Annotated in this window: 51 protein-coding genes and 1 riboswitch; of the genes, 16 read left to right on the top strand and 35 right to left on the bottom strand. The window is 65.6% G+C overall.

The window, feature by feature from the left end; translation table 11 throughout:
* Positions 1–234: 234 nt before the first annotated feature.
* Positions 235–480, top strand: coding sequence for a hypothetical protein (locus U5A67_RS21090; protein ID WP_205986495.1), 246 nt, complete (start codon positions 235–237; stop codon positions 478–480).
* Between the two features lie 197 nt (positions 481–677).
* A complete protein-coding gene (locus U5A67_RS21085; RefSeq protein WP_027818234.1) occupies positions 678–938 on the top strand; it encodes a hypothetical protein in 261 nt (86 codons plus the stop codon).
* A gap of 138 nt (positions 939–1,076) precedes the next feature.
* On the opposite strand, the gene arfB is transcribed toward U5A67_RS21085, so the two are convergent.
* Positions 1,077–1,481 (bottom strand): alternative ribosome rescue aminoacyl-tRNA hydrolase ArfB, encoded by a 405-nt coding sequence (gene arfB / locus U5A67_RS21080; protein ID WP_321815755.1) that lies wholly within the window; start codon positions 1,479–1,481, stop codon positions 1,077–1,079.
* A 222-nt stretch (positions 1,482–1,703) separates the two neighbouring features.
* On the opposite strand from arfB, the gene U5A67_RS21075 reads away from it, so the two are divergent.
* Positions 1,704–2,357, top strand: coding sequence for a VC0807 family protein (locus U5A67_RS21075; protein ID WP_321815754.1), 654 nt, complete (start codon positions 1,704–1,706; stop codon positions 2,355–2,357).
* 135 nt (positions 2,358–2,492) lie between these two features.
* On the top strand, positions 2,493–4,994 hold the full coding sequence (locus tag U5A67_RS21070) for an FUSC family protein (RefSeq protein ID WP_321815753.1): 2,502 nt from the start codon (positions 2,493–2,495) through the stop codon (positions 4,992–4,994).
* Between the two features lie 22 nt (positions 4,995–5,016).
* Here U5A67_RS21070 and U5A67_RS21065 read toward each other — a convergent pair whose 3' ends face one another.
* Positions 5,017–5,205, bottom strand: coding sequence for a hypothetical protein (locus U5A67_RS21065; protein WP_321815752.1), 189 nt, complete (start codon positions 5,203–5,205; stop codon positions 5,017–5,019).
* A 107-nt stretch (positions 5,206–5,312) separates the two neighbouring features.
* Entirely contained in the window at positions 5,313–5,771 is a 459-nt protein-coding gene (locus U5A67_RS21060; protein WP_205986490.1) for an Lrp/AsnC family transcriptional regulator, read from the bottom strand.
* A gap of 125 nt (positions 5,772–5,896) precedes the next feature.
* On the opposite strand from U5A67_RS21060, the gene U5A67_RS21055 reads away from it, so the two are divergent.
* The gene (locus U5A67_RS21055; protein ID WP_321815751.1) at positions 5,897–6,523 is read left to right on the top strand and encodes a cysteine dioxygenase family protein; all 627 of its coding nucleotides are present in this window, start codon (positions 5,897–5,899) and stop codon (positions 6,521–6,523) included.
* 9 nt (positions 6,524–6,532) lie between these two features.
* On the opposite strand, the gene U5A67_RS21050 is transcribed toward U5A67_RS21055, so the two are convergent.
* From U5A67_RS21050 to U5A67_RS21030, 5 genes are all read right to left on the bottom strand, one after another.
* Positions 6,533–8,968, bottom strand: coding sequence for a mechanosensitive ion channel family protein (locus U5A67_RS21050; protein ID WP_321815855.1), 2,436 nt, complete (start codon positions 8,966–8,968; stop codon positions 6,533–6,535).
* A gap of 235 nt (positions 8,969–9,203) precedes the next feature.
* Positions 9,204–9,848 (bottom strand): NAD(P)-dependent oxidoreductase, encoded by a 645-nt coding sequence (locus U5A67_RS21045; protein WP_321815750.1) that lies wholly within the window; start codon positions 9,846–9,848, stop codon positions 9,204–9,206.
* Positions 9,849–9,940: 92 nt separating this feature from the next.
* The gene (locus tag U5A67_RS21040; RefSeq protein ID WP_321815749.1) at positions 9,941–10,414 is read right to left on the bottom strand and encodes an Rrf2 family transcriptional regulator; all 474 of its coding nucleotides are present in this window, start codon (positions 10,412–10,414) and stop codon (positions 9,941–9,943) included.
* A 113-nt stretch (positions 10,415–10,527) separates the two neighbouring features.
* Positions 10,528–11,046 (bottom strand): hypothetical protein, encoded by a 519-nt coding sequence (locus U5A67_RS21035; protein WP_205986485.1) that lies wholly within the window; start codon positions 11,044–11,046, stop codon positions 10,528–10,530.
* A 2-nt stretch (positions 11,047–11,048) separates the two neighbouring features.
* A complete protein-coding gene (locus U5A67_RS21030; RefSeq protein ID WP_321815748.1) occupies positions 11,049–11,627 on the bottom strand; it encodes a GNAT family N-acetyltransferase in 579 nt (192 codons plus the stop codon).
* 59 nt (positions 11,628–11,686) lie between these two features.
* Between U5A67_RS21030 and U5A67_RS21025 the strand changes: the two genes are divergently transcribed.
* Together U5A67_RS21025 and U5A67_RS21020 are read left to right on the top strand one after the other, a co-directional pair.
* A complete protein-coding gene (locus tag U5A67_RS21025) occupies positions 11,687–12,268 on the top strand; it encodes a DJ-1/PfpI family protein (protein WP_205986484.1) in 582 nt (193 codons plus the stop codon).
* Positions 12,269–12,430: 162 nt separating this feature from the next.
* Positions 12,431–12,757, top strand: coding sequence for a hypothetical protein (locus tag U5A67_RS21020; RefSeq protein WP_205986483.1), 327 nt, complete (start codon positions 12,431–12,433; stop codon positions 12,755–12,757).
* Between the two features lie 26 nt (positions 12,758–12,783).
* Here the strand turns inward: U5A67_RS21020 and U5A67_RS21015 are convergent, their stop codons facing one another.
* Positions 12,784–14,517, bottom strand: a complete 1,734-nt coding sequence (locus tag U5A67_RS21015) for a sensor histidine kinase (RefSeq protein ID WP_321815747.1) — start codon at positions 14,515–14,517, stop codon at positions 12,784–12,786.
* A 511-nt stretch (positions 14,518–15,028) separates the two neighbouring features.
* Between U5A67_RS21015 and U5A67_RS21010 the strand changes: the two genes are divergently transcribed.
* A complete protein-coding gene (locus U5A67_RS21010) occupies positions 15,029–16,231 on the top strand; it encodes an ammonium transporter (protein WP_205986481.1) in 1,203 nt (400 codons plus the stop codon).
* Between the two features lie 81 nt (positions 16,232–16,312).
* On the opposite strand, the gene U5A67_RS21005 is transcribed toward U5A67_RS21010, so the two are convergent.
* A complete protein-coding gene (locus U5A67_RS21005; protein WP_321815746.1) occupies positions 16,313–17,050 on the bottom strand; it encodes an SDR family oxidoreductase in 738 nt (245 codons plus the stop codon).
* 162 nt (positions 17,051–17,212) lie between these two features.
* Positions 17,213–18,130: a LysR family transcriptional regulator gene (locus U5A67_RS21000; RefSeq protein WP_205986479.1), complete on the bottom strand. Its 918-nt coding sequence runs from the start codon at positions 18,128–18,130 to the stop codon at positions 17,213–17,215.
* Positions 18,131–18,884: 754 nt separating this feature from the next.
* Here U5A67_RS21000 and U5A67_RS20995 point away from each other — a divergent pair.
* The 4 genes from U5A67_RS20995 (at position 18,885) to U5A67_RS20980 (ending at position 28,094) form a co-directional block, all read left to right on the top strand.
* Positions 18,885–19,751: an IclR family transcriptional regulator gene (locus U5A67_RS20995; RefSeq protein ID WP_205986478.1), complete on the top strand. Its 867-nt coding sequence runs from the start codon at positions 18,885–18,887 to the stop codon at positions 19,749–19,751.
* A gap of 534 nt (positions 19,752–20,285) precedes the next feature.
* A complete protein-coding gene (locus U5A67_RS20990; RefSeq protein ID WP_321815745.1) occupies positions 20,286–21,641 on the top strand; it encodes an MdtA/MuxA family multidrug efflux RND transporter periplasmic adaptor subunit in 1,356 nt (451 codons plus the stop codon).
* A gap of 5 nt (positions 21,642–21,646) precedes the next feature.
* On the top strand, positions 21,647–24,787 hold the full coding sequence (locus U5A67_RS20985) for an MdtB/MuxB family multidrug efflux RND transporter permease subunit (RefSeq protein WP_321815744.1): 3,141 nt from the start codon (positions 21,647–21,649) through the stop codon (positions 24,785–24,787).
* A gap of 4 nt (positions 24,788–24,791) precedes the next feature.
* The gene (locus tag U5A67_RS20980) at positions 24,792–28,094 is read left to right on the top strand and encodes an efflux RND transporter permease subunit (protein ID WP_321815743.1); all 3,303 of its coding nucleotides are present in this window, start codon (positions 24,792–24,794) and stop codon (positions 28,092–28,094) included.
* Positions 28,095–28,179: 85 nt separating this feature from the next.
* On the opposite strand, the gene U5A67_RS20975 is transcribed toward U5A67_RS20980, so the two are convergent.
* The gene (locus tag U5A67_RS20975) at positions 28,180–28,632 is read right to left on the bottom strand and encodes an Lrp/AsnC family transcriptional regulator (protein ID WP_205986474.1); all 453 of its coding nucleotides are present in this window, start codon (positions 28,630–28,632) and stop codon (positions 28,180–28,182) included.
* Positions 28,633–28,771: 139 nt separating this feature from the next.
* Between U5A67_RS20975 and U5A67_RS20970 the strand changes: the two genes are divergently transcribed.
* Positions 28,772–29,407 carry a LysE family translocator gene (locus U5A67_RS20970; RefSeq protein ID WP_321815742.1) on the top strand — a complete coding sequence of 212 codons (636 nt, stop codon included), beginning with the start codon at positions 28,772–28,774 and terminating at the stop codon, positions 29,405–29,407.
* Between the two features lie 51 nt (positions 29,408–29,458).
* Here the strand turns inward: U5A67_RS20970 and U5A67_RS20965 are convergent, their stop codons facing one another.
* The 5 genes from U5A67_RS20965 to U5A67_RS20945 form a co-directional block, all read right to left on the bottom strand.
* Entirely contained in the window at positions 29,459–29,719 is a 261-nt protein-coding gene (locus U5A67_RS20965; protein WP_205986471.1) for a hypothetical protein, read from the bottom strand.
* Positions 29,720–29,757: 38 nt separating this feature from the next.
* Positions 29,758–30,297 (bottom strand): outer membrane protein assembly factor BamE domain-containing protein, encoded by a 540-nt coding sequence (bamE, locus tag U5A67_RS20960; protein WP_205986470.1) that lies wholly within the window; start codon positions 30,295–30,297, stop codon positions 29,758–29,760.
* Between the two features lie 67 nt (positions 30,298–30,364).
* Entirely contained in the window at positions 30,365–30,832 is a 468-nt protein-coding gene (locus U5A67_RS20955; protein ID WP_321815741.1) for a hypothetical protein, read from the bottom strand.
* 194 nt (positions 30,833–31,026) lie between these two features.
* Positions 31,027–31,590, bottom strand: a complete 564-nt coding sequence (locus U5A67_RS20950; protein WP_205986468.1) for a peroxiredoxin — start codon at positions 31,588–31,590, stop codon at positions 31,027–31,029.
* Between the two features lie 179 nt (positions 31,591–31,769).
* The gene (locus U5A67_RS20945; protein WP_321815740.1) at positions 31,770–33,140 is read right to left on the bottom strand and encodes an EAL and HDOD domain-containing protein; all 1,371 of its coding nucleotides are present in this window, start codon (positions 33,138–33,140) and stop codon (positions 31,770–31,772) included.
* A gap of 447 nt (positions 33,141–33,587) precedes the next feature.
* On the opposite strand from U5A67_RS20945, the gene U5A67_RS20940 reads away from it, so the two are divergent.
* Both U5A67_RS20940 and U5A67_RS20935 read left to right on the top strand, forming a co-directional pair.
* Positions 33,588–35,621 (top strand): GGDEF domain-containing protein, encoded by a 2,034-nt coding sequence (locus U5A67_RS20940; RefSeq protein WP_321815739.1) that lies wholly within the window; start codon positions 33,588–33,590, stop codon positions 35,619–35,621.
* 48 nt (positions 35,622–35,669) lie between these two features.
* On the top strand, positions 35,670–37,112 hold the full coding sequence (locus U5A67_RS20935; protein WP_205986508.1) for an HDOD domain-containing protein: 1,443 nt from the start codon (positions 35,670–35,672) through the stop codon (positions 37,110–37,112).
* A 96-nt stretch (positions 37,113–37,208) separates the two neighbouring features.
* On the opposite strand, the gene U5A67_RS20930 is transcribed toward U5A67_RS20935, so the two are convergent.
* From U5A67_RS20930 to U5A67_RS20865, 14 genes are all read right to left on the bottom strand, one after another.
* Positions 37,209–38,546 carry an EAL and HDOD domain-containing protein gene (locus tag U5A67_RS20930; RefSeq protein ID WP_415767889.1) on the bottom strand — a complete coding sequence of 446 codons (1,338 nt, stop codon included), beginning with the start codon at positions 38,544–38,546 and terminating at the stop codon, positions 37,209–37,211.
* Between the two features lie 362 nt (positions 38,547–38,908).
* Positions 38,909–39,709, bottom strand: coding sequence for an ABC transporter substrate-binding protein (locus U5A67_RS20925; RefSeq protein ID WP_205986464.1), 801 nt, complete (start codon positions 39,707–39,709; stop codon positions 38,909–38,911).
* Between the two features lie 229 nt (positions 39,710–39,938).
* Positions 39,939–40,982 carry a succinylglutamate desuccinylase gene (gene astE / locus U5A67_RS20920; RefSeq protein ID WP_321815738.1) on the bottom strand — a complete coding sequence of 348 codons (1,044 nt, stop codon included), beginning with the start codon at positions 40,980–40,982 and terminating at the stop codon, positions 39,939–39,941.
* The gene (gene astB, locus U5A67_RS20915; protein ID WP_321815737.1) at positions 40,966–42,330 is read right to left on the bottom strand and encodes an N-succinylarginine dihydrolase; all 1,365 of its coding nucleotides are present in this window, start codon (positions 42,328–42,330) and stop codon (positions 40,966–40,968) included. The genes astE and astB overlap by 17 nt, the downstream gene beginning before the upstream one ends.
* Positions 42,331–42,339: 9 nt before the next feature.
* Positions 42,340–43,803 (bottom strand): succinylglutamate-semialdehyde dehydrogenase, encoded by a 1,464-nt coding sequence (astD, locus tag U5A67_RS20910; protein WP_321815736.1) that lies wholly within the window; start codon positions 43,801–43,803, stop codon positions 42,340–42,342.
* Between the two features lie 72 nt (positions 43,804–43,875).
* Positions 43,876–44,913, bottom strand: coding sequence for an arginine N-succinyltransferase (gene astA / locus U5A67_RS20905; protein WP_321815735.1), 1,038 nt, complete (start codon positions 44,911–44,913; stop codon positions 43,876–43,878).
* Positions 44,910–46,010, bottom strand: coding sequence for an arginine/ornithine succinyltransferase subunit alpha (aruF, locus tag U5A67_RS20900; RefSeq protein ID WP_321815734.1), 1,101 nt, complete (start codon positions 46,008–46,010; stop codon positions 44,910–44,912). The genes astA and aruF overlap by 4 nt, the downstream gene beginning before the upstream one ends.
* A 34-nt stretch (positions 46,011–46,044) precedes the next feature.
* Entirely contained in the window at positions 46,045–47,262 is a 1,218-nt protein-coding gene (locus U5A67_RS20895) for an aspartate aminotransferase family protein (protein ID WP_321815733.1), read from the bottom strand.
* A 233-nt stretch (positions 47,263–47,495) separates the two neighbouring features.
* Positions 47,496–48,587, bottom strand: coding sequence for a GlxA family transcriptional regulator (locus tag U5A67_RS20890; RefSeq protein ID WP_205986457.1), 1,092 nt, complete (start codon positions 48,585–48,587; stop codon positions 47,496–47,498).
* Between the two features lie 34 nt (positions 48,588–48,621).
* Positions 48,622–49,437, bottom strand: coding sequence for an ABC transporter ATP-binding protein (locus U5A67_RS20885; RefSeq protein WP_415767897.1), 816 nt, complete (start codon positions 49,435–49,437; stop codon positions 48,622–48,624).
* Between the two features lie 36 nt (positions 49,438–49,473).
* Positions 49,474–50,187: an ABC transporter permease gene (locus U5A67_RS20880; protein WP_321815731.1), complete on the bottom strand. Its 714-nt coding sequence runs from the start codon at positions 50,185–50,187 to the stop codon at positions 49,474–49,476.
* 10 nt (positions 50,188–50,197) lie between these two features.
* Positions 50,198–50,887 (bottom strand): ABC transporter permease, encoded by a 690-nt coding sequence (locus U5A67_RS20875; protein ID WP_205986506.1) that lies wholly within the window; start codon positions 50,885–50,887, stop codon positions 50,198–50,200.
* Between the two features lie 350 nt (positions 50,888–51,237).
* Positions 51,238–51,981: a CbtA family protein gene (locus tag U5A67_RS20870; RefSeq protein WP_321815730.1), complete on the bottom strand. Its 744-nt coding sequence runs from the start codon at positions 51,979–51,981 to the stop codon at positions 51,238–51,240.
* Between the two features lie 12 nt (positions 51,982–51,993).
* Positions 51,994–52,215: a CbtB domain-containing protein gene (locus U5A67_RS20865; protein ID WP_205986454.1), complete on the bottom strand. Its 222-nt coding sequence runs from the start codon at positions 52,213–52,215 to the stop codon at positions 51,994–51,996.
* An 86-nt stretch (positions 52,216–52,301) separates the two neighbouring features.
* Positions 52,302–52,402: riboswitch (cobalamin riboswitch) on the bottom strand.
* Positions 52,403–52,491: 89 nt separating this feature from the next.
* Here U5A67_RS20865 and U5A67_RS20860 point away from each other — a divergent pair.
* Positions 52,492–53,136 (top strand): histidine phosphatase family protein, encoded by a 645-nt coding sequence (locus tag U5A67_RS20860; RefSeq protein ID WP_321815729.1) that lies wholly within the window; start codon positions 52,492–52,494, stop codon positions 53,134–53,136.
* 30 nt (positions 53,137–53,166) lie between these two features.
* On the opposite strand, the gene U5A67_RS20855 is transcribed toward U5A67_RS20860, so the two are convergent.
* The 4 genes from U5A67_RS20855 to hpnK form a co-directional block, all read right to left on the bottom strand.
* Positions 53,167–54,207: a patatin-like phospholipase family protein gene (locus tag U5A67_RS20855; RefSeq protein WP_205986505.1), complete on the bottom strand. Its 1,041-nt coding sequence runs from the start codon at positions 54,205–54,207 to the stop codon at positions 53,167–53,169.
* Positions 54,208–54,264: 57 nt separating this feature from the next.
* Positions 54,265–54,846: a hypothetical protein gene (locus tag U5A67_RS20850; RefSeq protein ID WP_241024428.1), complete on the bottom strand. Its 582-nt coding sequence runs from the start codon at positions 54,844–54,846 to the stop codon at positions 54,265–54,267.
* A 112-nt stretch (positions 54,847–54,958) separates the two neighbouring features.
* The gene (locus tag U5A67_RS20845; protein WP_415767888.1) at positions 54,959–56,050 is read right to left on the bottom strand and encodes a lysylphosphatidylglycerol synthase domain-containing protein; all 1,092 of its coding nucleotides are present in this window, start codon (positions 56,048–56,050) and stop codon (positions 54,959–54,961) included.
* Positions 56,047–56,961 (bottom strand): hopanoid biosynthesis-associated protein HpnK, encoded by a 915-nt coding sequence (gene hpnK, locus U5A67_RS20840; RefSeq protein WP_321815852.1) that lies wholly within the window; start codon positions 56,959–56,961, stop codon positions 56,047–56,049. The genes U5A67_RS20845 and hpnK overlap by 4 nt, the downstream gene beginning before the upstream one ends.
* Between the last annotated feature and the right edge of the window lie 15 nt (positions 56,962–56,976).

Genomic DNA, 56,976 nt, shown 5'->3' with positions numbered 1-56,976 from the left:
CGCGCGGGCCGGGGTAACCGTCCAAGGCTGCACGAGAGCCCGCATGAGCAGGTCGTCGCCGTGATCGGGTCAGATGTGTCAGGATGGGACCCGGGCAGATGTAAGGAGTTGTAAATCGCGCGCGCAAGCCTGATGCGATGTCATCTGCCAACCCAGGTTGATCGTTAGAATGACATGCCTTTTCCTGCTCGGCAGGCACCAGCTGGGTCCATAAACCGCTCTTCGGAGGTAGTGATGAAAAAAGTGTCCCTCGCAGTCCTGATTTCGCTGTCCGCACTGACGGGCGCCGCCTACGCACAATCGGATAACGGCGTCATGATGAGCACCGATCCGGCCAAAGCCGCCGATGTCGAGCAACGCGCGCAGGATCTCCAGTCGCGCCAGCAGGCCGCTGCGCAGGCGCCGGCGGAAATGCCCATGAAGCATCACAAGAAAGGCGGCCATCCGCATCACAAGGCCCCGCCGAAGTCGGATCAGTAACTCGTCCGATAACGCTTGAGCCACGCCTGAAAAGCCGACGCCGGTCCCCGGCCTCGGCTTTTTTGTTTTGCGCAGCAAGAAGGACGGGAACATTTGACGCCAACGCGCCCACAGGTCGGCGCGCGCGCGGGTTATGCTAAAGTCGCGCACCTCGAAATTCCCCCTACTTTGTGCGCGACTCGCGCGGAGAAACATCCATGAGCAACATCCAGCTCGACATCGAATGGACCGAAGCGGCATCCCGCAAGATCGAAAAGCTGATGCCGCGCGGCAAGGGCACCGAGGCTTTCCTCGCCCTGCCCCCGGTCGAATGCCTGCCGATGGAAGGCGACGTCCTGTTCCTCGGGCCGGAAGGCAAGCAGCAGCCGTTCATCGTCGCGGAGCGCCAGTACCACCATGAAGGCGACGCCGACTGGACCATCATCCTGATCCTCGACGTGCCCGATACGACGCACTGATCCGTCCGAACACGCTGCACGCCGCGCGGCCGCTCCGGTCGCGCGCGCCCCCTCCTGATTCAACGCCCTGCGCCGCAATGGCGCGCTCTGCGGCGCCCATCCCAGCCGATTAGAACGAAGCCCGCCTGACGCGCTGCGTTATTCGGTCACACGCTGACGCCCGGATTTGATCTCGCTGCGGCGCGACTTGCCGTCCAGACGCCGCATCTTCGATGCGCGCGTGGGCCGCGTCGCCACCCGCGCCTTGCGCGTCACGCTGACACTTTCGATCAGCGCATCGAGACGCGCGAGCGCCGCCTCGCGGTTCAGCTCCTGCGTGCGGTACTCCTGCGATTTGAGCACGACCACGCCTTCGTGCGTGATGCGCCGGTCGGCGAGCGCAAGCAGGCGCATCTTGATGACTTCGGGCAAGGACGACGCGCGGATATCGAAGCGCAGATGAATCGCACTCGACACCTTGTTGACGTTCTGGCCGCCCGCGCCCTGCGCGCGAACGGCGACGAGTTCGACTTCGTGCAGCGGGATGGACAGGCGATCGGACATGGCAATAACGGCGTGGAATCGGGCGAAGAACGTTGCAGTGTCGCATGAAGCCGTCCACGGCGATATGGCGCACAGCAGGCGCACTGCAGTCCCGCTTCGAGCGCCACGCCACATCGGGCACGCAAGATGCGAACGCTGCAACCTCGCGCCGCGATCCACGGATTGCCGATGGTCCGCGCGTGAACCATACTTTGTTCATCCTTTTTCTGGAGTACGCATCCCATGAAAGTGCGTCCAGCATTCGTCGCCGAAATGGCGGTCAATCTGCTGCTGCCCTGGGTCGCGTACCGGCTCGCCCAACCTTATTGGGGCGAAGTCGGCGGCCTGATTGCCTCGGCGGTTCCGCCGCTGGTGTGGACGATCGTCGAGCTGGTGCGCTTCAGGCGCATCGATGCGCTCTCGGCGGTGATCCTGCTCGGCATCGTGCTCTCGCTGATCGCGATGGCATTCGGCGGCGGCACGCGCGCGTTGTTGATGCGCGAGAGCTTCTCCACCGGCGCGATCGGCGTCACGTTTCTGCTTTCGCTGCTGGCGCGCCGGCCGCTCGTGTTCTATCTCACACGCGCCACGGTGGCGCGCCAGACCCGCGAAGGCGTCGGCCGGCTCGAACTGCTGTGGAGCGAGAACCGCAGCTTTGCGACGGCCATGCGCCTGCTGACGTTTGTCTGGGGTGTGGGCCTGATCGGCGATGCGTCGCTGCGCACCTGGCTGGCCGCCACCTGGCCGATCGAGCGCTTCCTCGTGGTCTCGCCGATTCTCGGCTACTGCATGTTCGGCGCCCTGCTCGCGTGGACCTTCTGGTATCGCACGCGCATGCGCCGCATCCGCGGCACGCACGGCCTGCTCGGCGATGCGCCGACGCTCAGCGCGGACTAGCGCGAACGGCGCGCGCACCGGGCGAGCGCGCGCGCATCCCGGAATACAGAGACGGACGGATCGCACCCGAAATCATTTAAACTCAGCGCCACAGTCCGCGGCGCTTTCGTCCGCATCCGAAATCCATGGCAGTCGATGCGCTATTCCGTAGAAATCAGGAAGTTCCTTTATAGCCAGTACTTCTACGGCGGTCTGCGCATCGCGGTCGGCATCTCGCTTCCGGCCATTCTGTGTCTGTTCGTGTTCGACAAGAGCGAGCTGGGCTTCACCCTCTCCACCGGCGCGCTCGGCGCCTGCGTGGTCGACATGCCCGGCCCGCTCAAGTACAAGCGCAACGAGATGCTGGCGTGCAGCGTGATCGGTTTTCTATCCGCCTACGCCACCGGCCTCGCCACCTTCAGCCCGATCGCGCTCTGGGCCACGGTCGTCCCGCTGACCTTCGTGCTGTCGCTGATCGTCGTCTACGGCAACCGCTGGCCGCAGATCAGCTTCGCCACGCTGTTCATGATGGTGATGACGCTGGAGGAGCATTTCACGCCGCACCAGGCGCTCATCAACGCCGCGTGGATTCTGCTGGGCGGGCTCTGGTACACGGCCTGGTCGACGCTCGTGAGCCGCCTGATGCTCGACCGGATCGAGCAACAGGCGCTGGCCGAAAGCGTGTTTGCCTGCGCCGACTACCTGCTCGCACGCGCGCAGTTTTTCGATCTCGACAACGATCTCGACGAGTGTTTCCGTAATCTGGTCGCCAAACAGATCGCGGCGGTCGAGCGCCAGGACGCGGCGCGCGACATCGTGCTGCGCAATCTGCCGAAGCTCAGGAGCGGACGCGTCGATGCGCGGCGCGCGATGCACTTCAACCTGTTCATCAACACGGTCGATCTGCACGAGCTGTTCGTGGGCGCGCACACCGACTACCCGCTCGTGCGCAACACCTTCGGCGGCTCCGATCTGCTGGTGTTCTATCGCGATCTGATCCGCAAGGCCGCGGCCGATCTCGAAGACATCGGCCTCGCCGTGCTGCAGAACGAAGCGCCGCGCGCGAACATCAACGTGAAGGCGGAACTGCGCGCGATCGAATTCGAACTCGATCTGCTCAAGCGGCGCGATCTGCCGACCAAAGACCCCGAGGCCTATGCCGCGATCTCGGCATCGTTTCGCCGCATCTGGAGCGCGACGCGCCTGATCGACCGCATGCGCCGCAGCCTCGCGAGCGAAGTGCCGACCACCGAAACCGAGCTGCGCATCGACGAAGCCCTCACGCGCTTCGTCACCAACCGGCGCGTCTCGTGGCTGCAGATTTTCTCGAATCTCACGATGGCCTCGCCGAGCTTTCGCCACGCGCTGCGCGTGACGATTGCAGTCGCCGTGGGCTTCTGGCTCGGGCGGTTGCTGCCGCTCACCAACGCCTACTGGATCGTGATGACGAGCATCATCATCCTGAAGCCCGGCTATTCGCTGACGCGCCAGCGCAACGCGCAGCGTATCGTCGGCACGCTGATCGGCTGCGTGGCCAGTATTGCGCTGATCCTGCTCGTGAAGCAGCCGCTCGTGCTGCTGGTGTCGATGTTCGCGGCGATGGTGATGAGCTACAGCCTGCTGCTGTTCAACTACACGGCGAGCGTGGTGTTCACCTCGGCCTATGTGCTGCTGATGTTCCATCTACTGGCGCCGGGCAGCATGCGCATCATCGGCGAGCGCGCCATCGATACGGTCGTGGGCTGCATGATCGCGATCGGCGCGAGCCATCTGTTCCCGTACTGGGAATACCGGCTGATGGGCAAGCTGGTGCAGGACATGATCGCCGCGACACGCGGTTATCTGGAAGCGAGCTGGTGGTGGAGCGGCCGCACGAGTCAGACGGCCAGCGCCGGCAATGCACAGGCGGCCTTCGCCGGGCCGATGCTGACCGAAAGCGCGGCGCGCGTGGCCGCGCAAACGACCCACGCCGCCAGCGCCCAGACAGCCCACGAAGAAGCGGCGCTCGCGCTCGACGGTGCGGGCGCAACGGCTTTGGCGCCGGCTCCGGTAGCGGCTGTCGGCGCGAAGGTATCGGCTCAGGCCAATGCGCAGCCTGCCGCAACACCGTTGCCCGCATCGGCAGGAGTTGGTGCAGCCGCCGCCGCTGTGCCCTCGCTCGCTCGCGACTTCCGCTATCGCCTTGCGCGCAAGAACGTGCATGTGGCGTTCGCGAATCTCGGCCAGGCGTTTCAGCGCATGATGCTCGAACCGAAATCGGCGCAGAAGTTCGTGCCCGAACTCAACGATCTGCTGGTGCGCAGCCACGTGCTGGCGTCGCAGATCACGGCTTCCGCGCCGCTGTTGCGCAGCGCCGCCAATGCCGATCAGGCCGCGCCGGCCATGCGCCTGGACGCGCTCGACCAGGCGCTGGACTGCGTGCGCGAAAACCTCGTGGCCGCCGAAGCCGGAACGCCCGTGCCCGAGGATCAGATCGAGATCACGCGCCGCATGACGCGCGATCTGGACACCATGGTGGTGGAAGCGGAACGCGCGATCGGCGCCACCAGCGACCTCGCGCAAGACGTGAAACTGCTCGCGCACCAGTGCAAGCAGATGCTCGCGGCTTCATGGCTGATCCGCAAGGACGCCAGCCTGATCCGGCTGCCGGAAGAATAAGCGCGGCTTTGAGCGGCTGGCGTTATTGCGCCGCGCCGCTCGCCTGCGGTGCGCTGGTCGCCGAACTAGCCACCTGAGCGCCTACCGTCTCGTCATACTCGCGCTTGCTGCGCATCGCATTGAACAGCACGGTGCCGATCACGATGAGCACCACCACCACGATAAACACGCCAACGCCAACGGTGGGGTTCTTCTTGCGCTTATCGTCCATGGATCGTGGCCTGCCCGGCTGAAAGAGGGAACGGGCATTCTACGCCGCGACGCCTTGCAGACGGCTTGCGGTTCGAGGAATAGCCGGCATTCGTGCGACGCGCGATGTCACACGCCCCGTACCGGCAAGGCCGTCGAGTACTTGATCTGCTCCATCGCGAAACTCGAACTCACGTCGAACAGCGGCACCGAGCGAATCAGTTGCTTGTAGACGCGATCGAAGTCGTCGATATCGGACACCACCACGCGCAGCAGATAGTCGGTCTCGCCGCTCATGCGATAGCACTCGACGATCTCGGGAATGTCCTGCACCACGCGCGTAAAACTCTGCGCCCAGGCTTCGGTGTGCTGATTGGTGCGCACGTTGACGAATACGGTCGTGCCCACGCCCAGCTTCTTCGGATCGCACAGCGCGACCTGCGCGCGAATCACGCCGGTTTCCTTCAGGCGCTGGACGCGTTTCCAGCACGGCGTCTGCGAGAGATTGACGCGTTGCGCGAGTTCCGCGACAGGCATGGTCGCGTCGTCCTGCAACAACTCGACCAGCTTTCTATCGATGATATCCATTCCCAGCCACCCAGAAACGTAGAAATTTCTTCTATCTTACGCCGCATCTATAAAAAAGAATGGAAACTGTTTCTCGGCGCGCGCCGGTATAACTCTTCATGGAGAACAACGCGACGAGAGAGTCCATGAACGCCCCTACCGATCCGGCCCTGCTGCGGGCCGCAGCGTCATCCGCCTTAGCCGATCACCCTGCCGCCGTGGCACGGCTGTGCGCCGCGCTCGATGCGACGTTCGAGGCCTGTCGCACGCCCGACGATCCGTCGCGCTGCACCGCGTTTGCGCAAGGCGTGCGCGCGGCGCTGGGGCTTGCGTTAGCCGATCCCGCGCTGGTCACGCCCGCGCAACGCGAAGGCTGCGCGACGCGCTATCGGCGGTATCTGCTCGCCGCGTGCCCCGCCGGGCGATATGCGGTCGCCGCACTGGTGTGGCTGCCGGGCCAGGCAAGCCCGATCCACGCGCACCATACGTGGTGCGGCTACGCGGTGCTCGAAGGCACGCTGACCGAAACGCTGTATCGATGGGATGCAGAGCGCGATGGCGCGACGGTTCTGCGCGCTCATGCACGCAATGCTGGCACGGTGGCCTTCGGCGGGCGTGGCCGTGCGGGCATCCACCGCCTCTCGCGCGCCATCGACGAGATGGCCGGGCCGTGTATTTCGCTGCACGTGTATGGCGTGGCGGCTGAGCACATCGCTACCGGCGTCAACGATATCGTGCCGCTCGTGGGCCTTGCCACGCCGTTCGCCGGCTAAACGCGTCGATCAGTTGCGCCCCGCGGTGGGAATCTGCGGCGGCGCGCCTTCCGGGCTGCCCGTCGGCGGCGGCGCAGGACGCGGCTCGTGCGACGCATCGCGCGTCACGCCGCGCGTGGCGGGATCTTCCGCTTGCATATCTGGCGTGTCCTGCGTGCCCTGCGCGGCCTCCGGGCCGGACGCCGGCTCGCGCAACGGCTCGTCCTCGCTGCGCGACGACATATGCACCTGCATCTGCGGCACCGGCATCTCGATGCCCGCCTCGTCCATATGCCGCTTCAGCCGCGCATTAAAGGCGCGCGCCACGCTCCATTGCTGCAACGGCCGCGTCTTGATCTGCCCTTTCACCACCATCCAGTTCGGATCGAAGCGGTCGAGGCCCCACACTTCCACCGGCCCAAGAATCTCGCGCCGATAGCGGAAATCCGCGACCAGTTCCGCGCCCGTTTCGCGGATCATGCGCGTGACCGTATCCAGATCGACGGCAAACGGCACGCGCACTTCGAACACCGCGAACGCAAAATCGCGCGAGAGATTCTTGACGATCTTGATCTGCGAAAACGGAATCGAGTGGATCGCGCCCTGGCCGTCGCGCAGCCGCACCGTGCGGATCGACAGATGCTCGACGGTACCTGCGTGACCGTTATCCAGATCGATCCAGTCGCCCACCGAAATGGTTTCCTCGATGATGATGAAAAGGCCCGTGATCAGGTCGGTCACGAGCGACTGCGCGCCAAAGCCGATCGCCAGCCCAATCACGCCCGCGCCCGCCAGCAGCGGCGTCACGTTGATACCGAGATTCGCGGCTGTGACGATGCCCGCGATCGTGAGGATCGACACCAGCAAGGCGTTGCGCACGAGCGGCAGCATGGTGCGCGCGCGCGTGCTGGGCGCGCGGCCTTTGGTGCGCGGACCGCTCGGATTGAGCGCTTCGAGAATCGCGGTATCGATCAGAATCCACACGAGCCAGGCGAGGAACACCGTCGCCAGAATCGCGAAGATCGCGTGAGCGATACCGCGCGCGGCGACGCTGGCCTCGATGATGCCCGCAAGCGAAATATCCCAGAGACGCGCGCACGATTCGAAATACGCCAGCCACACAAACAGCACGAGCAGCGTGCCCGCGAAGCGCAGCAGGCGGCGCAGATACGGCGAACGCCGCCGCACGCGCGCGAGGTCGGGCCGCGTGATGCGCAACACGACCGCCGAAAGGAAAAACGCCAGCACCAGCAGCAGCGCCGTCACCACCGAAATCTGCAGCACGTTCTCGTTGCTGCTCAGGCCGCCGAGCGTGGCCGTGATCGACGCGGCGGCGAGCAGCAGCATCGGCAACTGCCAGAGCGAGGCCAGCACGTCGAAGACTTCGGTGAGCGCCTTGTGATCCTGGCGCAGTTGATAGCTGCGATTGCGGATCAGATGCGCGACCGGACGCCGGAAACCAATCGCAAACGCCGCAGTGAGCACGGCGGCGGCCATGTTCGCGAAGGTCGACACCAGCGCCGCGAGATTCGAACCAAGCTGATGCGCGACCTCGTAATTGGTGGCCGCATCGCCGAGCGCCGCACACACGCCGATGGCCCATAGCAAACGCCTGGCATCGCGAATCACCACGCGCACCGCCGCGCGCCGGTGACCGGAGCCGAATAGCGAAAACATGATCAGACAGATCGACGAGAACACCGCGCCCGCAACGATCGCATACGCAATCACCACGCCGAGCGTGCGCCCGAGCGCTTCCGGCAGCGCGCGCTCGACCACCAGCGCGCCGACGAAAGCGACGATCCACGGCGCGACGCGGTGCAGCACGAAAACGAGCAGTTCGATCGTCGTGGGACTGGGGCGCAAGCCTGTGTCCACGGAAAAGCGCCGCAGCAGACGGCGTTCGAGCCAGCGCAGAATGGCCGCGCAGAAGCCCCAACCCGCAAGCATCGCGATCATGTCGAAGACGATGCGCCCGGGGCTTTCGCCCTCTCCGCCCGACGCGAGCACGTAAATCTCCACACCCGCCGAGCGGAAACGCCCGGCCCAGTAATGCAGCGGGCTGGCGCCGTGGTGGCGCGCGTCGCTCTCGACCGAAGCCAGCCCCGAGGCGATCGCGCCAAGCAGGCCGGACGTGACGGCGGCCACGCCCGATGCGGGCGCAGGCGCGACATTTTGCGAGACGTTGCGTAACTTCTTGAGCTGCGAGACGAGCGCGTTGCGCTGACGCTCGTTGTCGAGCGTGCTGATGACGCTGTCGAGCGAGCGATTGAATTCGGCCTGACTGGCCGGTGACGGTGCGGACGCTGCGTCGGCGGCGGAAGCGCCCGATGCCGTCGCGGGCGCGCCCGTAATCAGGCTTTGCAGCGCGGGCAGAACCGGCACCGCGGCGGCGCCGGGACCTGCGGCGAAGGCCGAGACGGAGACAAACACGCCCCAGCCGAGCGCGATCCACATGCCCAGCATAACGAAGCGATGCGCCAGCCGACGTAGCGAACGCCCGGCGGACGTCTGCGCGAGCGCCGCGTCCCGCTCCAGGCTTGAATTCATGGGCGTAGGGGCGAAATCAGAACGCTCCAGTGTAGCCGCACTCACGGGCGGTACGTCACACGCCTGCCTGAAGAAATTGCAAGCGAATGCAAGTGTCCTTGAGGCACATCATGCATTCGCTTTGCTCAATGGCAGTCGCTCGTCAGACGGCTCAATACGCGACAGTCGCGATCTCGCGGATGAAGCGGCCCTGCTCCAGTTCGTCGACGAAAGCGATCGCGTAATCTTCGGCGGAAATGCGGCTGTTGCCTGCTGCGTCGGCGATCAGCGTGTTTGCGCCGGTGCGGAACGTACCGGTGCGCTCGCCCGGCGCGATCAGCGCGGCAGGCGCGAAGAAAGTCCAGTCGAGATCGGCAACCGTGCGGTAGTAGCCGAGCGCGACGCGGTGCGCGAGCGCGATCGGCTTGTAGGCGTCCGGGAAGCCTTCGGTATCGACAAGCTGTTTGCCCGGCGCGACTTCGAGCGAACCCGCGCCGCCCACCACCACCAGACGCTTGAGGCCCGCTGCGCGCGTGCCTTCGACCAGTGCGCGGCTGGCCGTCTGCAGGTCGTCGAGCTGGCTCATGGGCGGCGCGTAGGCGCTCGCGACCACGTCATGACCGCGCACGGCCTGCGCCACCTGAGCGGCGTCCAGCAGATCCGCCTTCGCTGCCTGCACGTTCGGACCCACGGCAACACGCTCGGGCTGGCGCACGAAGGCGCTCACCTGATGGCCACGGCGCGCGGCTTCGGCAGCGATGCGCGAACCGACCATGCCGGTGGCACCAAAAAGGGCGATCTTCAGCGACTTGCTCATTTGCAGACTCCTGTGCGAAACATTTATGTAACCACAATAGTTACATTTAAGGGGGTTAAAAAACGGGGCATTGCCCCGTCGGGTTCTATCACTCAGCGCGCGCCGCCCGCCGCGCTCCGTGCGGGCTTGCCGCGTTCGCGCTTGCGCTCGCTGCGCTGCATCTCGTCGACGACCTGATGCAGTGTGCGCCCGGCCAGCGACGCCTCCATCGCACGCTGCGCATCGTCGATGATGCCGCGCAGCGACACCTGGATGTGCCGCCCCACCATGCAGGCCGGATTCGGCTCCTCGCGATGCATGGCGAAAAGCTGCGCATCGTCGACCGCGCGGTAGACGTCCAGCAGCGTGATCGCCTGCGGCTCGCGCGCCAGCAGCGCCCCGCCGCCCGCGCCCAGTTGCGAAGTCGTGAGACCCGCGTTGGCGAGCATTGTCAGCAGGCGGCGGATCAGCGCGGGATTCGTGTTCACGCTGCCCGCGATGATGTCGGATGACAGCGGCGCGCCTTCCTGCAGCGCCAGCAGCGCGAGCACATGAACGGCAAAGGCGAAACGGCTGCTCGTATTCACGACACATCGGCCGCAGACTGCGCGGCTGGAGAAAGTGTAACCATCATAGATACATTAATTTTCTTCGTCAAGCGCGTGGGATTGCGGGGTCGCGTCCTCACTTGCGTCGCCTGTCACTGGCTCGCGCCGGACGACGAACCCGCGCTCGAACCCGCGGCCGCGCCGCTCGCGGCCCAGCGCTGCAACGAGCGCCCGGCCAGCGACAGGCCCGTGCCCGTAGCCGCCGCCGCATTGCCGAGCAGCGCGTGCGCAGCGCTGGCGGCGTCGCGCCACTGGCCGCGCGCCTGCGAGGCCAGTTCGTCGGAGGATGCGCTCGCGCCATCGGCGATCGACGCGCTTGCGCTATCGCTTTGCGACTGGATCTGCGCCTGCGTCTGCGAGGCGGTTTCGTCGAGCTTCTTCTGCGCTGCGCCGATCTGCTGGTTCACGAAGCTGGCCGCCTTGTCGAGCGTCTGCGCCGCCTGCGCGGCCGCCTGGCTGGCCGCGCTCTGGGCCGCCTGCTGCATCGCATCGGACGCCTGCTTGCCGAGGTCGGGCGCCGGCGCATTCTGCTTGTCGCAGCCGGCGACGACGAGCATCGCGCAGACCAGGGCGGGCAACGTCGCCCATCGTTTCGATAACTTCAAAGACATGGTCATCCTGATAAAGACACCGCTAAAGATTCCGCATCGAGCGGCTTGCAAAGATGAAAACGCGGCAATGATACGCTGCCGCGCCGCACCCATTCCTGAGCGACCAGCGAAAAACCCGCGCGCTCGAACACGGGCCGCGCAAGCGCGCTGGCGTCGGTGTCGAGCGTGATGGCCCGCGCCTCGCGCGCCAGCGCTTCGAAGCGCGCAATCAGCGCCGTCGCGAGACCGCGCCCCTTCCATGCGGGCGCGACGTAAAGCATTTCCACGTGATCGCAGGGAAACAACTGGCCGAACGCCGCGTATTCACGTGATGCCGCACATGAAACCGCGCCGGTGGCTTCGGCTACGAGCGTCACGCCACGCGCGAGCCGCGCATCGAAAGCCTCGACATCGTCGGCGACCGCGGCCCACGCATTGCGCTGCGCCGCATCGTAGTGCGATGCAGCAAGCGTCTGGATGGCCGCACGGAACAACGCGGCAAGCGGTGCAGCATCGCGTCCGGGTTCATAGGCGCGCCAGAGCATGCCTTCATGCGAAGGCGATTCACGGCGCGTGGGCGGGTTCGCGAAATCGTCAATCATGCTGGAGTAGACTGCCTGAGCGCAACAACCGTTCCACCATCTCAACGAGGAGTCAAGCGATGGCAGTCAAGAAGATCCTATTTCTCACGGGCGACTTTGCCGAAGACTACGAAACGATGGTGCCGTTTCAGGCGCTGCAAGCGGTCGGGCATCAGGTGGATGCCGTCTGTCCCGGCAAGAAGGCTGGCGAGCGCATCAAGACCGCGATCCACGACTTCGAAGGCGATCAAACCTATACCGAAAAGCCGGGCCACCAGTTCGCCCTGAACGCGAGCTTCGACGATATCGACTTCAGAAGCTACGACGCATTGGCCATCGCGGGCGGCCGCGCGCCCGAATACCTGCGCCTGAATCCGAAAGTCATCGAGCTCGTTCAATACTTCGCGGGCGCGAACAAGCCGATTGCCGCGATCTGCCACGCGGCGCAACTGCTCGCCGCCGCCGAAGTGATTCGCGGCAAGCGCATTTCGGCTTATCCGGCCTGCGCGCCCGAAGTGCGCCTCGCGGGCGGCGAATATGCCGATATCGCCATCGACAGCGCCGTGACCGATGCGCCCTTCGTCACCGCGCCGGCCTGGCCCGCGCATCCCGAATGGCTGCGCCAGTTTCTGGCGCTGCTGGGCACGCGCATCGAGCCTTGATTTCAGCCTTGACGCATGGTAGATGCGCCGGCTTCACTGCGCGCATCGCTGACAATATTTAACGCAAACACGCGAGAAATTCGGACCGATCTGATGTCCGCGCCAAAGCCCGCTCTCGACAATATCGGCTTACTTTTTGTTCGATAGCTGGAGTGTGTGGCGATGGCGCTCACGGATTGGGTCGTTCTTCTCGCGATTGTGTTGATGGCAATCGCCTTCTTTTGCCGGCCGTCGAACCGGCGCGGCACGTCGGCCGAACGCGCGCGTCGCGTGCGCGGCACACGCATGCTGATTCAGGCCGCTGTTGCGCTCTGGGGCGCGCTGCTCATGCTGGAGCGCACCTTTGCCGCTCCGGCCGACTTCGCCGTGTCGTCGTGGCTGAGCCCGCGCGGCGCGCTGGCTCTGGTGTTCGTACTCGCGGTAGCGGGTTGTTTGTGGTCGGTGCGCGGGCGGCAACTGCTCAAACAGCGCCGGCTTTTCGCCTGCTGACGGGCTTCCAAAACCGCACTGGGCGCTCAGGAAGCCGGCAAGATCCGGCTGGCTGGCGCGAGCCCAGCCGCGCTCACGGCGGCAAGTTCGACTTCGTCGTCGACGTCGCCGCCACGTAGTTCGCGCTCGTGTGCGGCCATCAACGCCGCGGCTTCGCCCGGCGCGGGCGGCACGACCGCCAGCGCATCGGGCAACGACAGATAAAACGTCGTGCCCTCGCCCTCCACGGATTCCACCCACACGCGTCCGCCGTGCCGTTCGACCATTCGCCGCACCAGCGCGAGACCGATGCCTTCGCCCGGCGCGACGTTGCCATGCATGCGCTGGAACGCCTGAAAGAGGCGCGGCAACGCCACGTCGGGAATGCCGAGCCCGTTGTCGCGCACGTAGAAAATCTGCAGCGATTCCACGCCCGGCGGCGCCGTGGCCGTGCCGATCTCGATACGCCCTTCACGCGACGCATCGAGATAATTCAACGCATTGCCGATCAGATTCGCGAAGATCTGTTCGAGCGCGGTCGGGTCGCCCCACACGGGCGGCAGCGTGCGCACGCTCACCTGCGCCTGGCGTGCGCGCACCGAAGCATGCATTGCATCCACCACGCGCTGCACCAGTTCCTGCACATTGACGCGCTGACGCCGGTACTCCACGCGCCCCACGCGCGCCAGCCGCAGCAGCGCGTCGATGATGTGCGAGGCGCGCAGCACCGCCGTCTGCAAATAGCGCAGCGCTTCGCCGATGTCCTCGTTGATGATGCGCTCGACCCGCTCGCGCGCTTCGGGCGTCAGCGAGGAATGCGCCACGCGCTCGCGCAGATCGTCGCAAGCGTGATTGAGTTCGCGCGAAAAGCCTTGCAGGTTCACCAGCGGCGCGCGCAGATCGTGCGACACGCTATGGATGAACATTTCGTTTTCCTGAGTCTGCTGACGCAGGTTTTCGTTGATCGCCGCCAGTTGTTCGGCGCGGCGCGCGAGATCGGCCTGAAAACCCAGACGCAGCCGCTCCGCCTCCACGAGGCGCTGGCTGATCTGATGCAGCGTGAGATCGAGCTGGGCGATTTCGTCGTTGCCGCTCGTGAGCGGCGCAAGCGGCTCGTTGCCCGCCAGTCGCCCCGCGTTGTCGGACAGCGCATTGAGCCGCCCGCGCACACCGCGCGTGAACAGCCAGACCGACAGCGCCACCAACATGATCGAGCCGATCACGGCCGTCATCACCAGCGTTTGCTGCTGCGCGCGCGCCTGTTCGGCGGCCGTCACGCGCAGCACGTCTAGACGCCGTTCCTCGGTCTGGAACGCGCTGACCTGCGTGCGCACGCGGTCCAGCACGTCGAAGTCGGTGAACGTGCGAAAGCGCTCGACCAGATCGGCACGGCGCCCCGAGTGCAGCAGGTCCTGAATGCGATCCGACCACTGCCGGTAGCTCTGCACCGCCTGGCGGATCTGCACGGCGCGCTCGACTTGCGAAGGGTTATCGGAGACGAGATCGACCAGCCGGTCGATGCGGCGGTCCACGTCCATCCAGGTGGCCACTGGCGTCGAGAAGCGCGGTTCGCCCGCCGCCACCGCGCCGCGCAGTTTGACCGATTCGACCAGCACCGGCTCCAGCACGCGGCCGGCCTGCGCCAGCACCTCCTGGCTATGCTGCCCCATGCGCTCGGCGGCTTCCGCGTCGGCCTCGGCCTTGACGATGGCCGACAGCAAGGTCAACTCGAAAACGGCGGGGATCGCGATCAGCAACAGCCCTTTGGTGGTGAGGCGCATTGAATGGCGGTTCGGGGCGTCCGGACGGCGGAAGGTTGGAATCCGCTCATTATGTCTACGTTTGCGCCCCGCGTGCGCCCGATGTGCCTGGCGCGCGCGCCTTCTCTTGCGCCAAGGACGAAGGCGTAAGTGACGCCGCCGCGATGTCCATTCAAACGTCCATTCAACCGCGCCCTCATCGCGCTCCTGATTCGCCTCCCAGAATATTTCGAATAGCCGACAACACCTTGATAAAGAAAGGAAAAACGAATAAATCGCCCCAATCTGGCGCGTCGCCTCACCACCTTTGCGCGCAGGCACTGCAATTGTGCCGATGCACATCGCATCTGCCGTGCACCGGCGTCGTTCATCCGCGCGATATCGGCGCATGAATTGGGCCGCCAGGTTCCGCGCCGGTGCACGCGCGCACTGCCAAAATGCGTTTCGCCGATCGGCGTTTCACCATGCTGGCGCATAGCTGGCCCACATCTTGCTCATAACGCGCTCCTTTAGGGCAAATGCAGGACGCAAGATGGACAACCTCAAATCCGGCACCGATACGCTGTTTCTGCTGCTAGGCGCCGCCATGGTGCTCGCGATGCACGCGGGCTTCGCGTTCCTCGAACTCGGCACCGTGCGCAAGAAGAATCAGGTCAACGCGCTGGTGAAGATCCTCGTGGATTTTTCGGTCTCTACGATCGCCTATTTCTTCATCGGCTACACGATCGCCTATGGCGTGCAGTTCTTCTCGCCGGCCACGCTGCTCGCCGAACACAACGGCTATCAGCTGGTGCGCTTCTTCTTCCTGCTGACCTTCGCGGCTGCCATTCCGGCGATCGTCTCGGGCGGCATCGCCGAGCGCTCGAAATTCAATCCGCAGCTGTTCGCCACCTTCGTCATCACGGGTTTCATCTATCCGTTCTTCGAAGGCATGGTCTGGAACAACCGTCTGGGTTTCGAAGACGCGATCACGCATGTGTTCGGCGTGCCTTTCCATGACTTCGCCGGTTCGGTCGTGGTGCACGCGTTCGGCGGCTGGGTTGCGCTGCCGGCCGTGCTGCTGCTTGGCGCGCGGCATGGCCGCTATTCGCGCGACGGCCGCATTGCCGCGCATCCGCCTTCGAACATTCCGTTTCTCGCGCTCGGCGCGTGGGTGCTCGCGGTGGGCTGGTTCGGCTTCAACGTGATGAGCGCGCAGACCATCGACAAGATCAGCGGCCTCGTGGCCGTGAATTCGCTGATGGCGATGGTGGGCGGCACGCTGTCCGCGTGGGCCGCGGGCCGCAACGATCCGGGCTTCACCTATAACGGGCCGCTCGCGGGCCTGGTGGCCGTGTGCGCGGGTTCGGACATCATGCATCCGCTCGGCGCGCTGGCGACGGGCGCGGTGGCGGGCGTGCTGTTCGTCTATATGTTCACGTGCGTGCAGAACCGCTGGCGCATCGACGATGTGCTCGGCGTGTGGCCGCTGCACGGTCTGTGCGGCGCGTGGGGCGGCATTGCGGCGGGGATTTTCGGCACGCGTGCGCTGGGCGGCATTGGCGGCGTATCGCTGGGCGCGCAGATCGTCGGCACGCTGGCCGGCATCGTGATGGCCTCGCTCGGCGGCTTTGTGGTGTACGGCGTGCTGCGCGCGACCGTGGGCCTGCGCATCGATCAGGAAGAGGAATACAACGGCGCCGATCTCTCGATCCACAAGATCACCGCCACGCCGGAACGCGAATCGGTGTCCTGAACCGCAGCTAATGTTTAACGAAAGGCGCGAACGGTTTGCACCGTTCGCGCCTTTTTTACTGCTGGTGCTGTCAGGCGGCGATCAAAGCTGGCTCATGCCGCCATCGACGATGATTTCCGTGCCGACGATAAACGCGGATTCCGGCGCGCTCAGATGCAGAATCGTCGAAGCCAGTTCAGTTGGCGTGCCGAAGCGGCCGAGCGGGATTTGCGCCGCCAGCGCGTCTTTCGTTGCCTGATCCATGCCGATCTTGCCGTGCAGCGGCGTCGTCACGGGGCCGGGGCTCACGACGTTCACACGCACGCCGCGCGGCAGCAGTTCCGCCGAAAGCGTCTTCGCGAGCGACACCAGCGCCGCCTTGCTCGCCGCATACACCGACGACGACGGCATGCCGATATGCGCATTGATCGAGCCGTTGAGCACGATCGACGCGCCCGTATTCAGGAGCGGCAGCAGCGCCTGAATCTGGAAATACGCGCCCTTCACGTTGATATCGAAACTCTGGTCCCAAAGCGCTTCGTCGACCTGATCGAACGGCGCGAACTTCGCGACACCCGCGTTGATAAACACGGCGTCGAGGCGGATGCCGTCTTCGCCCAGCGCAGCGGCCAGTTCGCGCGAGGCCGCCGGCGACGCGGCGTCGTTACGGTAGGCGCGGGCATCGCCGCCCAGGGTTTCGCGGGCGGCGGCGAGCGTGGCTTCGTCGCGGCCGGTGACGATCACGCGTGCGCCTTCGGCTGCATAGGCTTGCGCGGTCGCGAGACCGATGCCGCTGGTGCCGCCGGTGACGAGGACAGTTTTGTTGGCAAAGCGATTCATGACGTTTCTCCTGGTGGGTGATGGTCCGTGCTGGACCGTAACGTCATGGTGCCGGGCGCGACGTGCATTGCCGTACGACATCCGCGACGAAGATATTCGATTTTTTCGAACGTTCTGGAATGGCGCTTACTTTGCTACTGCGATGCCTGCCGTTGTGTCTGTTCAGGCGCCGACTTCGATCCCCTTCACCAGCCGGCTCGCCAGGCGCGGCTCGCGCAGGCGGTCGATCCACCACTGCAACGCGCGTCCCGGCCGTTCGGCGCGCCAGGCCACATAGAGCGTGTTCGGCTCGCGCGGGCTCGCCGTCTCTTTCTCGATAAGCTCGCCGCTTGCCAGCAGCTTCGCAGCGCGCTCGCGCGGCACCCAGCCAACGCCCAGGCCGTCGCGCTGCGCCAGAATCTTCGCACGCATCGACGGAACGGCGAGTACATCCTGTCCGCCCAGCAGCCCATAAGCGCGCCCGGGCATATGCCGGGACGAATCGGCGACAGCCACGCCACGCGTCGACAGAATCCGTTCGCGCGACAGCGGCCCGGCGACGCCCGCCAGCGGATGGCGCGGCGCGAGCGCGAACACCCACTCCATCACGCCCAGTTCGAACCAGTGCAGACCGGCGATCGCGGGCGGCTCGTTGGTCGCGCCCACGATCAGGTCGGCGCGCCCGTCACGCAGCGCCTCCCACGTCCCGGCCAGTACCTCGTGCGTAAAGCGCAGCCGCACGCCCGAGTCGAGCGCATCAAAATCGCGCACGACGGGCATCAGCAATTCGAATTCGATGATCTCGTCCGTGACGATCCAGAGGCGGTCTTCCCAGCCGTTCGCCACCTGCCGCACCCGTTGCGTCATGCGCGCGACGTCCTGCATCAGCCGCCCCGCTTCATCGGCGAGCAGTTGCCCGGCGGGCGTGAGTTGCAGACGGTAGCGGCGCCGGTCGAACAGCAGCGCGTCGAAGCGTGCTTCCAGTTGACGCGCCGCATGCGACACCGTCGAAGGCGCCTTGTTCAGGCGCGCGGCGGCACGCGACAGACTGCCGCTTTCGCGGATCGCTTCGAGCAAAGCCAGTTCTTCTTCGGATAACATGTGCCGCTCCATCGAACAGGTGTGCGGCGATGGTACGGCAAAGCTCGCCGAACGGATCGGGGGGTGGAATTCCGCGATGATGTGCGCCAGCGCACAGCGAAAAAAAAGCGCCACGTGTGAACGTGACGCTTTGAAAAGTTCTAGCCATTCCGAGGGCCGTGCTAGAACCTGAGAGACGGTATTCGACCTGTGGACCGGGCCGGCAGCGAATCGCGAAGTAATCCTTGAAGCAATCGTATCCAGATAATGGGATTTATGCGTTATGCATAAACCGCGGCACTTAAAAACCTCGCAAGATTCGCGAGGTTTGGGGTTCAAGCCGATGTTTCAGACAACCTTGAAACGATTCGAAACCCTTGCCATACGATCGCACTACAGACTTCACCACGATTGCGCCATGACCGCAGAAACCGCGACTACGCCGTGCGTTGTCAAGATTTCGAGATCCTGTCGAAATTAGATTCCATTTTTTACCCAGATGCTGACTAAGTCAAGCAATTTCTCGCCAGATTACGCGAACTATCAAACAGAACACATTATGTTTTTTGAATAACGATGTGGCCCGTGTTTTCCGCACATTTGTTGATATGACGCGGGTTTCGTCCGATGGAAAGCGGTCATGCCCACATTCCGGTCCGTCGGGGCGTGCTATAGCAGCTTTGCACGCGATGCAATGAAACGTGAAATTGTGTTCCGAAAAACACGAAAAGCAACAAGACAAATTAATTTACAACTACGCCTGAGAGCTTTGCCGATGAATTCCACGCCCCCCTCCCGTGCCGACGCGGCGCGGGACACCAAAGACGGCAGCGCCGAAGAAGTCACTGCGCTTGCGCGCGGCCTCGCCGTGCTGCGCGCCATCGCCGCGGCCGAAACGCCGCTGGGCAATCGCGAACTGACGGAGCTTACCGGTATTCCCAAAGCGACGCTTTCGCGCCTGACCGGCACGCTGGTGTCCACCGGTTTCCTCGCGCGCCTGCCCGACAGCGAACGCTTCGTGCTGACTTCGTCGGTGCTGGAACTGTCGAGCGGCTTCCTGCGCAACGCCGATCTGCGCGAGCGCGCCCGTCCGTTCCTCACGCGCCTGGCCGAGCGCACCGCCCTTTCGGTGCATCTTGCCGTGCGCGACCGGCTCGATATGGTGGTGATCGACGCGATCCGGCCGCGCTCGGCCGTGCTGGTGTCGCGACTCGAAGTGGGTTCGCGCATCGACATGAGCCGCACGGCCGTGGGGCGCGCGTATCTGGTCTCGCTCGACGCCCACACGCGTGCCGAACTGACCTCGGCGCTGCAGGCCGCTGCGGGCAACGACTGGGGCTTTGTCAGCAGCCGGCTCGACGCCGCGCTCGCGGAAACCGCTGCGCAGGGCTACGGCATGGCCGTCGGCGAATGGTATGAAGGCCTGAACGCCATCGCGGGCGCGTTCGCGGGACCGAACGGCGAGCTTTACGCGATCAATTGCGGCGGCGCGGCCCAGCAGTGTCCGCGCGACTGGCTCGTCTCGCATGCCGTGCCGCTGCTGCGCGAATGCGTCGAGCGCATCGCGGCCGAAATCGGCGGCACGCCCTGCCTGCCGCCACCGTTGCGCACGCGCGCAACCGAGAACGGCCATCCGCGCTAAAAAATCCGCGCTAACTCCCCTTATTTCTGACGACCGACGACCCAAATCCTTACACAGGCCTGATACGACCTGTAACCTCCGTAACGCCTCGAAAGATACGGCACTGGACGGTAACAAAGGGCGCAACGTAGCATCATGCTTTTCAGGTAGCGTGAGCTGCCGGTAAGGCGTCGGTCAGTCATTCGTACGCCGTCGCAAGCGCACGCGCTTGCATGGCGCGAGGTTGCCAAGCGACATCGGGAAGCAAAGCGCAAAGCGGCAGCGCGAGGTCAGCCGCTCGCCAGCACACCGCGCAGCGACCCGCACCGCGCATCGTCCCCGTCGCCCGCCCAGGCCCGCCTTTCGCGATCCAGCCAGCCAGCCTCACGAGGCCCGCCAGCCGGCACCTGACATCAAGCTTGCGCGCTTCTCGCGTAGCATCGGCATCCTTGGCCGCGCGGCCAGCGGCGCCCATGCCCGCACGCACGCGCCAGACCGCCTAACCGACACGCACGCCTCTACGCACGTCACCGATACTCGCAACCGACCTGACCGATGGATCAACAAGAAAAGCGCCCGGATTCCCCTCGTCGAGATACGCCGTCATCGTCCGCCCCGGCACCGCGCAAACGGCGCGGCAAGCTGATTGCATTGGGTATCGTGCTGGTTGTGGCGGCCATCGTGCTGCTGCGCTGGCAGCCCTGGAACCGTAATCCGTCCAGCGGCGCGGGTGCGCCGAACGCCGCGAGCGGCGGCAAACATGCGGGACGCGGCGGCGCCATGGCCAACATGCCGCAGCCGGTCAGCGTGGCGACGGCCAAGTCCGGCGACATGCCCATCGTCATCACCGCGCTCGGCACGGTCACGCCGCTGGCCGACGTCACGGTGCGCACGCAACTATCGGGCACGCTGCAAAGCGTCAACTTCCAGGAAGGCCAGATGGTCAACAAGGGCGACGTGCTCGCCCAGATCGACCCGCGCCCGTACCAGATTTCGCTCGCCAACGCCGAAGGCCAGTTTGCGCGCGACCAGGCGCTGCTCGCCACCGCCCGCCTCGACCTGAAGCGCTACCAGACGCTGCTCGCGCAGGACTCGATCGCGAGCCAGCAGGTCGACACGCAAGCCTCGCTCGTCAAGCAGTACGAAGGCACGGTCAAGTCCGATCAGGCCAATATCGACACCTACAAGCTCGATCTCACCTACGCGCGCGTGACCGCGCCGGTGTCGGGCCGCGTGGGTCTGCGCCAGGTCGATCCGGGCAACTATGTGACGTCGGGCGACACCAACGGGCTCGTCGTGCTCACGCAATTGCAGCCGATCAGCGTGATCTTCACGACCTCCGAAGACAACCTCCCGTCGATCATGAAGCAGCTGCACGCCGGCACGAAGATGTCCGTGGCGGCCTACGACCGCAGCAATACCACGCTGCTGGAAAACGGCTTCGTGCAGACCATCGACAACCAGATCGACACCACCACGGGCACCGTCAAGCTGCGCGCGAGCTTCGCCAACAACGACCAGATGCTGTTCCCGAATCAGTTCGTCAATGCGCGACTGCTCGTCGATACGATCCACAATGCGGTGATCGTGCCGACTTCGGCGGTGCTCAACGGCTCGCAAGGCCAGTACGTGTACGTGGTCAAGGCGGACAACACCGTCACGGTGCGCGTCGTGAAAGTGGGCCCGGTCGATGCCGAGCGCACCAGCATCGCCTCGGGTCTCGCGCTGGGCGAGCGTGTTGTGATCGACGGCTCGGACCGTCTGCGCGAAGGCGCGAAGATCACGATTCCCGCCGAGCATCCGAAGCATGCCTCGGGCGCTTCCGGCGCATCGGGCGCCGCCGCAGCATCGGGCGCTTCGGGCGCACACCACGGCCATCGCCGCCACGCCTCTGAGACTTCGGGCCAGTAAGCCGCATGAATCCGTCCCGCGCCTTTATCCTGCGCCCGGTCGGCACGGCGCTGCTCATGGCGGCGATCATGCTGGTCGGTCTCGTCGCGCTGCATTTCCTGCCGCTGTCCGCGCTGCCTGAAGTCGATTACCCGACCATCCAGGTGCAGACCTTCTATCCGGGCGCGAGCCCGGATGTGATGACCTCCTCCGTGACGGCGCCGCTCGAACGCCAGTTCGGGCAGATGCCGTCGCTCAACCAGATGTCGTCGCAGAGTTCGGCGGGCGCTTCGGTCATCACGCTGCAGTTCAGCCTCGATCTGCCGCTCGATATCGCCGAACAGGAAGTGCAGGCCGCCATCAACGCGGCCGGCAACCTGCTGCCGTCCGACCTGCCCGCGCCGCCGATCTACGCCAAGGTCAATCCGGCCGACGCGCCGATCCTCACGCTCGCGATCACCTCGAAAACGCTGCCGCTCACGCAGATCCAGGATCTCGCCGATACGCGTCTTGCGCAGAAAATTTCGCAGGTCGCGGGCGTGGGTCTGGTGAGTCTGTCGGGCGGCCAGCGCCCGGCCGTGCGCATCCAGGCGAACCCACGCGCGCTCGCGGCCTACGGCCTGAATCTCGACGATCTGCGCACCAGCATCTCGAACCTGAACGTCAACACGCCGAAGGGCAACTTCGACGGTCCGACGCGCGCCTACACCATCAACGCCAACGACCAGCTCACCGACGCCGACGCCTACAAGGACGCCGTCATCGCCTATCGCAACGGCCGCCCGGTGATGCTCACGGACGTGGCCAACATCGTGCAGGGCGCGGAGAACACCAAGCTCGGCGCGTGGGTGGACGACACGCCCGCGATCATCCTGAACGTGCAGCGCCAGCCCGGCGCGAACGTGATCGCCGTGGTGGACAACATCAAGACGCTGCTGCCGCAATTGCAGGAATCGCTGCCGCAGTCGCTCGACGTGCAGATCGTCACCGACCGCACCACCACGATCCGCGCCTCGGTGCGCGACGTGCAGTTCGAGCTGCTGATGTCGGTCGTGCTTGTCGTGCTGGTGATGTATCTGTTCCTCGCCAACATCTACGCGACCATCATTCCGAGCCTTTCGGTGCCGCTCTCGCTGATCGGCACGCTGGCCGTGATGTATCTGTGCGGCTTCTCGCTCGACAATCTTTCGCTGATGGCGCTCACGATCGCGACCGGCTTCGTGGTGGACGACGCCATCGTCATGATCGAGAACATCGCGCGCTACGTGGAAGACGGCGACACGCCACTCGAAGCGGCGCTCAAAGGCTCGAAGCAGATCGGCTTCACCATCATCTCGCTGACGGTTTCGCTGATCGCCGTGCTGATTCCGCTGCTCTTCATGGGCGACGTGGTCGGGCGTCTGTTCCACGAATTCGCCATCACGCTGGCCGTGACCATCGTGATTTCGGCGATCGTCTCGCTCACGCTGGTGCCGATGATGTGCGCGAAGATGCTGCGCCACACGCCGCCCACCGAAAGCCGCCGCTTCGAGACGCGCGTGCATGCGTTCTTCGACTACATCATCGGCCGTTACGGCGTGGCGCTCGAATGGGTGCTGGCGCGCCAGCGTCTCACGCTGCTGGTGTTCGCGATCACGCTGGTGCTCACCGGTTTTCTCTACGTGGCGGTGCCCAAGGGCTTCTTCCCCGTGCAGGATACCGGCGTGATCCAGGCGATCACGCAGGCGCCGCAGTCGGTCTCGTACGCGTCGATGGCCGAACGCCAGCAGGCGCTCGCCGACGAAATCCTCAAGAACGACAACGTCGAAAGCCTGACGTCGTTTATCGGCGTGGATGGCACGAATATCACGCTCAACAGCGGGCGCATGCTGATCAACCTGAAGGCGCGCGACGACCGCAGCGAAACCGCGAGCGAGATCATCCGCGATCTGCAGCAATCGACCTCGCACGTGCCGGGCGCAACGCTCTACATGCAGCCGGTGCAGGATCTGACGATCGACTCGACCGTGAGTCCGACGCAGTATCAGTTCATGCTCACGACGCCCAACATTCAGGACTTCACGACCTGGGTGCCCAAGCTCGTGCGCCGTCTGCAGCAAGTGCCCGAACTCGCCGATGTCGCCACCGATCTGCAGGATCAGGGATCGTCGGTATTCATCGAGATCGACCGCGCGAGCGCGGCGCGCTACGGCATCACGCCCGCGACCGTCGACAACGCGCTTTACGACGCCTACGGCCAGCGCATCATCTCGACGATCTTCACGCAGTCGAACCAGTACCGCGTGATCCTGGAAGCCGATCCGGTGATGCAGCACTACACCGATTCGCTGAACTCGATCTACCTGCCCTCCTCGACTTCGACCACCGGCCAGGTGCCGCTCTCGGCCATCGCGAAGTTCCACGAGCGGCCCGCGCCGCTGCTGGTCTCGCACCTCTCGCAGTTCCCGGCCACCACGGTGTCGTTCAACCTCGCGCCGGGCGCGTCGCTGGGCGCGGCGGTCAAGGCGATCCAGCAGGCCGAACAGGATATCGGCCTGCCCGGTTCGTTCCAGACGCGCTTCCAGGGCGCGGCGCTCGCGTTCCAGGCGTCGCTGTCGAACGAACTGTTCCTGATCCTCGCGGCCATCGTGACGATGTATATCGTGCTGGGCGTGCTCTACGAGAGCTTCGTGCATCCGATCACGATTCTCTCGACGCTGCCTTCCGCCGGGATCGGCGCGCTGCTTGCGCTGATGATCACCGGGCACGATCTGGACATCATCGGCATCATCGGCATCGTGCTGCTGATCGGTATCGTCAAGAAGAACGCGATCATGATGATCGACTTCGCGCTCGACGCCGAACGCAACGAAGGCAAGCCGCCGCGCGAGGCGATCTATCAGGCCTGCCTGCTGCGCTTTCGCCCGATCATGATGACGACGATGGCGGCGCTGCTCGGCGCCTTGCCGCTGATGCTCGGCACTGGCGCGGGTTCGGAATTGCGCCGGCCGCTGGGGATTGCGATCGCGGGCGGTCTGATCGTGTCGCAGGCGCTCACGCTGTTCACGACGCCGGTGATCTATCTGGCCTTCGACGCGCTCGCAGCGCGTATGCGCAAGCGTTTTGGCGGCGGTTCCAATCCCACCCCGCCAACCCCGCCCGCGCCTTCGGCCGACGCGGAGCACTGACGCGATGAATCTCTCGCGCCCGTTCATTTCGCGCCCCGTCGCGACCACGCTGCTTGCGCTGGGCATCGCGCTCGCCGGCCTCTTCGCCTTCACGAAGCTGCCGGTGGCGCCGCTGCCGCAGGTGGATTTCCCCACCATCTCGGTGCAGGCGACCTTGCCGGGCGCCAGCCCGGAAACCGTGGCGACCAGCGTGGCGAGCCCGCTGGAACGTCACCTCGGTTCGATCGCCGACGTCTCCGAGATGACCTCGCAAAGCTCGGTGGGCAGCACGCGCATCACGCTGCAGTTCGGCCTGAACCGCGACATCGATGGCGCCGCCCGCGACGTGCAGGCGGCCATCAACGCCGCGCGCGCCGACCTGCCCACGAGCCTGCGCTCGAACCCCACGTACCACAAGGTCAATCCCGCCGACGCGCCGATCCTGATTCTCGCGCTCACCTCGCCCACGCTGACGCCCGGCCAGTTGTACGACTCGGCCGCCACCGTGCTGCAGCAGTCGCTCTCGCAGGTGGACGGTATCGGCGAAGTCGATGTGAACGGCTCGGCAAACCCCGCCGTGCGTATCGAACTGGAACCGCACGCGCTGTTCCATTACGGCATCGGTCTCGAAGACGTGCGCGCCGCGCTGGCCTCGGCGAACGCGAACAGTCCGAAGGGCGACATCGAGTTCGGTCCGCAGCGCTACCAGCTCTACACCAACGACCAGGCGAGCAAGGCGAGCCAGTACAAGGATCTCGTGATCGCCTACCGCAACAACGCGGGCGTGAAGCTCTCGGATGTGAGCGAAGTGGTCGATTCGGTGGAAGACCTGCGCAATCTGGGTCTGACCAACGGCAAGCATTCGGTGCTGGTGATCCTGTACCGCCAGCCCGGCGCGAACATCATCGAGACCGTCGACCGCGTGATCGCGATGCTGCCGCAACTGAAGGCCTCGCTGCCCGCCGATGTCGACGTGATCCCCACTTCCGACCGGTCGGTGACGATCCGCGCCTCGCTCAAGGACACCGAACGCACGCTCCTCATCGCCGTGGCGCTGGTGGTGATGGTGGTGTTCCTGTTCCTGCGCAACTGGCGCGCGACGCTGATCCCAAGCGTAGCCGTGCCGATCTCGATCATCGGCACCTTCGCGGCGATGTATCTGATGGGTTTTTCGCTCGACAACCTCTCGCTGATGGCGCTGACCATCGCGACGGGCTTCGTCGTCGACGACGCCATCGTGGTGCTGGAAAACATCTCGCGGCACATCGAGAACGGCAAATCGCGAATGGAGGCGGCGCTGATCGGCGCGCGCGAAGTGGGCTTCACGGTGCTCTCGATCAGCGTCTCGCTGGTGGCCGTGTTCCTGCCGATCCTGCTGATGGGCGGCATCGTCGGCAGGCTGTTCCGCGAATTCGCGCTGACGCTGTCGCTGGCGATTGCGGTGTCGCTGGCCGTCTCGCTCACGCTCACGCCGATGATGTGCTCGCGCCTGCTCGAAGAAAAACACGAGAAGAAGGAAGAAGGCCGCTTCGCGCAGTGGCTGGAGCGCAATTTCATGCGCCTGCAGAACGGCTACGAGCGCACGCTCGGCTGGGCGCTCGCGCGGCCGCTCCTGATCCTGCTGATCCTGATCGCCACCATCGCGCTGAACGTCGTGCTCTACGTGATCGTGCCCAAGGGCTTCTTCCCGCAGCAGGACACCGGGCGTCTGATCGGCGGCATTCAGGCCGACCAGTCCACCTCGTTCCAGGCGATGAAAGTGAAGTTCGCCGAGATGCAGCGCATCGTGCAGGCCAATCCGGCGGTCGATTCGGTGGCGGGCTTCACGGGCGGACGCGCGACCAACGCGGGCTTCATGTTCGTCTCGCTCAAACCCAAGAGCGAGCGCAAGATTTCCGCCGATCAGGTGATCGCGCAACTGCGCGGCCCGCTCTCGAACGTCGCCGGCGCGCGCACCTTCCTGCAGGCGGTGCAAGACATCCGCGTGGGCGGGCGGCAATCGAACGCGCAATACCAGTTCACCCTGCTCGCCGATAACACCGCCGATCTCTACAAGTGGGGCCCCAAGCTTACCGAGGCTTTGCAGGCACGCCCCGAACTCGCCGACGTGAATTCGGACCAGCAGCAAGGCGGTCTGGAAGCGATGGTGACGATCGACCGCAAGAGCGCCGCGCGCCTGAACATTACGCCTTCGCAGATCGACAACACGCTCTACGACGCGTTCGGCCAGCGCCAGGTCTCGACGATCTACAACCCGCTGAACCAGTACCACGTCGTGATGGAAGTCGCGCCGAAATACTGGCAAAGCCCGGACATGCTCAATCAGATCTGGGTCAGCACCTCGGGCGGCACGGCGAGCGGCGCGCAGAGCACCAACGCGACAGCGGGCACGGTCACGGCGACCACCAGCGCGTCGACGGGCGGCACGAGCGGCACCACGGCAACGAGCGCGGCCACCCTCGCCGCCGATTCCGCACGCAACCTCGCGACCAACTCGCTCGCCGCCAGCGGCAAGTCGAGCGCGTCGTCGGGCGCGGCGGTGTCGACGTCGAAGGAAACCATGATTCCGCTGTCGGCGATCGCCTCGTTCGGGCCGGGCACGACGCCGCTCTCGGTGAACCACCAGAGCCAGTTCGTGGCCTCGACGATCTCGTTCAACCTGCCGCCTGGCAAATCGCTCTCGGACGCCACGCAGGCCATCTACGACACGATGGCCGAGATCGGCATGCCGCAGACCATCCACGGCAGTTTCCAGGGCACGGCGCAGGCGTTCCAGCAGTCGCTCGACAACCAGCCGCTGCTGATTCTCGCCGCGTTGCTGGCCGTGTATATCGTGCTGGGCGTGCTCTACGAGAGCTACATCCACCCGCTGACGATTCTCTCGACGCTGCCTTCGGCGGGCGTGGGCGCGCTGCTCGCGCTGCTGCTGTTCAAGACCGAGTTCAGCATCATCGCGCTGATCGGCGTGATCCTGCTGATCGGCATCGTCAAGAAGAACGCGATCATGATGGTGGACTTCGCGATCGAGGCGTCGCGTCAGGGTTTGAGTTCGCGCGATGCGATCTTCCAGGCGTGTCTGCTGCGCTTTCGCCCGATCATGATGACGACGTTCGCGGCGCTGCTGGGCGCGCTGCCGCTCGCGTTCGGGAGCGGCGAAGGCGCGGAATTGCGCGCGCCGCTGGGGATTTCGATCGTCGGCGGTCTGATCGTGAGTCAGATGCTCACGCTCTATACGACGCCGGTGGTCTATCTCTATATGGACCGCCTGCGCGTCTGGTGGGACGAGAAGCGCGGCAAGGTCGCGCCGCCGCCGCGTGCGGTGGAATAAGTGGTCGATGCGGTGAAACTGCAGTGAAAAACGAAGCGGCTGAAGCGAAAGTTTCAGCCGCTTTTTTTGTGGCGCTGGGTCAACGTCAAAGCGGCAACGGCCGATCCTGAAAAATGCTCTTCATCACGAGCGTGGACGTCAGCCGCAACACCGAAGGCAACGGCAGCAGGCGGCGGTCGTAGAGCGTCTGGAACGCCTTCAGATCGCGCGTGACGACGTGCAGCATGTAATCGGGCTCGCCGAACAGACGCTCGGCGCGCGTGATCTCGGGAATGTCGACCAGCGCGTCTTCGAAATCCTGCACGTTCTCGCTGCTGCCTTCGCGCAGCGTCGCAAAGACGATCGCCGAAAAATTCAGCCCGACCGCCGACGGTTCGATCGTCGCCCGATATCCGCTGATGACCTGCGCGCCTTCGAGCGCACGCAGCCGCCGTTGGCACGGCGACAGGCTCAAGCCCACGCGCTCGCTCAGCTCGGTGATCGAAAGTCGTCCGTCCTGCTGAATCTCAGCAAGAATCTTGCGGTCAATGGCATCCATGCGCGAAATATTAGCGCGCGGACGCGCCTTCTGACAAGAAATAGGGAGCACTTCCCCGCTCCAAAACCCTAATATTTGCGACCCTGGCGCACGTGTCCGCACGCATCGTCATCACCGGAAAAGAAAGGGAAGTACGGCTGTGCAAGCAAGTTTGTTGACCGCGTTCTGGATCGTCTCGTTCTCTCTCGTCATGGTCCCCGGCGCGGACTGGGCCTATGCGATTTCAGCGGGCCTGCGCGGACGCGTGGTGGCGCCGGCGGTGGGCGGCATGCTGCTCGGCTATCTGGCGATCACGCTGGTGGTGGCGGCGGGCGTGGGCACGCTGGTGACGAGCGTGCCGGCCGTGCTGTCGGTGCTGACCGTGGTGGGTGGCGCGTATCTGCTGTGGCTGGGCGTGAAGACCGTGATGCGGCCGGCGTCGCAGCTTAGCGCGGGCGACGATCAGGCGCAAAGCAGCAAGCAAGGCTGGGCGCTGCGCGGCTTTGCGATCAGCGGGCTGAACCCGAAGGCGATTCTGCTGTTCGTGGCGCTGCTGCCGCAGTTCACGCGCAGCGACGCGGGCTGGTCGGTGTCGGTGCAGATTCTGGTGCTGGGCGTGCTGCACATGATCAACTGCGCGTCGGTGTATTCGGTCGTCGGGCTGGGCTCGAAGGCCGTGCTCGGCACGCGGCCGAAAGCGGCGCGCATCGTGAGCCAGCTCTCGGGCGCAGCGATGATCGTCGTGGCGGCGGCGCTGTTTGCCGAGCAGGTGTTCGCGTTTGTGCGGCACGGGTGAGAGGGGTTAGCGCGGGGGCGATGAAACGCCCCGCCTCGAACCCTTAAACCCTCACCCCCGCGCTTCTCTCCCTGCCCGCCGCATCTCCATCGGCAGGAACCGCACCAGCAGATGCAGCACCAGCGGCACGATGATCCCATCGTCGATTACGCCCGCCACCGGCAGCGCGACATTGAACGGGTCCAGCGCATAAAGCGCCAGCAGCACCGTCGCCGGGATCAGCCACACCGGGCGGCCGGGCTGACGCAGGGCGTACCACAGCACGCGCGCATCGCCCTTCACGATTCTCCACAACAACGCCAGACGCTTCATTTCCCGACCCTCCGCGCAATCAAGCGGTCCCAGCCCGCTCAGTGCGTTCCGTGCCCTGGCGCATCCGAGCGCGAGGTGCGCACCACCAGCCCATCGGGCGAAAAGTGCGCATTGAACATGCCGTCGCCGGTCACGCCGCCTTCGGCCCAATGCCAGCTCCACACTTCCTCGTGACTCAGCGCGTACTTCGCCACTTCGGCCGGCTTGCCGAGCAGGCGGCGCACATCGTCCTGCGTCATGCCGGGCACGACCTGGGCGATATTCTGCGCGGTCAGCGCCTGGGTCATGGCGACGAGCTTGCCGTCGGCGTCGAAGTCGAGCATCCACGTATTCAGACCGTTCGGGCCGCGCGGATATTCGAGCCGCTCGGTGCCGTCGTCGTTCTGCCAGACGATCTCGGGTTTGCCGGCCTTCTGGCGCACGTCTTCGACGGTCGATACGCCGATTTTCAGGCCGCCGAACGCCATCGAATCCGGCTTGATGGCGTTGACGGCGTCGGCGACTTTCTGCTGGTCGCAGGCGGTGAAGAGTGTCGCGCTCGCAGCGAGGGCGAGACCAAGGCAACAGGTGCGGAACATGGGCTATCTATGAACGATCAAGCGAGAATCAAGTGGGAAATCAACCAGATACGACTGTGCGCGGCCGTCAGAGTTTCTGCGCGATGGCGAGCGTGACGATGCGCGCCCAGCGTTTCGCCTCGCGCTCGCTGGGCATCGGCAAGTGCCAGAGCGGTTTGCGCGCATCGGCCACGCGCAGTGCGACGTGCCAGCCGTTTGCATCGCGTGCGGGCTGCGCGCCTTGCAGATCGGCGAAGATGTAGGCGCCGTGCTCCGCGCCTTGCGTGATTTCGCACAGGCGCTTGCCCGCAGCCAGCCGCACCTCACCCCACGGACCGGCGACGCGATGGGTCCAGTTCCCCTCGCCGCGCAAATTCGGCGCGATGTCACGGCGGCGCTGCAGCCACCACGCAATCAGCGCGATCACGACGGCCGCAGCCACCACGGCCGCGCCGATCGCCACGCCAACGCCGAAGCTTGCGGCAATGGCCTGATACGCGCGCACCGCGCCATAAACCAGCGCGGCGAAGACAAAAAGCAGTACGAATATGGGCATACGAAAACGGACACCACGCACGCTGCGAGGCGCGCGCGGACGAAGCAAAGGGGGAAGTCGCCGCGCATCGGATCGGGTCACCCGGAACGATGCAACGCGGCACGATAACAGCGCGCCGCCCGCGCCGTTTTGGCCCCGTGGCAAGAACTTGTCTCACCGCAAGGCCGCCACAACCTCAGGCGCGCGCCGCCGGCTTACTGCTGCGGATGTTGCGCCGCCCATTCCTTGACGGCACGCAAGGTGTTCTCCACGTGCTGGTCGGGCGACAGGCTGGTGTATTCGTAGATGATCTTGCCGTCCGGCGCGATCACGTAAGACACGCGATTGGCCATCGACGCGTGCAGCGGCATCGACGCATCGTAAGACTTGATGATCTTCGAGTCTTCGTCGGCGGCCACCGGGAACTTGCTGCGGCACTCGCTCACCGAGAACTTCGTGAGCGTGTCGATGTTGTCGTGCGACACGCCAATCACCGTCGCGCCGTACTTCTTGTATTCGTCGACGGCTTCGGCGAATTCATGCGCCTCGATCGTGCAGCCCTTGGTGAAGGCTGCCGGATAGAAGTACACCACCACCGGCCCCTTCTTGAGTTCGGAAGCGAGCGTGTAGGTGTAGGTCTTGCCACCCAGCGACGCCTGCGTCGTGAAGTCGGGCGCGGGGTCGCCCGGCTTGAGCGTGGCCTGCGCGCTCAGCGCGAACAGCGAAAGCCCGGCGCACACGAGCACTGCAGCGGCGCCCGCGAAATACCTCGGTTTCATGTCGGATGTCCTCGTGGTCCTTGAACGGGTCGCCGCCAGCAATGAACTGACGATGCACGCGCACTGCGCGGCGGCGAGCGCCCCTATTGGACCACACTCGGCTGCCGCGCGCAGAACGCGGCGCCGCATGGCTCATGTGGCTTACGCGGCTCTTTCAGCGCGTTGCTGCGTGCCGCGGATCAACCATCCGCGTAGGCCGAGAACCAGGCGCCCGCCCACAGGTTGAGTTCGCCGAGCAACGGCGGCGTGAGCGCCTCGAAACGTCCGCCCGCTTCGGCCACCAGCGATTGCGCGAGCTGGTCGTCGCCACGTTCGGCCGCTTCGGCCACGCGCAGCAGCGTGCCCAGTTCGCCGCGCTGGCCGTCCACGGCCTCGCTGATCTCGACCGACAGGCCAAGGCGCTCGAGCGTGTTCGCGGGCGTCGAGCCCACCAGCACGTGCACGAGCGAAAAGATGCCGGTCATGAAGGCGGCATCGGCGAAATCGGCGTCATTGGGCGCGAGGCTGCGCGCGGCCAGTTCCATGAAGTGCGAACGCGTACCCGCGAGTTGCACGAGCGGGTCCGAACCCCACGGCAGATCGCGTCCGCTCGCGTAGAGCAACAGTTGCGCCCAGCGCGCGATCTGGCGCGTGCCCGCCGCCAGCACGGCTTCGCGCAGCGACGAGATCGGCCGGCCCGGCGCATAGGCGCTCGAATTGACGAGGCGCAGCAACTGCACCACCACGCCCGGATGGCTGCGCAATTCGGTTTCGAGTTCCGCGATACCCACGTCGCCCGCCACCAGCGCGAGCAGGCGCACCAGCGCCAGCCGCGAGGCACGCACACGCGGCGCGCGCAACACCTGCGGACGCGCGAAGAAGTACCCCTGGAACAGGTCGAAGCCCAGTTCGCGCGCGTATTCGAAGTCCTCGCGCGTTTCCACCTTCTCGGCGATCAGCGTCTTGCCTTCGGCCGAGATCGCGGCCACGAGCGCGGGCAGCGCCTCGCGCTCGGTCTGCAGCAGATCGACCTTGACGATGTCGGCGTATGGCAGCGCGCGGCGCAGGCCGTCGGTCAGCGCGTTCACATCGTCGAAGGCGATGCGGTAGCCCGCGCGGCGCAACTGCGCGAGACGTTCGAGCACCGCCGTATCGAAGCCCACGTGTTCGAGCACTTCGAGCACGAAGCGGTCGGGCGGCAGCAGATGGACGATGTCGTCGAACAGCAGCTCGCGGCTCATGTTGACGTAGCCGTGATGGCGGCCCAGCACGGCCGGCACGCCGAGCTGGCCCATCGTGCGCGTCATCACCTGGGCGGTGGCGAGCGCGTCGTCGAAAACATCGGCGCGATTCTGCGGGCCGCCGCGAAATAGCAGCTCATAGGCGCTGAGCGCGCCGTTGCGGTCGAGGATCGGTTGCCGGCCCAGATAGACGAACGGCTGGGGACTGCCGGGCTGGGCAGACGGTGAGGCGGACTGCGCGTGCAGGTCGGACTGCGGAGCGCCGGGACCGCTATCGCCTGGCGCGGCCGGATGCTCCGGTCGTGCGGACGCTGACGATGAATCGGACATGGCGAAAAGGCTCGGGCGGATAAATTCGGTCTGGAAGACCCGGCCCGCGCGGAACACCTCGATGGGTTCCGGTCGCGCGGACCTGATCGGACAATAACCGGTCAAAAATTGGCGTACGGGAAAATGGCCGGTCTGGCGCCCCGGTTCTCATGCAGCCAATACAAAAGACTAACGCAAAGTCTTGCGCGTGGGGCGCTGAGCATGCATCCTGCATCGCCGGGGACGTCCGACCGGCGCCACTTTAACCGAATCTGGCCGTGCTGGCATCGCCCGCGGCGATGAGCGGGCCATCTCGTCGTTTTTTCTGCGCGGTCGCTAAAGATTTCGTGTACGGGGTCGATATCCCGGTCTGATGGGGCGTGTCATGCCGGTGGCCGATCCGCCCGCCCCGCGAGACGGACTCGACGCACACACGCCGACTAAGTACAAAGGTTGCCAGCGAAACACATGGAAGCGAACAGGATCTCCGCGCCCCGCCCGGGCTGGCTACGCACGGTCATGGGCCGACTGCGGGCACGCACCGGCCGCCGAGGCGCAGCCGACGTTTCGCTCGCCGCGACAGGCGGCGCGCCGCTCGTTCCCGCCGCAGCGGATCTGGCTGCGCTGACTGCGCAGTCCGCCAGCCTGAACGCGATGCAGGATGCATCGGGCACGGCCATTGCGCCGACGTCGAAGCTGCCTGCCGTCACCTCGGATTCCGTGTCGCGTTCGTTCGAACAGACTGCTTGCGCCGTCGACTTCCTCGTACACGTCGATCGCAACCTGCGCTTTCTTTATGTTTCTGACGCGAGCCTGCGCTTTGCCGGCTATCACCGCGAATTCCTGCTCGGCGCGACGCTGCACGACCTCGTCGCGCCCGAACATCTCGCGCGTCTGGACGCCCTCTTCGTGCGCGTGATGGAAAGCGGCGGCGTGGAGAAAGAAACCGTCGATCTGATCAAGGCGCTGACCTATCCGATGGCCGTCGAGCTGCGTGTGCAGCGCGCGTCTTATGCAGGCATGGACGGCTTCGCGATTGCGGGCTTCGATGTCTCCGCATGGCAAGGCGCGCAGGCGCGTCTCACGCACGCGCTGCATCACGATCCGCTCACCGGTCTGCCGAACCAGGCCGCGCTCGGCCCCGCACTCGAACAGGCCCAGGCCGAAGCCGACGCGCATGGCGTGCCGGTCGCCCTGCTGCTGCTCGATCTCGACGACTACCAGCGCGTGAACCGTGCGCTCGGCTATGACGCCGGCGACGAACTGCTGCGCGAAACCGCGCGCCGCCTGACCCATCTCGCCTTGCAGGGCGAGTTGATCGCGCGCATCGGCAGCGACGAATTCGCGATTCTCATCACGCCGCAACTGCGCGGCGAACCGGGCAACATCCGCGTGGCCGCCGAAGCGCTCGCGCGCCGTCTGCTCACCTCGATCCTGCAGCCCTACACGTTCCGCGATCAGCCCGTGCATCTGTCGGCGAGCATCGGCATTGCGTTCCATCCGGACCAGCGTATCCACGCTCCGGCTCATGCGGATGAAGCCAGCGATGCCAACGATGCGCATACGGACAGCACGGCCGACGATCCGACTGAAAAGCCGGCTGACCCGACCCCGCTGATCCGCCGCGCCGACCAGGCGCTGCAGCAAGCCAAGGCCGCGGGCGGCAACACCTTGATGTTGCATGTACCCGACAACGATCCGACCGACGCGCTGCGTCTGAAGCTCGAGTCCGATCTCTACGATGGCGTGCGCAACGGCGAGTTCTCGCTGCACTTCCAGCCCATCACCAGCAGCATCACGCGCGGGGTGGTCGGGGTCGAAGCGCTGATCCGCTGGCAACATCCATTGCACGGTCTCGTGCCGCCTTCAACGTTTATTCCGCTTGCGGAATCCGTCGGCCTGATTAATTATCTCGGCAACTGGGTTTTGAAAGCGGCCTGCATGCAGTTGACGCAATGGGACGAGCAAGGCATCGCCTTGCAGTACATCGCGGTCAACGTATCGCCGCAGCAGTTCCGCAATCCGCGATTCAAGGACAGCGTAGAGGAGGCGATCCAGCTCACAGGGCTCGATCCGCGTCGGCTTGTCTTCGAAATCACTGAGAGCCTGCTGATGCAAGACCCGCAACATGCGGTTAAGCTGCTCGAAGAGCTCACGGGCCTGGGCATCCGCTTTGCTGTGGATGACTTCGGCACCGGCTATTCGAGCCTTGCGTATTTGCAGCGCTTTCCGCTTTCGAAACTGAAGATCGACCGCAGCTTCGTCGAGAATCTGCTCACTTCGCGTAACGATCAGGCGATCGTCAACGCGGTAGTGGGGCTTGCGCGTACGCTCGAACTCGAACTCGTCGCCGAGGGCGTCGAAACCGAGGCGCAGCGCGAGTTGCTCACGAAGATGGGCTGCGACCACATCCAGGGATGGCTCGTCTGCAAGGCGTTGCCTTCGGAGGAGCTCTCGCAGCGTTTCGAGTCGCGCACCCTGCACGTCCACCGCGTGCACTGATGCCGACACCGATACACGCAGGGCATTAGCGAAATTGACATGGTTCAGATGGTAAAGGCTGTCCTGCTCGACCGGCTCTGGGCTCGCATGAACGAGCGCGGGGACTTCCCCATGCTGTCGCAATCGCTGCGCACCACGGTCGCCGCCATGACGAACGACGACTACGACTTCAGCGCGCTCGTGAAGGTCGTGCTGTCCGACTTCGCGCTCACGCAGAAGGTGCTGCGTCTGGCCAACTCGGCGATGTACATGGCTTTCGGCGGCAACATCACCACCGTCACGCGTGCGTTGATGGTGCTCGGCATGGATGCCGTGGGCCATCTCGTGGTGGGCCTGAAGATCGTCGATCACTTCCATCACAGCGCACCGCGCCGCATCGACGCCAAACTCGAACTCAACCGCACCATGCTGTCCGGCTTCGTGGCCCGCAAGCTCACGGAGCGCGGCGACCTGCGCGCCGGCGAGGAAGCCGTGGTCTGCACGCTGATGCGTCAGGTCGGCAAGCTGCTGGTGGTGTTCTATCTCGAACCCGAGTGGGACCAGATCCGCCGCGAATGCGACAACGGCGTGGGCGAGGACGAAGCCTGCATCGACGTGCTCGGCGTGACCTTTGCCGAGATCGGCCAGGATGCGGCTTCGCGCTGGCGTCTGCCCGAAGCGATCCGCGAAGGCATGGGCGAGTTCGATCCGGCCGGCACCGAGCCGCGCAACGTGCAGTGGCTGCGCGCGATCACCAACTATTCGACCGAAGTCGCGCGCGTGCTGACCACGCCGGGCCTCACCGAAGAAACGCGCGAAGAGCACATCACCGATCTCGCGCACTTCTATGGCCGCGCGCTGTCGACCGATCCGGAAACGCTGGTGCAGATGAGTCTTGCGCTCGCGCGTGAGGAAGCCGACGACGGCGTGATGCGCGAGATCGTCGAATTGCGGGCGAACGCCGACGCCATCGCGCGCGAATCGCTGGACCCGGAAGCGCGTATTTCGGCGGGCGTCGTGGACTTGCGCTCGCTGCCGCCCGACAGTTCGCTGAACACGGCGCTCACGCTCGCCACCGAAACCGTGCTGGCCGGTCTGGGCTTTGCGCGCACCGTGGTGTTCGTGCGGCGCGGCGCCAACATGTTCGAAGCGCAGCGCGGCTTTGGTCCGCAGATGGACGATGGTCTGGAAAAGCTGTCGTTCAGCGCGGCGTTCCAGCCCGATGTGTTCCATCTGGCCATCGCCAATTCGGTGGGCATCTTCATCGAGAATGCGCGCGACCCGAAAATGCTGGCGCGTCTGCCGGGCTGGTATCGCGCCCGCTTCGACGATACGCGCGCCTTCGTGCTGCTGCCGGTGGCCGTCCAGGGCGATGCACCCGTCGCCCTGCTCTACGGCGACTGGCTGCTGACCCAGGAACCGCGCCGCATCTCGCAGAAGGAAATGAGCGCGCTCAACGAACTCGCGCACGAACTGTCGCGCTTCTTCGCGGCCAGTCCGGTCAAGGCCTGAACGTTTCAGGCCAGTTCGAGCGGGTAGCGGCGTGAGCGCCGCGCCCGCCTCTCCTCGACGGCGCATCGCGCTGCTCCGCTCTCGTTTCTTCCCCGCTCAATCCTCGATACGCTCCAGTCCTTGCGCCTCGGCGTTGCGATCGGCGGTGCCCGCCCACGCCGCTGCCGTCAAGGCAAGCTCGGCCGCTGCGCCCAGATCGAGCGGCGCGAGCGATGCGCAGGCCATATCGGCCGTAGCCCAATCGCCGCTTTCCAGCGCGTCGATCACGTCGAGCAGACGTCCCAGCACGCCTTCGCGGTGCGCGATCGCCGCGCGGATCGGCTTGGCGATGCGCAGCACTTCGAGCGCGCTGTCGATCGAGCCGCCGAACACCGCATCGACGAACGAGAACACGCCCACCAGAAACGCGGCGCCCTCTTCGCTCGGCCCGGCCTCCGGCACGATGGCCGCAGCCAGTTCCATGAAGCGCGCACGCGTGGCGGCCAGCTGCAGCAGCGGATCGTCTTCGAGCTTGACCTTGCGGCCATCGGCGTAAAGCAGTAATTGCGTCCAGCGCGCGATGCGGTTGGTGCCCGTGGCGTTGATCGCCTCGCGCAGCGTCGTCACCCGGCGGCCCAGCGCATAGCCGCTCGAATTCGCGAGGCGCATCAAGTGCATCACCAGCACGGGATTGAGCTTGAGCTCCGCTTCGAGCTGCATCACCGTGGGCTCGGACGCGAGCAGTTGCAGCAGGTTGAGCAGCGCCTGTCGCGGCGCGCTCGCACGGCGCAGACCGCCCTGATGCTTCGCGAAGTAATAGCCCTGGAACCGGTCGAAGCCGAGCGCGTGAGCGCGATCGTGGTCGGCGGCCGTTTCCACGTTGAGCGCAACGAGGATCTTGCCCGCCGACTTCAGCACGCTGGCGAACTTCGGCAGCAGCGCGGGCGCGATATCGCGCGTGTCGAGCTTGATGGCGTCAACATAGGGCAGCAGCTTCGCGAACGATTCGTCGGCCTTCGTCACGTTGTCGAGCGCGAAGCGATAGCGCTTCGCATGCAAGGCGACGAGACGCGCAACGAGTTCCGGGTCCGCGCCAATGCCGACCGGCAGTTCGAGGATCACGCTTTCGGGCGCGAGGCGCAGCAGCCTGTCGTCGAACAGCACTTCGCGCGTGACGTCGAGCCAGGCCGGATGGCCGCACAAGGCGGCGCGCAAAGCCGGCGTGCAGAAGCCCTTGATCAGCGCGGCGGCGGCCGTTGCCTGCGGGTCGACTTCATGAAGCACTTCTCTGAGCACGACGCGCGGCAGTGTCTCGTACGCGCACAACATGCCATCGCGGTCCAGCAGGGGCTGGCGCGCAAAATAGACCTGATATGGATCGGCCAGCGGGCCGCAGGATGGCTGTTCGCCTTCGACGCCGGACTCTTGCTGCCGGGCTACGGCACTGAAGCTCATGGTTCCCCCGCGAGGCGCCGTGCCAGAAGCGGCGCCAAGGTCGTATGGTGGTCTCTTTTCTGATTCGTTCTTGCTGGCCGCCGATGCGTGTTGTCCCGCGCTTTGACGTGCGCGATGACGCTAAAACACAACAGTCGCGGCCACTATTTCCTTACCAATTCTATCCTGGCCAATACGGCCAGCATATGAAGCAAACACTCAATTGCACAAAAATTATAGGGGTCCTGCGCCTGTTGCGTAGGGCTTTCACGCAAGGCAGAGCACACCACTAATCAGCAATCCGAACTATTTATCGAGTAAAAAATACCGGCCAGACAGAGCTGGCCGGTAGCGTGTCCTGCGGTGCTTTTCAGCGTCGTGGCTTACTTCAGCACGACCTTCACGTCGAAGTACTTCGCGGCGATCTTGTCGATCGTGCCGTCAGCCTTCAGGTCCTTGAGCGCGCCGTTCAGGGCGGCCTTCAGCGCGGCGTCGTTCTTGCGCACGCCGTAGCCCACGCCTTCGCCGAGCAGCTTCGCGTCGACGACCTGCGGGCCCGCGAAGGCAAAGCCTGCGCCTTGCGGCTTGTTCAGGAAGCCCTTCGATGCGGCTTCTGCGTCCTGGAACGCAGCGTCCAGACGGCCCGAAACGAGATCGGCGTAGATCTGGTCCTGCGTCTGGTAAGGCACGACGTCGACGCCAGCCGGCGCCCACTTGGCCTTCGCGTAGGTTTCCTGGATCGTGCCCTGGAGCACGCCCACGTGCTTGCCCTTGAGCGATTCCGCGGTCGGCAGCAGCGGGCTGCCCTTCTTCGCGATCATCTGGTTGGGGATCGCGTAGATCGGATCGGTGAAATCAATCGCCTGGCGGCGTTGATCCGTGATCGTCATGTCCGAGTTGATGGCGTTGAACTTGCGCGCCTGCAGCGCCGGGATCAGGCCGTCGAACGAATTTTCCACCCACACGCACTTGACCTTGAGCTTCGCGCAGACGGCGTTACCGACGTCGATGTCGAAGCCTTGCAGTTCGCCGCTCGGCGACTTCGATTCGAAAGGCGCATACGACGCCTCGACGCCGAAGCGGATTTCCTTGAGGTCGGCGGCTTGCGCTGCCGAAATGCCCGCGCCGAAGGTGACGGCCGTGCAGAGCGCGAAAGTGGCCAGCTTGTTCCAGTTCATGTTCATCAATGTCTCTTTCCAGTCGAAATACGGTGCGCTCCGTCGGTTTGCGGGGCGCGGCACAGGATCGCTGCGCCAAAATTGCGGCTCAAACGATCGCACCCTCTGTGATGCGCCGCAGCAACCGCAGGGGCGCGATTGTACCGCGCCTTGCGCGCGCGCCCGCCAAACAGCCCTGCTGCGAAGATGCAATTGCGTGTCGTAGCTACGCAAGTGCGCCAACCTGAGGCGGGCCTCAGATCAGCGCCGCCAGTGTGGCTTCGGTGGTCTCCACCACCAGCAGACCGGCACGCAAACCCGGCTTCACAGTGGGATTCGGAAACACGATGCGCTCCTCGTCGTGCGCGACCACGTAGCGATACGCGCCATCCTCGGCGAGCACGGTGTCCCGCGCGAACGGCGTGAAGTTCGGCACATCGGCGGCCACGTTGAGCGCGAACGCGTCGCTCTGCTTCGTGATCTGGCCGATCACGGTGAACACGCGCGGCAGAAGCGCGTTATCCGTTTTCGTTGCGCCCGCAAGCAGTCTGCGCAGCGCGGCGTCGGCGTTCGCGAAGCGCGCGAGATCGTTCTCGCCGAATGGCCGCACCTTGCCGAGTTCCAGCGTGCAGGCCGTCGCGCCGCAGTGATCGGCGGTAAACGAGGAGTACGTCGCGCCCTTTTCCGTGTGGATCAGCACGGCCGCGATGCGCGCATCCGCGAGCCAGTCGAACATGGCGCGCGTAGGTTCGCCCCCGGTATAAGGCAGCAAGGCGAACTGCTCGAACGCCGAGGCGCGAATCGCCGTGTGCATGTCGAGGTGCCAGCGCCTGCCCGGCTGCGTGGACGCCGCCGCGAAAAAGCGCTGTGCGGCCGCTTCGAGCGCGACAGCGCGCGGCGCTTCGCGGCTTTGCGGCACGCGCGCATGACGCCCGCCAAACAGCCGGTTGAGGTCGTCGTCCTGATAGCGCATCGCGGCGCGCATCGCCGCCACGTTGCCCAGCACCACGAGCACCCGGCACGCAAGCGCGAGACGCCCGGCCGCAAGATCGGCGACGATCTTCGCAAGCAGTTCGATCGGCGCGGTTTCATCGCCGTGCACGCCGGCGGAAAGCAGCACGCTGGGCGTGGTTTCGCTCACGCGCGCGGGCTCCAGCAGCAGCACGCCTTCGTCGAGCCATTGCCAGCGCACCGTGTCGTTCGCGCACGCGCCCTGCGCCTGCGAGGCATCGGCGGGACGCGTGCCCGCGAGCGTCGCGCCGAGAAAATCCGCCAGCACCGCTTCAGCGCTGGAAGTCATAGAGCGAGCCCAGGCCGAGAATCTGCGTGAGTTCGTCGAGCGCCGTGCGCGACTCGACCAGCAGCGCCGGATCGGTGAGATCCTGCGGCGCGAGACGATCGCGATAATGCTTTTCGATCCACGTATCGAGGCGGGCAAACAGCGTGTCGTTCATCCACACGCCAGGCGCGACGGCAGCACGTTCGGCTTCGTCGAGCACCACGCGCAGGCGCAGGCACGCCGGGCCGCCGCCGTTCTTCATGCTTTCGCGCAGATCGAACACCAGCACTTCGTCGATCGGCCCGGTCTTTGCCGTGAGTTCGTCGAGATAGCGCGCCACGTGCGGGTTTTCGCGGCATTCCTGCGGCACGACCAGCACCTGCTTGCCGTCCGCGCAACTCAGCAACTGGCTGTTGAAGAGATACGAGGAAATCGCATCGGCCACGCTCACCTGCGAGTCGGGCACTTCGATCACGTTGAACGGCGCGCCGTGTGCGCCCAGCTTGCTGCCCAGTTCTTCGTAGACGGCCTTCTGGTCGACGAACGCGCGCTCGTGGCAAAACAGCGTCGTGCGATTGCCGACGGCGATCACGTCGTTGTGAAACACGCCCGCGTCGATCACATCGGGATTCTGCAGCGCGAACACGGTATCCGCTTCGCTCAGGCCGTGGCGCTGCGCGACCGCACGGCTCGCCTCGAAAGTCTGGCGCGCCGGGAAGCGCTTCGGCTCCGGTCCGCGACGATATTCGCTGCGGCCATAGACGAAGAACTCCACGCCGCGCGTGCCGTATTCCGCGCAAAAACGCGTGTGATTGGCCGCGCCTTCGTCGCCGAGCGCGGGCGTGCCCGGCAGCGCATCGTGCACGACGAAATGCGACGGGTCCGCGAAGATCGCGCCGAGCGTGCGGCGCGTGTACTCGTGCTCGATGGCGCGATGGAGCTTGCTGCACAGATTGGCGGGCGTGAAATGCACGCGGCGCTCGGGCGTGTCGGCCGATGGGCTGACGGTTGCCGCGTTCGCGGTCCACATCGCCGAAGCGGAGCTGGCCGCAGCCAGTAGTTCGGGCGCGTCCTTCGCGGCGCGCGCGATGGCGTCGGCGTCCTTGCCGGTGAAGCCGAGTTCGCGCAGCAGGCGAATCGACGGACGCTCCTGCGGCGGCAACACGCCCTGCGCAAAGCCCAGGTCGGCGAGGCGCTTCATCTTGCGCAGACCTTGCTGCGCGGCGGCGCGCGGATTGGCGACCGACTTCTCGTTGTTCTGCGAAGCGACGTTGCCGAACGACAGCCCGGCGTAGTTGTGCGTCGGGCCAACGAGTCCGTCGAAATTGGCTTCAAGTGCCGTGGCGGCCCGCCTGGCGGATGAGTTCATCGTCGATCCTCAGAATTGAAGGCCCGGCGAAACGCTCGCGGGCATCTGCAGTTGTGCGCTTTCCACCGAGGCCATCGGCCACGCGCAGTAGTCGGCGGCGTAGAAGGCGCTCGGGCGATGGTTGCCCGAACGGCCCGGCCCGCCGAAGGGCGCGCCGCTCGACGCGCCATTGGTCGGCCGGTTCCAGTTGACGATGCCCGCGCGGATCTCGCGCGAGAAGCGCTGCCAGAGCGCGGCATCGTCGGCGAGCAGGCCGGCCGACAGACCGTAGGCCGTGTTGTTCGCCTGGGCGATGGCGTCGTCGAAACCGGCGTAGCGGATGATCTGCGCGAGCGGGCCGAAGTGCTCTTCGTCGGGCAGATCGGCCACGCCCGTCACGTCGAGAATGCCGGGCGTGACGAAGCCGAGCGCGGCGTCGCGCTGCTGCATCGGCAACAAGGCTTTCGCGCCGCGCGCGAGCAGCAGCGTTTGCGCGTCGATCAGCTTTGCGGCCGCGCGCGCCGAAATCACGGCGCCCATGAACGGTTGGGGATCGGCATTGTATTCGCCCACCGCGATGCGCGACGAAACTTCGACGAAGCGCTCGATAAAGCGGTCGCCGAATTCGCCCGACGGCACCAGAATGCGGCGCGCGCACGTACAGCGCTGCCCCGCCGACAGAAACGCCGACTGGATCGCGTGATGCACGGCGGCGTCGATATCCTCGACCGGCGCGACCACGAGCGGGTTGTTGCCGCCCATCTCCAGCGCCAGCACGATTTCCGGGCGCCCGCCAAACTGGCGATGCAGGAGCGTGCCGGTGTCCGAGCTGCCGGTAAAGAACAGCCCGTCGATCTGACGATGATTCGCCAGCGCGATGCCCGTCTCGCGTTCGCCCTGCACGAGATTGATCACGCCTGCGGGCAAGCCCGCTTCCTTCCAGATCTCGACCGTTGCGCGCGCAACGTCCGGCGCGAGTTCGGAGGGCTTGAACACCACCGTATTGCCGGCGATCAGCGCGGGCACGATATGGCCGTTGGGCAGATGGCCCGGGAAGTTGTACGGCCCGAACACGGCCACCACGCCATGCGGACGATGACGCAGCACAGCCACGCCGTCGGCCATATTGCTGCGCTTTTCGCCGGTGCGCTCGCCGTAAGCCGTGATCGAAATGCCGACCTTGGCGGCCATCGCGGCGGCTTCGGTGCGCGCTTCCCAGAGCGGCTTGCCGGTTTCGCGGCCGATGGCGCGCGCGAGGTCTTCCTTGCGCTCGCTCACCAGCGCGGCGAAGCGCTTGACGATTTCGCAGCGCGTTTCGAACGGCGTCTGCGCCCACGCGGGGAATGCGCGGCGCGCGGCGTTCACGGCGCGCTCGACGTCTTCGGCGTTGGCGGCCTTGCCGCTCCAGACGGTTTCGTTGGTGCCGGGGTTCCGTGAAGCGAAGGCGGGACCGTTGGCCGCACACCATTGCCCATCGATGAAAAGCTCGTTCATGGTGATCCTTGTTATCTGCTCTTGGCCGCGTTACTGCGCATGACCGCGTTAGCGCGTTACTGCATTACTGCATTACCGCGCCGCATGCGACGCCGCCAGCACGCGCACCTGCTCGCCTTCCTTGACGTTCAGCGCCGCCGCTTCCTGCGCGCCCAGCGTGAAGGCGCCGTCCTGCACGACGCCCGGCGCGAAGCCCACGCGGAAGTCGCCCAGCGACGTATTCGATACCAGCGAGCGCACGCGCTCATCGCCTTCGGCCACCTGCGGCGTGCCGATGCGCACGGGCACCAGCACGCTCTCGCGCACCGTGCGCAAGTCGGCGATATGGCATTCGAGCACGGGGCCCGCATCGAAGATATCGACGTGATTTTCGTAGCGCAGCCCTTCGCCTTCGAGCATGCGGCGCGCGGGCACGGTATCCGCGTGCGTGAGACCGACGCAGGCCTGCGCCTCGTCGGGCAGCAGCTCGACGTAGACCGGATAACGCGGCATCAGCTCGGCGAGGAAGGACTTACGGCCATGCGCGCTCAGATAATCGGCGGCATTGAAGTCGATCTGATAGAAGTGCGAACCCACCGCGCGCCAGAACGGCGAGGTGCCTTCCGCATCGAAATGGCCGCGCAATTCGGCGCAGATGCGTTCGGGAAACAGCTCGCGGAACTGCGCGATAAACATGAAGCGCGAGCGCGACAGCAACCCGCCCATACCGCCCGTGCGATAGCGCGGCGAGAGAAACAGCGAGCACACTTCGGCGTAACCGGTCAGATCGTGCGAGATATTGAGCGCGCGCATGCGCGTCCAGATACCCAGATCCTGGCTTGCGTGCACCACCGTGCTCACGCGGTAGTTGTAGAACGGCTGCGTGAGGCCCACCGCGGTTTCGATGCCGCAAACGCCCGCTACATCGCCCGTGGCCGTATCTTCCATCACGAAGAAGTAGCCCGCTTCGGCCGCCAGCGCCTCGCCCGAGAGCGTGCGGCGCGTGCGTTCGATGCGCGCCGCGAGCGCGTCGCGGTCGGGCTTGAAGGTGGTGAGGCCGGGGCCGGTTTCCTGGGCAAGCGCGACGAGCGCGTCCACATCGCCCGTCTGCACGACGCGTACTACGATCATTGCGTCTCTCCCATCGATGCATCCTCGTTATCTTCCTGCTGGCGATACAGCGGCGCACAGCGCACCGCTTCACCATCCTGCACATTGAGCGCGGCGCGCGTGGCCGCGTCGAGCGGCGCGTCGCCGTGTACCGCATGCGCGCCGCGATGCGTTGCGGCCACCGGCAGCGCGGGCAGCGTCGCCAGCGCGCAGCGGAACTCGCCGCCCTGCTGGCTCGCGACCAGACATGCCACGCCTTGCGTGGCATGCGCGGCGCGCTCGCGCACCGTGCGCGTCTGGTTGCCCGCGACCGACGCGGTGCGATCCACCTGCGCGGTCAGCACCGGGCCCGCATCGAAGATATCGACGTAACCGTCCGGCTCGAAACCTTCTTCCAGATGGATCTCGTAAGCGAGCAAGGTGCTCGGGTCCGGCTCGCCCAGCACGCGCTGCGCGGCTTCCGGCAGCAGCGGCACGTAGATCGGATACGCGGGCATGACTTCGGCGATAAAGGTGCGGCTGCGGCCGCCCGACGCCATTTCGATGTCCTTGAAATCGCGGCCGAAGAACTTGCGCCCGACCGCTTCCCAGAACGGCGAGACGCCCTGATCGTCGGTCACGCCCAGCAGCAGCGAAAACACTTCGGGCGTGAAGCGGCGGCGGTTCATCGCCACATACATCATGCGGGCGCGCGACATCAGATGCGCCGCTGCATCGCCGCGCAATGCGGGATCGATATAGAAGCCCGCAAGGCGGCTTTTGCCGGTGAGTTCGTGCGACATCGTGAGCGCGTGAATCTTGCGGTTCACGTGCAGTTCGCGCGAGGCGTGGATCAGCGCGTCGTTGCGGAATGCGTAGAACGGTTCCGAATAACCCGCTGCCGCGACGATACTGGAGGTGCCCACCAGCCGCCCGGTCGCCGAGTCTTCGAGCACGAAGAGATAGAACTCCTCGCCGGGAAAGTCGACATCCGCGCGAAACGAGTCTTCGGACAGCGCGATGCGCGCCTCCAGCGCCGCGCGGTCGTGCGGCAACGAGTGCAGCACGGGCTGCGCGGTGCGCGCCATATGGGCGATCGCATCGAGATCGGAGAGCCTTGCGGGGCGAACGAATAGCATCGTCGGTCCTGGTTCTGGTCAATGGCGCGGCGCTTCAGCGCGCGCCGAGCACGTCTTCGAAGGCCTGTTCGAGGCGCGCGAAGCCCTCGTTCAGATCCGCCTCGGGCATGATGAGCGACGGCGCGAAGCGCAGCACGTCGGGACCGGCGATCAGCATCATCACGCCGCGGTTGGCCGCCGCCGTGTTGAAGTCCTTCGCACGGCCGGCAAAGCGCGCATTGAGTTCGGCGCCAATCAGCAGACCCTTGCCGCGCACTTCGCGGAACACGTCGAAACGTTCGTTGAGCGCCGCCAGCTTCGCGCGGATCGCTTCGCCACGCGAGCGCACCCCCGCCAGCACGGCCGGATCGCTGATCAGTTCGACCACCTTGTGCGCGATCGCCGCGCCCAACGGATTGCCGCCGTAGGTCGTGCCGTGCACGCCCACCTTGAAGTGCGCCGCGAGCGCTTCGGTCGTGAGCATCGCGCCGATCGGAAAGCCGTTGCCGAGCGCCTTCGCCGTGGTCAGGATATCGGGCGTCACGCCCGTGTCTTCGTACGCGTAGAACGTGCCGGTGCGGCCCACGCCGGTTTGCACTTCGTCGAAAATCAGCAGCGCGTCGTGCGCGTCGCAGGCTTCGCGCAGCGCTTTCAGGAAGGCCGGATCGGCGGGAATCACGCCGCCTTCGCCCTGCACCGGCTCGACGATCACCGCGCAGGTCTGCGGGCCGATCGCGCGTTTCGCGGCTTCGATATCGTTGTACGGCAGATGGACGATGCCTTGCGGAATCGGGCCGAATCCTTCGGAGTACTTGGGTTGTCCGCCCACGCTCACGGTGAAGAACGTGCGGCCATGGAACGACTGCGTGAACGAGACGATTTCCGCTTTCTGTTCGCCGTGACGATCGAACGCCACGCGGCGCGCGAGCTTGAGCGCGGCTTCGTTGGCTTCCGCGCCCGAATTGGCGAAGAAGGCGCGATCGGCGAAAGTCAGCGATTCGAGCTTCTTCGCGAGGCGCAGCACCGGCTCGTTGGTGTAGCCGTTGCCGATGTGCCAGAGCTTGCTGCCCTGCTCGTGCAAGACCTTCAGCAGTTCCGGGTGCGCGTGACCCAGCGACGTCACCGCGATACCGCAGGCGAAGTCGATGTAATCGCGCCCGGCGGTGTCCCACACGCGCGAGCCTTCGCCGCGCTCGGGGACGAACGGCGCGGGCGAGAAGCACGGCACCATCACTTCGTCGAAAGTCTCACGGCTCACAGTCTGGTCGTTCATGGCTAATCCTCTCTGGCGCTCTGGCTCGAATGGGGTAGTACACAGTGCTCACACGGGGCGCTATCGCTTTTCGTGCTGGCCCCGTGCGCACGGATGAGATACGTATGGCTTGCAGTGTAGGCAACCGCGCGGCAAACGTCTTGCGTATGGGCGACGCGTTTTTTCGTCGGATGCGGCGGATTTGACAAGGTTTGTCGCGGCGCGCGCGTCAAACCCTGCCGCCAGGCTTGCCGCTAAGCTTGCTCCGGCGGCTCCACCAGCGCCCCGGCGCGCGGCTCCTGCGCCGCGCCGCCGTGCTGGCGCTCGATCCAGTTGCGGCGGTCCTCGCGCGGCGTCACGCCAAAGCGCTCGCGATACGCATTGGAAAAATGCGCCGCCGATGAAAACCCGCACGCCAGACTGATCTGCACCACCGATTTACTGGTGCGCTGCAACTGCGAACGCGCTTTCGCAAGCCGCAGACCCAGGTAGTACTTCGACGGCATCGCGTTCAGGTATTGGCGGAACAGCCGCTCCAGCTGACGGCGCGACACGCCCACGTGACCAGCGATTTCATCGGTGGTGAGCGGGTCTTCGATATTCGCTTCCATCAGCATCAGCGCGTCGTTCAGGCGCGGATGGCGCTCGCCGGGCGCGGTCACGAACGGAATGCGCTGACGCTCGTCGCCGCTGCGCAAGGTGCTTGCGCCCATCGCATCGGCGATCCGGTCCACGAGTTCCGGGCCGTGCTCGCGGCCGATCATCGCCAGCATGAAATCGAGCGTCGCCTGGCCGCCCGCGCAGGTCGCGCGATCGCGGTCGATCTCGTAAATATGCTGGGTGACGATAGTGCGCTCGAACTGCTCGGCGAACTGCTGGTAGGTTTCCCAGTTCACCGCCACGCGATAGCCCTGCAACTGCCCCGCCATCGCCAGCCACCAGATGCCGTGATGGATGCCGGTGACGAGCGGCGTGCGCTGGCCCACGCGCGCGAGGCTGGCGAGGAACAGGCGGTAATCCGCGAACTGCTGGTAGCGCTCGGTCACGACGATCAGCCAGTCGCAGGCGAGGCCGTCGCCGAACGCGGCATCGGCGGGCCATTGCGCGCCGCCCGCGAGCGGCACGGGACGGCCGTTCCACGAACACATCTGCCAGCGGTACAGCGCGCGGCCGTCGATCTCGTTGGCGAGATTGAGCGCATCGACAATGGGCCCGACGCCCGACATCGACACCGGCGGCAACGCGACGATCGCCACCTGCGTGGTGCGCGTCGCGCGCGCGGGCCCGCCCGGCGCGGGCGACGCGGCGGGCGTGGAAGGTGAAGCAGAAGCTGCAGGGCGATTCATCGGCGGGAACAACGTAAACCTGGTTGCCGGCAGCTTACTTGAGACTGCCCGAAAGGAACTGGCGCAGGCGCTCGCTTTTCGGTGCGCCCAGCACATCGGCGGGTGCGCCCTCTTCTTCGGTGCGCCCTTGATGCAGGAACATCACATGATTCGAGACGTTGCGCGCAAAACCCATTTCGTGCGTGACGACGATCATCGTGCGGCCTTCCTCGGCGAGCTTCTGCATGACCTTGAGCACTTCGCCCACCAGTTCGGGATCGAGTGCGGATGTCGGTTCGTCGAACAGCATCACGTCCGGGTGCATCGCCAGCGCCCGTGCAATCGCCACGCGCTGCTGCTGGCCGCCCGAAAGATGCGAGGGATACTGCTTCTCCACGCGCGGCGCGAGACCCACCTTCTCCAGATACTCGCGCGCGCGTTCCTCGGCTTCCTTGCGCGGCACGCCCAGCACGTGCAAGGGCGCTTCCATCACGTTCTCCAGCACGTTCATGTGCGACCAGAGATTGAAGTGCTGGAACACCATCGCGAGCTTGGTGCGGATGCGCTGCAACTGCTTGTGATCGGCCACGTCCAGGTCGCCGTTGCGGCCGGCTTTGGTGCGCACGGCTTCGCCGTCCACGACGATCTCGCCGGCGTTCGGCTTTTCGAGGAAATTGATGCAGCGCAGGAACGTACTCTTGCCCGAGCCGCTCGCGCCGATGATGCTGATCACGTCGCCTTTCTTCGCATCGAGCGAAACGCCCTTGAGCACTTCGTTGTCGCCATAGCGCTTGTGGATGTCGCGCGCGATCAGTTTGCTGTCCGTAGCGGCGAAAGCGCGGGCGGCTTGGGTCGTCGTCTGAGGCAAGATGGTCTCCAGAATTAAGCTTGATTCAAACGGATGGTTTCAGCGCGTGCGCACGGCGAGATAGCCGAGCCAGCGTTTTTCCGCGCGGCGGAACGCGGCCACCAGCACAAACGATACGCCACAGTAGATCAGCGCCGCGAGGCCGAACGATTCGAACGAACGATAGGTGGCGGAATTGGCGTCGCGCGCGACCTTGAGGATGTCGGGCACCGTCGCCGTGAAGGCGACCGTGGTGGCGTGCAGCATCAGGATCACTTCGTTACTGTACAGCGGCAGTGCGCGGCGCAGCGCCGAAGGCAGGATGATGCGCCAGTACATCGTGAACGGGCTCATGCCGTAGGCCCGCGCCGCTTCCACTTCGCCGTGCGAGGTCGCGCGGATCGCGCCCGCGAAGATCTCGGTCGTATAGGCGCAGGTGTTGAGCGCGAAGGCGAGAATCGCGCAATTCAGGCCGCTGCGAAAGAAGGCGTCGAGCAGCGGATCGCTGCGCACGAAGGCGAGACTGTAGACGCCGGTGTAGATCAGCAGCAACTGCACGTAAAGCGGCGTGCCGCGAAACACATAGGTGTAGAAGCGCACCGGCAGCGAGATGCAGCGGCGCTTCGAGACGCGCGCCACCGCCAGCGGCACCGCGCAGACAAAGCCGAAGGCCACGGAGATCACGAGCAGCCAGAGCGTCATCGCGAGGCCGGAGACATGCTCGCCGTCCCAGTAGATAAACGCGCGGCCGAATTGCTGGAGGATTTCGTTCATGGCGCGGTCCTCAGAGTTGCGCGTGGCGCACGCCCGCCGAATAGCGGCGTTCGAGCCAGATCAGCACGAAGTTCGAGACGGTCGTGATCGCGAGATAGATCGCCGCGGCAATCACGAGGAAGAAGAACAGATTGAAGGTGCTGCGTCCGGCGTCCTGGGCGGCCTTCACGACATCGGCGAGACCGATGATCGAGACCAGCGCCGTCGCCTTCACGAGCACCTGCCAGTTATTGCCGATGCCCGGCAGCGCGAAACGCATCATCTGCGGGAACATGATGCGGGCGAACACGCGCGCGCCGCTCATGCCGTAAGCGTGGCCCGCTTCCAGTTGCCCGCGCGGCACCGAAAGAAACGCGCCGCGAAAGGTCTCGGTGAAATACGCGCCGTAGATGAAGCCGAGCGTGAGCACGCCGGCCACGAACGGATCGATGTCGATCTGCGCCATGCCGAGCGCGTCGGTGGCCTCGTTCACGCCGATCTGGATGCTGTAGAACAGCAGCAGCATCAGCACGAGATCTGGCACCGAGCGGATCAGCGTCGTGTAACCCGTCGCGATGGCCGCGAGCGGCCGGTTGAACGAGAGCTTCGCCGCCGCGCCCGCCAGACCGAGCAGCACGGCCACGCCGAGCGAGAGCAGCGAAAGTTCGATCGTCTGGATCGTGCCAGCGAGCAGCACCGGGCCAAAACCGTAGAGGATCACGCGCGTCTCCGCAAAGTCGTTGTTCGAACCCGGGTGCACATCGCTCATGCAAGGCGCCTGGGGGATTGGCGCGGATCGTCGCAAGGCCAAAAAGATTGCTCAAACCGCAAGCGGCGCCGTGTTGCGGCGCAGCATTTACGGCTCGTCGGGCGACAGGCGCGCCTGGCCGGGCTTTTCGCCCGCGCTGTCAGGGCTGCGATGAAATTGAAAGCGGAAAAGACAACGCCCCGGCAAGCGGGGCGTCGAGTGGGTTTTGACAAGTTTCGGGTCGCTTTTGCGATAGACGCGCAGCCCGAGGTGCGGCAGGGTTCAGCGCGGGAATACCCTAAGGTATTCGCCGCTCGAATAGGTCAGGCGCGGCGTGCAGCCAGCGAACCGGCGCGCACGCTGGCGCGCTCCAGACGCTCGACCAGTGCGCCGAACAGCAGCCCCACCACGCTCCAGAGAATCGCCTGCATGCCGATCGCCACGGTGCGGAACTTCCACAGCAGCACGGCCGGGAACGCGCCCGGGACTTCGTTGATCGTCGGCATCGCGGCCTGGATCGCGCCGATCACGACGACGAACAGCACGAGCGCCGCAATCGACGCATTCCAGCCGCCCCACTTCGCCGCCAGCGCGGCGCGCACCTTGAGCGAGAACACCGTGACGGCGAGCGAAATCGCGATCATCAGAAAGAACAGGCCGGTGCGAAATCCGATGGTGTCGGGGTCGCCCACCGAAGGCGGATTCGCCGGGTATTTGATATTCGGCACCAGATAGATCGCGACGAAGGCCGCGAGCGCGAGCCACATCGACAGCGCGCGCGCCGAAATCGGTCCCGTGCGGCCGCGCACATAGGCGAACACCAGCGCGAACAGCCCGCCGATCGACGCGCTATAGACCATCACGCCGGTAAAGAGGCCGTAGCTCGCCTGCACATCGCGGCTGACGAGTTCGGGCTCGGGCGCTTCGCCCTTGGCGGCGTCGGCTTTTTCCTCGAAGGAAATGGCCTGATCGACCTGCGGCTCGCCCGCGAATTTCGCGAACGAGAACGTGAGCAGTCCCGCGGCGATGCCAGCGAGCATCCCGCGTACCAACAGCTTGCCTACCATGTCAGCTCCCGGTCAGTGGCAGGGAAAGCCGAGCAGATGGCGGCCGTCGTGGACGAATTCGTGGACGTACATGCCCGGCACCAGCGAGGTCGCGCCCTGCTCCGCGCCGACGAAATACAGCGCCAGCAACAGCATGAGACCCGCGAAAATGGCCCAGGGCAGAATTTCGCGCAGAGGGATGGGCGCCGGGGTGGCGGCGGGAACATGGGCCGCGTCGAGGACGGCTTCGGACATGATGACTTCTCCTGGGGTTACGCGCCCCGATGGGTCGTTGAAAAACGATTGAGGTGTGTGCACCGGGTGGTGCGTACGTCACGCGGGTCTGACTTCCGTTTGCTTGTTGCGGGCTTGTTGCGGGACGGCAGGCTGCAAAAACAATCGGTCACAGTGGCGCGACCGCGCCGGGTTTGCACCGGCTTCCGTGTGACGTGCAGCCTGTATTCTACGCGCTGCGTCAGGGCGACGCGGCACGAATGTAATACACGACGAATCGGCGAGTAAGGAAACAGGATGGCGATAAAGGTCTGGCTGATCAGCCATGCGGCGAATGCCGCGCTCAAGGCGGGCGTGTTCGGCGCGGCTTCGGGTGACGATGGCGATTTCGATATCGATGCCGCTCGGTTGCTGGATGTGCGCGCGGTCGAAGCCGTCGCAGCGTGGCGCACGCGCTGGGCGGCGCTTATCGATGGAAGCGGTGAGAGCGATGAAAGCGGACGCAGCGCGCCGCGTGCGCTGACGAGTCCTGCTGCTATCGCTCGCGCGAGCGCCGCGGCGGCGGGCTTCGATGCCCGGATCGAACCCGCGTTAAGCGATACGGCCTATGGCGCGTGGAGCGGCCGCCGTCTGATCGACATCGCGCAGGAAACGCCCGATGCGCTGGCCGCATGGACGCGCGATCCGGCGTTCCAGCCGCCCGGCGGCGGCGAATCGTTCGAGGCGGTGCGCGAGCGCGTGAGCGCCTGGCTGGACGCCCTGCCCGACGCCCACGCCGATGCGTCCCTCGTCGCCTTCACGCACGCCAGCGTGATTCGCGCCGCGGTGCTGCATGCGCTGGACGCGCCGTCCGCCGCGTTCCGGCAACTGGAGATCGCGCCGCTTTCGGTGACGCAATTGCGCCGGACTTCAAGCGGATGGGTGTGGGTCGCATCAGCCTGAAGCCCAGCCCGCCTTCATGCCCTCGCGCCCTCAATCCAGCCCCAACTGCGCCTTGATCGCCGGCAGCATGTACTGCACGGCCGCGCGCCCTTCCGCTATGGCCGGTCCGGCGCGATGGAAATCGAAAATCCCCATGCCGCCCAGGCGCGGCTGAATCAGCACATCGGCGGGCTCGCCAGCGAGGCGGCTGCGCGTGATGCGCACCTGCATGATGTCGATACTCTGCGCGATGGAACTCAGCATCGACGGCACGCGCGTACTCGGCGGCGGCGCCACGCGCACGTCGGGGCTGCCGAGCGCGGCGGCGCCCGACGGCTGCAGCCAGCTCGGGAAGCGCTTGCCGTTGCGGCGTAGCAGCGGCGCGGGTTCAGTGGGCGCGCCATCGGCTGCCGCCGCTGCGGCAGCGGCCGCGGCGGCCTCCACCGGCCCCGCTTCGCCGGCACGCGGCACTTCCACCGGCGTCTCGCGCGGTACCGTGTCGATTGCGCCGCCCAGGTCGCGGCCATTCAGGATGTCGTGATTGAGATCGATGGCGATCACGGTATCCGCACGCATCGCACGCGCCGCCGAAACCGGCACCGGGTTGCTCAGCCCGCCATCGACAAGCCAGACGCCGTCATGCCAGATCGGCGTAAAGATGCCGGGAATCGCGATCGAGGCGCGCACCGCGTCCACCACGCCGCCCTCGCGCAGCCAGACTTCGCGGCCCGTATCGAGTTCGGTGGCCACGGCCGTGAACGGCATCTTGAGATCGTCGATGGCGCGTCCGTTGAACTGCTTCGCGAACAGGTCGATCACCTTGCGCCCGCCCAGCAGCCCGCCCGAAAAACGCAGATCGAGCAGGCGCACCACGGTCTGCCACGTGAGCTTGCCGACCCAGTCCTCGAGCCAGTCGAGATCGCCGTTCGCGTAGACCGCGCCCACCAGCGCGCCGATCGACGTGCCACACACCACATCCGGCTTGATGCCGGCTTCTTCCAGCGCGCGAATCGCGCCGATATGCGCCCAGCCGCGCGCCGCCCCGCCGCCCAGCACGAGCCCCACACGCGGGGGCCGTCGCCGATGCATCACCATGCGCACCTCCAGCTTGTTGTTTTTGCGATTGCGTCCTGCAACCTCATGTTCGATCTAATGCCCGCGCATCACATCCGAGCGCGACGTCGTCGTCACCTGCCCATCCGGGCCGAAGTGCACGTTGAAATATGCTTCGGGCGTGACGCCGCCCTCGAGCCACTTCCAGCTCCAGACGGTTTCCTGCTTGAGCCGGTACGCGGCCACTTGTCCGGGCTTGCCCAGTAGCCTCCGTACCTCGTCCTGACTCATGCCGATGCGCACCTTCGCGAAACTCTGCGCCGTGAGCACCTGCGTGATCGCCACCAGGCGCGCGTTCGGGCCGATATCGACCATATAGGTCTTGAGCCCCTGCGGCCCGCGCGGATATTCGAGGCGGCGCGAACCGTCGTCGAAAACGCGTTCGGTTTCGGGCTTGCCCATTTGCGCGCGCACCTGTTCGAGCGTCGAAACGCCGGGCGTCAGCCCTTTGAGCAGCAGCGCGTCGGGCTTCACCGAATCGAAGAAAGTCCTGAAGGCCTGGCGCAGGGTATCGAGCATCGAATCGATCCGGCGATCGTCGCAGCCGCAGAGCGTGAGCGCCGCCAGCATGGCGAGTCCGGCGCCCAGCGAGCGCCTGGAACGTTGAGTGGGCGACATGGCGTGAAGATCGGGCTACCGCGTCGGTTGAAGGTCGCGCGCACGCTGGGAATCGGGTTCAAGCCGGGCTCAAGCTCGGGCTCAGCGTGCGCTTACTTCCCACAATGTACCTTCAAAGCGTGCGATCGTGGCGCGCGGGACGCGTCGATACGTGCGGGCGCGCGCTCAATTTGCCGCTCAGGTTGCCGCTTAATTCGCCGCTCACGTTGCGGCGCGTGCGCACGATTTCGGCGGCCTGCCAGGACAGCAGCGCAAGCACACCGAACACCACCTCGCGCATGCGCTTGACCAGCGCCAGCGAAAACGCCACCTCCTGGCTCACGCCAAAAAGCTGCGCGAGCAGCACCACCGCCACCTCCTGCACGCCCAGTCCCGCCGGCACCATGAAGGCCGCGTGGCGCACCGCCTGCGTGATGGCCTCGATGGCGAGCGCCTCGCCCACCGTCACCGGATGGCCGAGCAGCACAAGCGCCCACCAGGTTTCGAAGGCGCCCAGCATATAGCCGCCCAGCTGCCAGAAAAACGCACGGACCATCAGACCGGTGCGCGACATCAACCGGTCGAGATCGGCGTCGAGTTGCTTGCCGTCGATGCCGAGCATGACGGGATTATCGGCGCCGAAAAAGCGCGCGGCCCAGCGCTCGATCGCATGGAACACGCCGCCCCGGCGCAGCAGGAACACCGCGAGAACGGGCAGCGGCGCGGTGAGCAGCAACGCGAGCGCAATCGTCACGATGGTGCGCAGCGAGCCGGATTCGCCGGTCGCCGCCACGATCAGCACCACGCCCAGCGCCGAGAACGCGTACTGCACGGCAATCGTCACGAACACCTCGACGATCACCGATGCCGTGACTTCGCTCATCGCACGCGCGTCCTGCGCTTCATCGCTATCGCGCACGTGCCAGCGCGCGAGCCGCACGCCGACGATCTCGCCGCCCACGCCCACGGCGGGCAGCAGACGGTTGATGGCTTCGCGCACCGTCGCGATCCACCAGAGAAAACGCAGCGGCGCGCGTTTGTCGAGCAGCAGATGCCACGCGTAGGCGTCGAGCAGCAACGGCAGCGCGTGAAACGGCACAAGCCAGAGCAGCACCGGCCCCGCCGTGCCGATCACGCGCGCGATATCGTGCGCGCCGTCGTGCACCGCGAGGCCGATAAGGATCGCGATCCCGACCGGCAGGCCCAGCCACTGAAGCCACTTCATGATGACGCCCGCGCCTCCCGCACGCCGCGCGCGGCCGTGGGTGCGTCGGTATGTGCGTCGGTACGTGCATCGGATGCGAAAAACACGTCGGTAAAGCCGCCGTGACGCACACCGCTGCGCTTGAGCGCTTCGGCCACGCGCGGCGAGATCAGCGCGCCGAGTTCATCGGCATGCCGGTAGTGCTGCATGGAAGGCGTGATCGGCGCTGCGTCCGTTGCGCTGGCCGCAGCCGGATGGCAATAGATCTCGCCTACACCCTGCGCCGGCAGATTCGCGATGGCGTTTAGCAGCACCGCTTCGTCCATCGCGCCGGTGTGGGCGATGCCCACCACGTAGTCGTTATGCGCCACGCCCGCGCGCGCGAGACGCGAGCGCACCAGCGCCAGCCACGGCCGCAACGCGAATGGCGCGCCCGCCTCCAGCGGCAGACGCATCGCGCGCAAACCATACTCGCGGCCAATCGAGAGGATCAGCGCAAGCACCGTGGGATGCAGATGAAAATGCTTGTGCGTATTCACGTGATCGAGCGCGAGCCCGGTCGCCGCGAACGCTTCGAACTGCGCACGAATCTCTTTCGCAAGCTGCGCGCGCACATGCGGCAGAAAGAAAAAGCGAAAGCCGTCGCGCACCATGTTGTCGCCGAAGCGGCCATCGGCGTCGACGAGCGCGGGAATCTGCGTGCGCGGCAGCATCGACGCGCCATCGGCCAGCACCAGATGCAGGCCCACGCGCAACGACGGCAGACGCCGCGCGCGCGCCACCGCATCGGCGGCCGCGGGCGCGGCCACCATCAGACTCGCGGCATTGAGCACGCCCTCGCAATGCGCCTGCTCGACCGCCGCGTTCACGCGCGCATGCAGACCGAAATCGTCGGCGGTGAAGATGAGCGCGCGATCCGCTTCGGGCGCGATGGCCGGCTGCGCAGA

The sequence above is a fragment of the Paraburkholderia sp. J69-1 genome (assembly GCF_905220255.1).
GTDB lineage: Bacteria > Pseudomonadota > Gammaproteobacteria > Burkholderiales > Burkholderiaceae > Paraburkholderia.
Note: the sequence above shows the minus strand (reverse complement) of the source record. Positions and strands in the feature narration are given on the sequence as shown.

Coding starts and splice junctions, on each gene's coding strand:
- U5A67_RS21000 (WP_205986479.1), bottom strand. CDS start 18,130: ATGTTATCCGAAGAAGAACTGGCTTTGCTCGAAGCGATCCGCGAAAGC.
- astD (WP_321815736.1), bottom strand. CDS start 43,803: ATGAACGAGCTTTTCATCGATGGGCAATGGTGTGCGGCCAACGGTCCC.
- U5A67_RS20965 (WP_205986471.1), bottom strand. CDS start 29,719: ATGAAGCGTCTGGCGTTGTTGTGGAGAATCGTGAAGGGCGATGCGCGC.
- U5A67_RS21070 (WP_321815753.1), top strand. CDS start 2,493: ATGCGCTATTCCGTAGAAATCAGGAAGTTCCTTTATAGCCAGTACTTC.
- U5A67_RS21030 (WP_321815748.1), bottom strand. CDS start 11,627: ATGATTGACGATTTCGCGAACCCGCCCACGCGCCGTGAATCGCCTTCG.
- U5A67_RS20985 (WP_321815744.1), top strand. CDS start 21,647: ATGAATCCGTCCCGCGCCTTTATCCTGCGCCCGGTCGGCACGGCGCTG.
- U5A67_RS21085 (WP_027818234.1), top strand. CDS start 678: ATGAGCAACATCCAGCTCGACATCGAATGGACCGAAGCGGCATCCCGC.
- U5A67_RS20935 (WP_205986508.1), top strand. CDS start 35,670: ATGGTAAAGGCTGTCCTGCTCGACCGGCTCTGGGCTCGCATGAACGAG.
- U5A67_RS20925 (WP_205986464.1), bottom strand. CDS start 39,709: ATGAACATGAACTGGAACAAGCTGGCCACTTTCGCGCTCTGCACGGCC.
- U5A67_RS21020 (WP_205986483.1), top strand. CDS start 12,431: ATGGCGCTCACGGATTGGGTCGTTCTTCTCGCGATTGTGTTGATGGCA.
- U5A67_RS21055 (WP_321815751.1), top strand. CDS start 5,897: ATGAACGCCCCTACCGATCCGGCCCTGCTGCGGGCCGCAGCGTCATCC.
- bamE (WP_205986470.1), bottom strand. CDS start 30,297: ATGTTCCGCACCTGTTGCCTTGGTCTCGCCCTCGCTGCGAGCGCGACA.
- U5A67_RS20865 (WP_205986454.1), bottom strand. CDS start 52,215: ATGTCCGAAGCCGTCCTCGACGCGGCCCATGTTCCCGCCGCCACCCCG.
- U5A67_RS20955 (WP_321815741.1), bottom strand. CDS start 30,832: ATGCCCATATTCGTACTGCTTTTTGTCTTCGCCGCGCTGGTTTATGGC.
- U5A67_RS20860 (WP_321815729.1), top strand. CDS start 52,492: ATGGCGATAAAGGTCTGGCTGATCAGCCATGCGGCGAATGCCGCGCTC.
- U5A67_RS20945 (WP_321815740.1), bottom strand. CDS start 33,140: ATGTCCGATTCATCGTCAGCGTCCGCACGACCGGAGCATCCGGCCGCG.
- U5A67_RS21015 (WP_321815747.1), bottom strand. CDS start 14,517: ATGCGCCTCACCACCAAAGGGCTGTTGCTGATCGCGATCCCCGCCGTT.
- U5A67_RS21050 (WP_321815855.1), bottom strand. CDS start 8,968: ATGCTGGGCATGTGGATCGCGCTCGGCTGGGGCGTGTTTGTCTCCGTC.
- U5A67_RS21060 (WP_205986490.1), bottom strand. CDS start 5,771: ATGGATATCATCGATAGAAAGCTGGTCGAGTTGTTGCAGGACGACGCG.
- U5A67_RS21005 (WP_321815746.1), bottom strand. CDS start 17,050: ATGAATCGCTTTGCCAACAAAACTGTCCTCGTCACCGGCGGCACCAGC.
- U5A67_RS20890 (WP_205986457.1), bottom strand. CDS start 48,587: ATGAATCGCCCTGCAGCTTCTGCTTCACCTTCCACGCCCGCCGCGTCG.
- U5A67_RS20990 (WP_321815745.1), top strand. CDS start 20,286: ATGGATCAACAAGAAAAGCGCCCGGATTCCCCTCGTCGAGATACGCCG.
- arfB (WP_321815755.1), bottom strand. CDS start 1,481: ATGTCCGATCGCCTGTCCATCCCGCTGCACGAAGTCGAACTCGTCGCC.
- U5A67_RS20880 (WP_321815731.1), bottom strand. CDS start 50,187: ATGAACGAAATCCTCCAGCAATTCGGCCGCGCGTTTATCTACTGGGAC.
- astE (WP_321815738.1), bottom strand. CDS start 40,982: ATGACTTCCAGCGCTGAAGCGGTGCTGGCGGATTTTCTCGGCGCGACG.
- U5A67_RS20930 (WP_415767889.1), bottom strand. CDS start 38,546: ATGAGCTTCAGTGCCGTAGCCCGGCAGCAAGAGTCCGGCGTCGAAGGC.
- U5A67_RS20975 (WP_205986474.1), bottom strand. CDS start 28,632: ATGGATGCCATTGACCGCAAGATTCTTGCTGAGATTCAGCAGGACGGA.
- U5A67_RS21090 (WP_205986495.1), top strand. CDS start 235: ATGAAAAAAGTGTCCCTCGCAGTCCTGATTTCGCTGTCCGCACTGACG.
- U5A67_RS20995 (WP_205986478.1), top strand. CDS start 18,885: ATGAATTCCACGCCCCCCTCCCGTGCCGACGCGGCGCGGGACACCAAA.
- U5A67_RS21010 (WP_205986481.1), top strand. CDS start 15,029: ATGGACAACCTCAAATCCGGCACCGATACGCTGTTTCTGCTGCTAGGC.
- U5A67_RS20980 (WP_321815743.1), top strand. CDS start 24,792: ATGAATCTCTCGCGCCCGTTCATTTCGCGCCCCGTCGCGACCACGCTG.
- U5A67_RS20845 (WP_415767888.1), bottom strand. CDS start 56,050: ATGAAGTGGCTTCAGTGGCTGGGCCTGCCGGTCGGGATCGCGATCCTT.
- astA (WP_321815735.1), bottom strand. CDS start 44,913: ATGATCGTAGTACGCGTCGTGCAGACGGGCGATGTGGACGCGCTCGTC.
- U5A67_RS21035 (WP_205986485.1), bottom strand. CDS start 11,046: ATGTCTTTGAAGTTATCGAAACGATGGGCGACGTTGCCCGCCCTGGTC.
- U5A67_RS20940 (WP_321815739.1), top strand. CDS start 33,588: ATGGAAGCGAACAGGATCTCCGCGCCCCGCCCGGGCTGGCTACGCACG.
- U5A67_RS20895 (WP_321815733.1), bottom strand. CDS start 47,262: ATGAACGACCAGACTGTGAGCCGTGAGACTTTCGACGAAGTGATGGTG.
- aruF (WP_321815734.1), bottom strand. CDS start 46,010: ATGCTATTCGTTCGCCCCGCAAGGCTCTCCGATCTCGATGCGATCGCC.
- U5A67_RS21065 (WP_321815752.1), bottom strand. CDS start 5,205: ATGGACGATAAGCGCAAGAAGAACCCCACCGTTGGCGTTGGCGTGTTT.
- U5A67_RS21045 (WP_321815750.1), bottom strand. CDS start 9,848: ATGAGCAAGTCGCTGAAGATCGCCCTTTTTGGTGCCACCGGCATGGTC.
- U5A67_RS21075 (WP_321815754.1), top strand. CDS start 1,704: ATGAAAGTGCGTCCAGCATTCGTCGCCGAAATGGCGGTCAATCTGCTG.
- U5A67_RS21025 (WP_205986484.1), top strand. CDS start 11,687: ATGGCAGTCAAGAAGATCCTATTTCTCACGGGCGACTTTGCCGAAGAC.
- U5A67_RS20950 (WP_205986468.1), bottom strand. CDS start 31,590: ATGAAACCGAGGTATTTCGCGGGCGCCGCTGCAGTGCTCGTGTGCGCC.
- U5A67_RS20850 (WP_241024428.1), bottom strand. CDS start 54,846: ATGTCGCCCACTCAACGTTCCAGGCGCTCGCTGGGCGCCGGACTCGCC.
- astB (WP_321815737.1), bottom strand. CDS start 42,330: ATGAACTCATCCGCCAGGCGGGCCGCCACGGCACTTGAAGCCAATTTC.
- U5A67_RS20870 (WP_321815730.1), bottom strand. CDS start 51,981: ATGGTAGGCAAGCTGTTGGTACGCGGGATGCTCGCTGGCATCGCCGCG.